Source organism: Achromobacter sp. D7-1, from assembly GCF_059760445.1.
Genome location: NZ_JCBAMT010000001.1, coordinates 225,048 through 266,915 on the forward strand (window position 1 = coordinate 225,048; position 41,868 = coordinate 266,915).

36 protein-coding genes and 1 tRNA gene (1 of these 37 cut by a window edge) are annotated in these 41,868 nt (G+C 66.2%); 21 read left to right on the plus strand and 16 right to left on the minus strand.

The window, feature by feature from the left end:
* A protein-coding gene (gene ribBA, locus AC6LKD_RS01060; RefSeq protein WP_498114783.1) for a bifunctional 3,4-dihydroxy-2-butanone-4-phosphate synthase/GTP cyclohydrolase II crosses the window boundary here: on the minus strand, positions 1-397 show its beginning. 779 nt of this gene lie to the left of the window's left edge; only the first 397 of its 1,176 coding nucleotides appear in the window; the start codon lies at positions 395-397; the stop codon falls past the left edge of the window.
* A gap of 151 nt (positions 398-548) precedes the next feature.
* On the opposite strand from ribBA, the gene AC6LKD_RS01065 reads away from it, so the two are divergent.
* The 6 genes from AC6LKD_RS01065 (at position 549) to phnE (AC6LKD_RS01090) (ending at position 5,834) form a co-directional block, all read left to right on the plus strand.
* Complete coding sequence (locus AC6LKD_RS01065) at positions 549-1,364, plus strand: HAD-IIB family hydrolase (protein ID WP_498114784.1); 816 nt, start codon at positions 549-551, stop codon at positions 1,362-1,364.
* 12 nt (positions 1,365-1,376) lie between these two features.
* Positions 1,377-2,195, plus strand: coding sequence for an IclR family transcriptional regulator (locus tag AC6LKD_RS01070; protein WP_013396166.1), 819 nt, complete (start codon positions 1,377-1,379; stop codon positions 2,193-2,195).
* 161 nt (positions 2,196-2,356) lie between these two features.
* Positions 2,357-3,355: a phosphate/phosphite/phosphonate ABC transporter substrate-binding protein gene (gene phnD, locus AC6LKD_RS01075; protein ID WP_013396167.1), complete on the plus strand. Its 999-nt coding sequence runs from the start codon at positions 2,357-2,359 to the stop codon at positions 3,353-3,355.
* A gap of 6 nt (positions 3,356-3,361) precedes the next feature.
* Entirely contained in the window at positions 3,362-4,132 is a 771-nt protein-coding gene (phnC, locus tag AC6LKD_RS01080; RefSeq protein ID WP_013396168.1) for a phosphonate ABC transporter ATP-binding protein, read from the plus strand.
* On the plus strand, positions 4,129-5,013 hold the full coding sequence (gene phnE, locus AC6LKD_RS01085; protein ID WP_041654340.1) for a phosphonate ABC transporter, permease protein PhnE: 885 nt from the start codon (positions 4,129-4,131) through the stop codon (positions 5,011-5,013). Before phnC ends, phnE (AC6LKD_RS01085) begins: the two co-directional genes overlap by 4 nt.
* Positions 5,010-5,834, plus strand: a complete 825-nt coding sequence (gene phnE, locus AC6LKD_RS01090) for a phosphonate ABC transporter, permease protein PhnE (protein WP_498114785.1) — start codon at positions 5,010-5,012, stop codon at positions 5,832-5,834. The genes phnE (AC6LKD_RS01085) and phnE (AC6LKD_RS01090) overlap by 4 nt, the downstream gene beginning before the upstream one ends.
* A 70-nt stretch (positions 5,835-5,904) precedes the next feature.
* On the opposite strand, the gene AC6LKD_RS01095 is transcribed toward phnE (AC6LKD_RS01090), so the two are convergent.
* Positions 5,905-11,853: an autotransporter domain-containing protein gene (locus tag AC6LKD_RS01095; protein WP_498114786.1), complete on the minus strand. Its 5,949-nt coding sequence runs from the start codon at positions 11,851-11,853 to the stop codon at positions 5,905-5,907.
* Between the two features lie 340 nt (positions 11,854-12,193).
* Here AC6LKD_RS01095 and AC6LKD_RS01100 point away from each other — a divergent pair, with 340 nt between their 5' ends.
* On the plus strand, positions 12,194-13,852 hold the full coding sequence (locus AC6LKD_RS01100; protein ID WP_498114787.1) for a CYTH and CHAD domain-containing protein: 1,659 nt from the start codon (positions 12,194-12,196) through the stop codon (positions 13,850-13,852).
* Positions 13,853-13,930: 78 nt separating this feature from the next.
* Here the strand turns inward: AC6LKD_RS01100 and ftsY are convergent, their stop codons facing one another.
* Positions 13,931-15,007 carry a signal recognition particle-docking protein FtsY gene (ftsY, locus tag AC6LKD_RS01105; protein WP_498114805.1) on the minus strand — a complete coding sequence of 359 codons (1,077 nt, stop codon included), beginning with the start codon at positions 15,005-15,007 and terminating at the stop codon, positions 13,931-13,933.
* 313 nt (positions 15,008-15,320) lie between these two features.
* Between ftsY and rsmD the strand changes: the two genes are divergently transcribed.
* The 4 genes from rsmD to AC6LKD_RS01125 all read left to right on the plus strand — a co-directional run bounded on the left by rsmD (position 15,321) and on the right by AC6LKD_RS01125 (position 18,047).
* Positions 15,321-15,887 (plus strand): 16S rRNA (guanine(966)-N(2))-methyltransferase RsmD, encoded by a 567-nt coding sequence (gene rsmD, locus AC6LKD_RS01110; RefSeq protein ID WP_492274303.1) that lies wholly within the window; start codon positions 15,321-15,323, stop codon positions 15,885-15,887.
* A 58-nt stretch (positions 15,888-15,945) separates the two neighbouring features.
* Complete coding sequence (coaD, locus tag AC6LKD_RS01115; protein ID WP_013396175.1) at positions 15,946-16,449, plus strand: pantetheine-phosphate adenylyltransferase; 504 nt, start codon at positions 15,946-15,948, stop codon at positions 16,447-16,449.
* Positions 16,450-16,575: 126 nt separating this feature from the next.
* Positions 16,576-16,827, plus strand: a complete 252-nt coding sequence (locus tag AC6LKD_RS01120; RefSeq protein WP_006385941.1) for a YfhL family 4Fe-4S dicluster ferredoxin — start codon at positions 16,576-16,578, stop codon at positions 16,825-16,827.
* Positions 16,824-18,047, plus strand: a complete 1,224-nt coding sequence (locus AC6LKD_RS01125) for a benzoate/H(+) symporter BenE family transporter (RefSeq protein WP_013396176.1) — start codon at positions 16,824-16,826, stop codon at positions 18,045-18,047. Before AC6LKD_RS01120 ends, AC6LKD_RS01125 begins: the two co-directional genes overlap by 4 nt.
* A gap of 26 nt (positions 18,048-18,073) precedes the next feature.
* Here the strand turns inward: AC6LKD_RS01125 and AC6LKD_RS01130 are convergent, their stop codons facing one another.
* Complete coding sequence (locus AC6LKD_RS01130; protein WP_498114788.1) at positions 18,074-18,460, minus strand: MOSC N-terminal beta barrel domain-containing protein; 387 nt, start codon at positions 18,458-18,460, stop codon at positions 18,074-18,076.
* Positions 18,457-20,976: an AsmA family protein gene (locus tag AC6LKD_RS01135; RefSeq protein ID WP_492274302.1), complete on the minus strand. Its 2,520-nt coding sequence runs from the start codon at positions 20,974-20,976 to the stop codon at positions 18,457-18,459. The genes AC6LKD_RS01130 and AC6LKD_RS01135 overlap by 4 nt, the downstream gene beginning before the upstream one ends.
* 395 nt (positions 20,977-21,371) lie before the next feature.
* On the opposite strand from AC6LKD_RS01135, the gene AC6LKD_RS01140 reads away from it, so the two are divergent.
* The 4 genes from AC6LKD_RS01140 (at position 21,372) to AC6LKD_RS01155 (ending at position 24,707) form a co-directional block, all read left to right on the plus strand.
* On the plus strand, positions 21,372-22,970 hold the full coding sequence (locus tag AC6LKD_RS01140) for an MDR family MFS transporter (RefSeq protein ID WP_498114789.1): 1,599 nt from the start codon (positions 21,372-21,374) through the stop codon (positions 22,968-22,970).
* Positions 22,971-22,973: 3 nt separating this feature from the next.
* Positions 22,974-23,420: a MarR family winged helix-turn-helix transcriptional regulator gene (locus AC6LKD_RS01145; RefSeq protein WP_498114790.1), complete on the plus strand. Its 447-nt coding sequence runs from the start codon at positions 22,974-22,976 to the stop codon at positions 23,418-23,420.
* A gap of 118 nt (positions 23,421-23,538) precedes the next feature.
* Positions 23,539-24,294 (plus strand): sulfite exporter TauE/SafE family protein, encoded by a 756-nt coding sequence (locus tag AC6LKD_RS01150; protein ID WP_498114791.1) that lies wholly within the window; start codon positions 23,539-23,541, stop codon positions 24,292-24,294.
* A gap of 35 nt (positions 24,295-24,329) precedes the next feature.
* A complete protein-coding gene (locus AC6LKD_RS01155) occupies positions 24,330-24,707 on the plus strand; it encodes an SH3 domain-containing protein (RefSeq protein WP_498114793.1) in 378 nt (125 codons plus the stop codon).
* Between the two features lie 232 nt (positions 24,708-24,939).
* Here the strand turns inward: AC6LKD_RS01155 and ychF are convergent, their stop codons facing one another.
* The 9 genes from ychF to AC6LKD_RS01200 form a co-directional block, all read right to left on the minus strand.
* Positions 24,940-26,031: a redox-regulated ATPase YchF gene (ychF, locus tag AC6LKD_RS01160; RefSeq protein ID WP_498114794.1), complete on the minus strand. Its 1,092-nt coding sequence runs from the start codon at positions 26,029-26,031 to the stop codon at positions 24,940-24,942.
* 97 nt (positions 26,032-26,128) lie between these two features.
* Entirely contained in the window at positions 26,129-26,914 is a 786-nt protein-coding gene (locus tag AC6LKD_RS01165; RefSeq protein WP_498114795.1) for a CPBP family glutamic-type intramembrane protease, read from the minus strand.
* Positions 26,914-27,510 (minus strand): aminoacyl-tRNA hydrolase, encoded by a 597-nt coding sequence (gene pth, locus AC6LKD_RS01170; RefSeq protein WP_013396185.1) that lies wholly within the window; start codon positions 27,508-27,510, stop codon positions 26,914-26,916. Before pth ends, AC6LKD_RS01165 begins: the two co-directional genes overlap by 1 nt.
* A gap of 97 nt (positions 27,511-27,607) precedes the next feature.
* The gene (locus tag AC6LKD_RS01175; RefSeq protein ID WP_013396186.1) at positions 27,608-28,222 is read right to left on the minus strand and encodes a 50S ribosomal protein L25/general stress protein Ctc; all 615 of its coding nucleotides are present in this window, start codon (positions 28,220-28,222) and stop codon (positions 27,608-27,610) included.
* 147 nt (positions 28,223-28,369) lie between these two features.
* On the minus strand, positions 28,370-29,320 hold the full coding sequence (locus AC6LKD_RS01180; RefSeq protein ID WP_006227587.1) for a ribose-phosphate pyrophosphokinase: 951 nt from the start codon (positions 29,318-29,320) through the stop codon (positions 28,370-28,372).
* A 140-nt stretch (positions 29,321-29,460) separates the two neighbouring features.
* Positions 29,461-29,537, minus strand: a tRNA-Gln gene (locus tag AC6LKD_RS01185).
* A 1-nt stretch (position 29,538) separates the two neighbouring features.
* Positions 29,539-30,450: a 4-(cytidine 5'-diphospho)-2-C-methyl-D-erythritol kinase gene (gene ispE, locus AC6LKD_RS01190; protein WP_498114796.1), complete on the minus strand. Its 912-nt coding sequence runs from the start codon at positions 30,448-30,450 to the stop codon at positions 29,539-29,541.
* Between the two features lie 72 nt (positions 30,451-30,522).
* On the minus strand, positions 30,523-31,065 hold the full coding sequence (gene lolB / locus AC6LKD_RS01195; protein WP_498114806.1) for a lipoprotein insertase outer membrane protein LolB: 543 nt from the start codon (positions 31,063-31,065) through the stop codon (positions 30,523-30,525).
* Between the two features lie 53 nt (positions 31,066-31,118).
* On the minus strand, positions 31,119-33,005 hold the full coding sequence (locus AC6LKD_RS01200; protein WP_041654355.1) for a tetratricopeptide repeat protein: 1,887 nt from the start codon (positions 33,003-33,005) through the stop codon (positions 31,119-31,121).
* Here AC6LKD_RS01200 and mutM point away from each other — a divergent pair.
* From mutM to AC6LKD_RS01220, 4 genes are all read left to right on the plus strand, one after another.
* The gene (gene mutM, locus AC6LKD_RS01205) at positions 33,004-33,831 is read left to right on the plus strand and encodes a bifunctional DNA-formamidopyrimidine glycosylase/DNA-(apurinic or apyrimidinic site) lyase (protein ID WP_013396190.1); all 828 of its coding nucleotides are present in this window, start codon (positions 33,004-33,006) and stop codon (positions 33,829-33,831) included. The two genes, AC6LKD_RS01200 and mutM, sit on opposite strands and share 2 nt — an antisense overlap.
* Before the next feature lie 139 nt (positions 33,832-33,970).
* On the plus strand, positions 33,971-34,924 hold the full coding sequence (locus AC6LKD_RS01210) for an MBL fold metallo-hydrolase (protein WP_088142612.1): 954 nt from the start codon (positions 33,971-33,973) through the stop codon (positions 34,922-34,924).
* Between the two features lie 111 nt (positions 34,925-35,035).
* Positions 35,036-36,706 carry an FAD-dependent oxidoreductase gene (locus AC6LKD_RS01215; protein WP_498114797.1) on the plus strand — a complete coding sequence of 557 codons (1,671 nt, stop codon included), beginning with the start codon at positions 35,036-35,038 and terminating at the stop codon, positions 36,704-36,706.
* Positions 36,707-36,725: 19 nt separating this feature from the next.
* Positions 36,726-36,920, plus strand: coding sequence for a DUF2783 domain-containing protein (locus tag AC6LKD_RS01220; RefSeq protein ID WP_013396193.1), 195 nt, complete (start codon positions 36,726-36,728; stop codon positions 36,918-36,920).
* Positions 36,921-36,926: 6 nt separating this feature from the next.
* On the opposite strand, the gene AC6LKD_RS01225 is transcribed toward AC6LKD_RS01220, so the two are convergent.
* Positions 36,927-37,835, minus strand: coding sequence for a LysR family transcriptional regulator (locus tag AC6LKD_RS01225; RefSeq protein WP_498114798.1), 909 nt, complete (start codon positions 37,833-37,835; stop codon positions 36,927-36,929).
* A 167-nt stretch (positions 37,836-38,002) separates the two neighbouring features.
* Here AC6LKD_RS01225 and hmgA point away from each other — a divergent pair, with 167 nt between their 5' ends.
* Complete coding sequence (gene hmgA / locus AC6LKD_RS01230; protein WP_013396195.1) at positions 38,003-39,301, plus strand: homogentisate 1,2-dioxygenase; 1,299 nt, start codon at positions 38,003-38,005, stop codon at positions 39,299-39,301.
* Between the two features lie 125 nt (positions 39,302-39,426).
* A complete protein-coding gene (gene fahA / locus AC6LKD_RS01235) occupies positions 39,427-40,746 on the plus strand; it encodes a fumarylacetoacetase (protein ID WP_013396196.1) in 1,320 nt (439 codons plus the stop codon).
* Here fahA and yihG read toward each other — a convergent pair.
* A complete protein-coding gene (yihG, locus tag AC6LKD_RS01240) occupies positions 40,743-41,660 on the minus strand; it encodes a 1-acylglycerol-3-phosphate O-acyltransferase, YihG family (protein WP_498114807.1) in 918 nt (305 codons plus the stop codon). The two genes, fahA and yihG, sit on opposite strands and share 4 nt — an antisense overlap.
* Positions 41,661-41,868: the final 208 nt, after the last annotated feature.

Here is a 41,868-nt window from a genome sequence, read left to right on the forward strand (position 1 = left end):
GCTTGGCGTCGCGCGCCACCGCCACCTGGATGGTGCGGGCGCGGTCGGCGGCCGAAATGCCGGTCTCGACGCCTTCGGCGGCCTCGATGGACTGGGTGAAGTTGGTGCCGTAGCGCGTGCCGTTGCGGGCCGCCATCAGGGGCAGGTCCAGCTGGCGGCAGCGCTCTTCGGTCAGGGTCAGGCAAACCAGGCCGCGGCCATGGGTCACCATGAAGTTGATGGCTTCGGGCGTGACGAATTCGGCGGCCATGACCAGGTCGCCCTCGTTTTCACGGTCTTCCTCGTCAACCAGGATGACGATGCGGCCGGCGCGCAGCTCGGCGATGATTTCGGCAACCGAAGCGATACCGAAGGATTCCGGCTCGGAGCCGGGCAAAGGGGACAACTGGACGGACATGGCGGGCACGTAAACCAGGCGGGAAAGCCCGGATTTTACCGCCCCTGGAGGCGGAACCCCTATCCGACCCTGCAGGCCCCGCCCGGCGGGGGCCTCCGGTAAACTTTCGCCCGGAGACCACCCCTTAAAAACCGAGCCAAGGAAACCCCACATGCAAGCCCTTGCGGCCATGCCTTTGACCGTCGCGGCGGCCGTCCGCGTCGTGCTGACCGACATCGACGACACCCTGACCACCGAGGGCCGCCTGCCGGCGGACGCCTACTTGGCGCTGGAGCGCCTGGAGCAGGCCGGCATCCAGGTCGTGCCCATCACCGGCCGCCCGGCCGGCTGGTGCGACCATATCGCCCGCATGTGGCCGGTGCGCGCCGTGGTCGGCGAGAACGGCGCGTTCTACTACGCCTATGACCGCCAGGCCCGACGCATGACCACCCACTACTGGACCGACGCCGCCTCGCGCCAGGCCAGCCGCCGCAAGCTGGACGCCATCCGCGACCGCGTCCTGGCCGAAGTGCCCGGCGCCGCCGTGGCCAGCGACCAGGATTACCGCGTGGCCGACCTGGCCATCGATTTCTGCGAGGACGTGCCGGCCCTGCCCGATGCCGCCATCAGCCGCATCGTCCAGATCTTCGAGCAAGCCGGCGCCCAGGCCAAGGTCAGCTCCATCCATGTCAATGGCTGGTTCGGCGACTACGACAAGCTCACCATGACGCGCACCATGTTCCAGCGCGAGTTCGGCACGGACGTGGCCAACGCCCTGGACAGCACTCTGTTCATCGGCGACTCGCCCAACGACGAGCCCATGTTCGCTTACTTCCCGATTTCGGTCGGCGTGGCCAATATCCAGGCCCAGCTGCACCGCCTGACGCACCGCCCCGCCTTCGTCGCCGCCTTCCACGGCGGCGCGGGCTTCGTCGAAATGGCCGACCGGCTGCTCGCCGCGCGGTCCACCCCAGCACAGCCGGCCTGAGGTCCGCACACCGTGGCGACATCCCCTTCCGCTTCCTCCCCGGCCGCCAACGACGGCCGCCGCAGCATCCAGTCGATCGAGGTGGGCGTGCCGCTGCTGGCCGCCCTGGTCGACGCCGGCAAGCCCCTGACCCTGCGCGACCTGGCCGCGGGCGCCGGCATGACCTCGGCCAAGGCGCACCCTTACCTGGTCAGTTTCATCCGCGTCGGCCTGGTGCAGCAGGACGCCATCACCGGCCAGTACGAGCTGGGCCCCTTCGCCCTGCAGATGGGGCTGGTGAGCCTGCAACGCCTGGACCCCGTGCGCGTCGCCATGCCGGAAATCGCCAAGCTGCAATCGGAAATCGGCCATACCCTGGGCATCGCCGTGCTCGGTTCGCACGGCCCCACCATGATCCACATGACCGAAGCCAGCTACCCGGTCCACGTGAACATGCGCAAGGGCACGGTGATGTCCATGCTGCACACGGCCACCGGCCTGGTGTTCGCGGCCTGGCTGCCGCCCAAGGTCAGCGAGCACTACATCGCGCGCGAGGAAGGCGACACCGCCGTCATCGCCAGCACGCCGCCCCCGCGCAAGGCCTCCCGCGCCAACATCGAGGCGCAGCTGGCCGACATCCGCGTGCACGGCATGGCGCGCGCGCTGGGCAACCCGCTGCCGGGCGTGGACGCGCTATCGGTGCCGGTGTTCGACAACACCGGCAATATCGTCCTGGCCCTGACCAGCCTGGGCCCCACCGGACTGTTCGACGTGGCCTGGGACGGCGCCATCGCCCGGCCGCTGCTGGCTTGCGCGCAGGAAATCTCGCGCAAGCTCGGCTACCGCAGCTGATAGGTTGAAATTCGCGCAAAAACGAACATAAATCGAAAAAAACGAACAAAAGCCGAAAAGAAACACAGGGACTTTCCCGAGTGCGTCCCCTCCTCTTCCATGTTTGAATTCAGGTTGAATTAAGTGACACGTCACACAAACAAAGAAAGAGGAGACACAAGATGCAAGCTCTGCGCCTGCTTCAGGCGGCCACGTTGGCCGCCTTCGCCCTGGGTGCGTCCGCCGCGCAAGCCGCCGACGCCTGCTCCAACCGCGGCGACCTGGACCAGATGTACTGCGACGCCAACAAGGACCTGGTGGCCGACACACCCACCGATCCGGCCAAGCTGAAGACGCCGTCCACCCTGGTGTTCACCTACACCCCGGTGGAAGACCCGGCGGTCTACGAAGACATCTTCAAGCCCTTCACCAAGCACCTGTCCGAATGCACGGGCAAGCGCGTGGTGTTCTATCAGGTGCAAAGCAACGCCGCGGAAATCGAGGCCATGCGCTCGGGCCGCCTGCACGTGGGCGGCTTCTCGACCGGCCCCACTGCCTTCGCCGTGAACATCGCGGGCGCCGTGCCGTTCGCGGTCAAGGGCTACGCCGACGGCTTCCAGGGCTACAACCTGATCGTCATCGTCAAGAAGGACAGCCCGTACCAGAAGCTGACCGACCTGAAGGGCAAGAAGCTGGCGCACACCGCGCCTTCGTCGAACTCGGGCCACATGGCGCCCGTGGCGCTGTTCCCCAAGGAAGGCTTGACCCCCGACAAGGACTACAAGGTCATCTTCTCCGGCAAGCACGACCAGTCCGTCATGGGCGTGAACTCCGGCGACTACGACGCCGCCGCCGTGGCCTCGGACGTGTTCAAGCGCATGGTCGAACGCGGCCAGGTCAAGGAAGCCGATTTCCGCGTGATCTACAAGAGCGAGAAGTTCCCGACCTCGTCGTTCGCCTACGCGCATGACCTGGAACCGAAGTTCCGCGACCAGATGCTCAAGTGCTTCTACGACTACCGCTTCCCGGCGGAAATGTCGAAGGCCTTCGACGGCGCCGACCGCTTCTATCCGGTGACCTACGAGAAGGACTGGGCCATCGTGCGCCAGGTCGCCGAATCCGGCGGCGAAAGCTTCAACCGCGCCGCCTACGACCGCGAATCCGCCAAGAGCAAGAAGTAATTCCGTATGACGACGTCGCTACGCATTTCCGGCCTGGTGAAGGAATACCGGGCCGGCCGGCCGGTACTCAACGGCATCGACCTGCAGATCGCGGGACAGGGGCTGACCGCCATCATCGGCCCCTCAGGCACCGGCAAGAGCACGCTACTGCGTTGCATCAACCGGCTGATCGAACCCACCAAAGGCGAGATCGTGCTGCAGTCGCAGGATGGATCCGTGGACCTGGCCCGCGTGCGTGGCGCGTCGCTGCGCCGCGCGCGCCGCCGCATCGGCATGGTGTTCCAGGAATACAACCTGGTCGAACGCCTGACGGTCATGGAAAACCTGCTGACCGGACGGCTGGGCTACACCTCCGCCGTGAAGGCGTGGATGCGCCGCTTCGAGCCCGAGGACATCCAGCATGCCTACAAGCTGCTGGACACCGTGGGCCTGGCAGGTTTCGCCGATCAGCGCGCCGACGCGCTGTCGGGCGGCCAGCGCCAGCGCGTGGGCATTGCCCGCGCGCTGATGCAGCGCCCGCAGTTGCTGCTGGCCGACGAGCCCACCTCCTCGCTCGATCCCAAGACCTCCGTCGAGATCATGGAATTGCTGTCCGAGCAGGGCAGCGCCACGGGCATCCCAGTCATCGTCAACATCCACGACGTCGAACTGGCGCGCCGCTACGCTACCCGCATCGTCGGCATGTCCGGTGGACACGTGGTCTATGACGGCGACGGCCAGGGGCTGGACGCCGCCATGCTCAAGACCATCTACGGAGGCGAGTCTTGGCTGGAATGATCCCCCCCCAAGGCGCCCGCCCCTTCGCCATGTCCGGGCGCGCCAAGGCCGGCGTGCTGTTGCTGCTGGCCTATACGCTGTATGCCGGCGCGCAGCTGGACTTCAGCTGGGCGCGCTTTGAAACCGGCATGGGCCACGCGTCCACGTTCCTGGCGCGCATGTTCCCGCCCAACTTCGAAAAGCCCGCCACCTTGTGGAAGGGCATCGCGGAGAGCCTGGAAATCGCCGTGCTGGCCTCGGTGCTGGGCATCCTCATCGCCCTGCCCATCGGCCTGCTGGGCGCGCGCAACATGATGCCGACCTGGGTATCGTGGCCCGCCCGCGCCATCGTGGCGCTGTGCCGCGCGCTGCACCCCGTCATCGTCGCCATCCTGTTCGTCAAGGCCGTGGGCTTCGGCGCGCTGGCCGGCATCCTGGCGCTGACGGTCGCGTCGGTCGGCTTCATCGGCAAGCTGTTCACCGAAGCCATCGAGGAAATTTCGCTCAAGCAGGTAGAAGCGGTGCGCGCCACGGGCGCGTCGTTCGCCAACGTGATCATCTTTGGCGTGCTGCCGCAGGTGTTCGCCCGCTTCATCGGCTTTGCGACTTACCAGTTCGACTCCAACCTGCGCAACTCCACCATGGTGGGGATCGTGGGTGCGGGCGGCGTGGGCGGCACGCTGTTCTCGGCGTTCCAGCGCTTCGACTACGACTTCGTCAGCGCCATCCTGCTGACCCTGATCGCCATCATCATGCTGGGCGAAATCCTGGCCGGCTTCGTGCGCGCCGTGTTCCTGGACAACCTGGGCTTTGACCGCATCCTGCAAGGCCGCTTTGCCGGCGCGCGCGGCATCGGCAGCAGCGCCACGCCAGTCAAGCGCCGGGCGGAGGTGGACGAATGAACGTCCATGCCTCCACCTTGAATCCGGCAGGCTCGCCGCGCGTCTGGCAACGCTACAGCATGGGCCAGCGCCTGTTGCGCTTCGCGCTCTACCTGCTGGTGGTCGCGGCCATCGTGCAGGCGATCCGCGGCGTCGAGGTCATTCCGGAGTTCCTGTACGACGCGCCCGAGCAGATGGCCGATCTGTTCCGGCGCATGTGGCCGATAGACTGGGCCTACTACCCGGAAGGCGTGCATGGCGCGCTGATCGAGACGCTGCACATCGCCACGCTGGGCACCATCCTGTCCGTGGTGATGGCGGTGCCGGTAGGCCTGCTGGCGGCCAACAACCTCACGCCCAGCAAGACCGTCAACATGCTGGCCAGGCTGATCCTGGTATCCAGCCGCTCGGTCAACTCGCTGGTGTGGGCGCTGCTGTTCATCGCCATCTTCGGGCCGGGCGCCCTGGCCGGCACGCTGGCCATCGCCTTCCGCTCCATCGGTTTCGTCGGCAAGCTGGTGGGCGAAGCCATCGAGGAAGCGCAGCGCGGCCCGATCGAGGCCGTCACCGCCACCGGCGCCAGCAAGGCATCCGTGATCTGGTACGCCTACTGGCCGCAGATCCGCCCCGCCTTCTGGTCCATCGTGCTGCTGCGCTGGGACATCAACGTGCGCGAATCGGCCGTGCTGGGCCTGGTGGGCGCCGGCGGCATCGGCATGGCGCTGGACACGGCGCTGAACCTGTTCCAGTGGGACCGCGTGGCGCTGGTGCTGGCCGCCATCTTCGCCGTGGTCGTGGTGGCCGAGATCATCATTACCCAAGTCCGCAAACGCATCCTCTGACGCGTCCGCGGATTTCTACAGCGTTCCTTTGCCCCGCCCGGAAACGGGCGGTTTTTTTTGCGCCGGCGAATCAGAACCGCACGCTTACCCCGGCCCTGACACCGTGGTCCTGCGCCCCGCTTGCGAGCTGCCCTTGGTATGACAGATCGAACGACACCTTGCGCGACACCTGCACATCCAGCCCCGCTTCCAGCACCGCGCTGTTCTTCGCGATGGGTACGCCGGCCACGGTAAATGCATCGCCAGCGGAGAATGCCTGGGTGGCTGTGGGCTTCAAGTCGCCGAAGGCGTAGCGCCAGCCCAGCGATCCCCGGGCCGTGGCTTGCGCGCTGCCCAGTTCGAAACTGGACATGACCCGCGAACCCAGTGTCGTGTACGTGGTCTCGGTGGTCTGGCTGTTCGCGCGCAGCGCCGCCGCGCCGCCGCTCTCGGTATAGCCGTCGGTCTTGAGATTGACATAGGCCACATTGGCGAAAGGCTCGAACGCGGCAACGCCAGTGTCTATGCGATAGCTGAGGTCCGCGAACACCTGGGCGGTACGCCCGTCGTAGCTGGCCTTGAGCCGGTCTGAATAGCCGGGCATGGAGACCGAGCGTCGCGTGGCGATGTCGTGCCAGCTATAGCTCAGGCCGCCACGCAGGCCCAGCGCGCCCCACTGGCCGCCGCCGTAGGCGCCCAAGTGGTAGTTATCGCTATCGCCGGAGGAAGAGCGGTCCCGCACGTCGAAATCCGTGCGGCTGTAGCCCGCCATCAAGCCCAGGCGCCAAACGTCGGACACCGGGGCATCTACCCCCAGCAGGAAGCCGCCGGTCGAACTCTTGACCTGGGCGGCATTGCCGTCGCCGTCGATCTGACGCCAGGATCCCAGGCCCTGAATCCAGCTGGCGGGGCCCATTGCGGTCGCCGCGGCCAGCCTGGCGCCGTCTCCGGCGGACGCCAGGACCGGCGCCGACGATGCCCCAACCGCGCCAACGGCCGAGCGCAAACGCTCGCTGGCGGCGTCGCGCACATAACGGCTGTCCTCGAGCAGCACGGTCTTGGCCGATGCATGGATCTCGCCGGACAACTGGTCGAAGCTGGTGCGCAACAGGCCCTTGTCATCCGGCATCACCGCCATCGCATCGTAGAGCTCGTTGCCTGCCGCCATGCCGATACTGTCGATGGCGACGGCCGCCGCGCGCTGGTTGCGCGTCGCGGCGGCCGAGGCCATGGCCGTGGCATTGCGCGTCAACTCAAGTGACACGCGGCCCGCGCCATAGTCATAGCCCAGGCGCGGCGTCAGGAACGCGTAGTCCGACGTCACCGTATCGAACTGGCCGGACAAGGTCCCGTCCGCCGCCAGTATCGTGTAGACCGAACGCAAGCCATAGCCGCCGCTGAGGCCCACATGGGCCACGGAACCGCCATTGAGCGTAGCGTTGCCAGTAACGTGGACGAGATCGGCGTCGGCGCCCTGCGGATTGGTTTCCACGGCGTATCGCGCGCCGTTCTCGATGACGAGGTCGCCATCGACGGTCAGCGTGCCGATGGAATTGCCCGGCGCCAGCGTGCCGCCGGCCGCCACGGTCACTGCCGAGCCGATTCCCGAGCCCACGGTCCCCACACCGCCGAGCACGCCGCCCGCGCCGATGTTGAGTGCGCCGCCCAGCTTGCCATTCAGGACCAGCCGGCCGCCCTGGACCGTGGTGCTGCCGGTGAAGCCGGAACTGTCGCCAGTCAGGCCCAGCGTGCCGGCGCCGCTCTTGACCAGGGCGCCGCTGCCGGAAATGGCGCCGCCGAAGGTGGTGTTGGCGTTCTGCTCAAACACCAGCGTGCCATTGTTGTCGACGCTGCCCCGGATCGAGCCGGCATTGCCGATCAGCGTGCCTTCCTGGATCCGGGTGTTGCCGTAGGCGTTGCCCGCGTTGTCCAACCGCAGCGTGCCGGCTCCGGTCTTGATCAGATCGGCATTGCCCGAGACTGCGCCGACCAGCCCCAACGTCGCCCCGCCTGCCACGTCGAAGCGTCCGGCCTGCGTCAGCGCCATGGCGCGCGCGGTATCGAAGGAGGCCGAAGCCGCCAGCGTGCCGCCAGTGAATGCCACGCCGCCAGCAGCCGCCCCCAGGTTCGCATCGCTGGCGACCTGCAACGTGCCGCCGGCTATCGTGGTGCCGCCGCTGTAGGTGTTGTTGCCGCTCAGGATCAGCGTGCCCGCGCCTGCCTTGAGCAGCGACCGTCCGTCCCAGCCCGTCGCAACGTTGGGCGCCTGGTCCGCCAGATCCGCGCCGACCACGAACCGGTTGGCGGCATCGCTCAGCGTGAACGTGCCATGCGCCAGATTGTTGCCCGCGGTCCAGCTCAGGTCGTAGCTGGCGAGATATTGCAGGCCATCGGCCGACTTGCGCGTGTTGACCGTGAGGTAGTCCACCGTGCCGTTGAAGCCGCCCACGCTCACCGACCCGAAGTCGCCGCGGATGCCGTCGCGAGTAGAGATCAGCACCTTGTCGAGCTGGCTGGCGCTGCCTATGCCGCTGAGGGCGAAGGCGACGCCCTCGCCCAGCGTCAGCCCGCCCGCCTGCAAGGACGGGCCGCCCGCGCCGGCTGCAATGTCCAGAAGGGTGCCATCCGCCAGATTGACATCGCCCGCCACCGCCAGCGTCGCCGGCCCCTGAACCGACAGGGCGCTGCCCGCAGCGCCAACGTTCAAGTTGCCCGTCAGGCTGTTGGCCGCGCCCGCTACGCCATCGCCATACTGCAAGACGCCGCCCGTGACCTCGGCCGATCCCCCCAGGACGCCCTGCACCACCAGCCGGCCGCCAGACACGGTTGTCTTGCCGAAGTAGGAATTGCTGCCGTCCAGGCTCAGCGTGCCCGCGCCGTTCTTGACGAGCGCGCCGTTGCCGGAGATGGCGCCGGCAAAGCGCGCATCGGCGGCCTGCTCGAACAGCAGCCTGCCGCTGTTGTTGATGTCGACATTGCCCGAGATCGAACCGGCATGGCCGATCAGTGTGCCGGCCCGCACCCAGGTATTGCCGTAGGCGTTGGCCCCATTGTCCAGGCGCAGCGTGCCCGCGCCGGACAGGAACAGGTCTCCACTGCCCGTTATGGCGCCGCCCAAGCCCAATGTCGTGCCGGCAGCCACGTCAAAACTGTTTACCTTCGTCAGTTCGACCGCCCGCGCGGTATCGAAGCTGCCCATGGTCGCCAAGGTGCCGCCGTCGAAACTCAGACCGCCGGACGCGGCTCCCAGATTCGCATCGCTCGATACCTGCAACCGGCCTCCTGAAATCAGCGTGCCGCCGCCATAGCTGTTGCTGCCGCTCAGAACCAGCGTGCCATCGCCGCTCTTGGCCAGCGCGCCCGCTCCCGACACCGTGCCGGTCAGGCCCAGCGTGGCGCCAGCGGCCACGTCGAATCTTCCCGACTGCGCCAGCGACACGGTACGCGCGGTGTCGAACGAGGCCGTAGCGGCGAGCGCGCCGTCGCCGAAGGCCAGGCCGCCGGTAGCCGCGCCCAGATTGGCATCCTGGTCTATCTGCAGCGTGCCGCTGGCGATCGTCGTGCCGCCGCCGTAACTATTACTGCCGCTCAACACCATCGTGCCGGCGCCGTTCTTGACCAAGGCTCCAGCACCCGACACCGCGCCCGTCAGTCCCAGCGTGGTGTTCGCGGCCACGTCAAAGCGCCCCGTCTGTCCCAGCGTAACGGCGCGTGCCATATCGAAGCTGGCGGTGGTCACCAGCGTGCCTTCGCCAAAGCGCAGCCCCCCGGCGGCGGCGCCCAGGTTGGCATCGCGATCGACCTGCAACGTGCCGCCCAGGATGGCCGTGCCGCCGCTGTAAGTGTTGGCGCCCTGCAGCACCAGCGTGCCTGCGCCAGCCTTGGTCAGGGTCTTGCCGTCCCAACCGGCGGCGACATTGGCGGCCTGGTCGGAAAGTGGCAACCCCAGCGTGAAGCTGTTCGACGCATCCGTCAGCGTGAAAGTGCCATGGGCCAGATTGTTGCTGGCGGTCCAGCTCAGGCCGTAGGTGGCGAGGTACTGCGTGTTGTCGGCGGACTTGTGCGTGTTGACGGTGAGATAGTCGACCTCTCCGGTGAAGCCGCCCACGCTGACGGCGCTGAAGTCACCGTCGATGCCGCCCGTGGGCGCGTGGATCAACACGGTATCGAGCGCGCTCTTGTCGGCGATGCCGCTCAGCCTGAACACCACGCCATCGCCCAGCGTGACCTTGTTTGCCTGCAATAGTGGACTGCCCGTGCCGGCCATCAAGTCCAGCACGGTGCCGTCGGCCATTTCCACATCGCCCGCGACCGCCAGCGAGGCGCCCCGCTGCACCGCCAGCGTGCTGCCGGCGCCGGAGACCTTCAGGTTGTCGCTCAGGGAGTTGGCCGCGCCCGTGACGCCATTGCCGTACTGCAAGACCCCGCCCGTGACGGCGGCCGAACCTCCCAATTGGCCCAGCACCACCAGCTTGCCGCCGGACACCGTGGTCCTGCCGCGGAATGAGCCATTGGCGCCGGTCAACAACGTGGTACCGGCTATCTGGTTCAGACTATGTGAGCCGGCGCCTGTACTCAACAGCGGCGTCGAAAACGTGTAGGCAGGCTCGGTATGGTTGAAGTTCACGGTCGCAATGCCGGCGCCGAACTGGATCGCGCTGGCATTGAGCGTGCCGGCGCCTACGGCCGGCTGCCCCGCCGCCGCGCCGATATTGATCGTGCCGGAGGTGGGAAAGATAAAAAACCGGTCCTGCGCCAGGGAAATGGCCCCTCCACCGTTCACGCCGACGCTCACTGTGCCGCCTTGCGCGATCGTCAGGCTGCCCGCCCCCGTTCCTATGCCGAACCCCAGGGTCATCGCGCCGCTGTTGTCCCAGGTGGAGCCGATGCCGCGGACAACGACGTTGCCGCTGCCGCCCATGCTGCCCACATAGCTGTCTTTGTTCGAGACAAAGCCCCCCGATTCGATGGTCAACGTGCCCTGTCCGTTGACATCGCCCACCCTGAGCTCGCCGCCATTGGTCCAGGCGGAGCCGCCCCCCGACACCAGAAAGGCGCCGCTGCCGTTCTGGGTGCGCCCGACAACGCCATCGACGCTGGTCGCATATCCTCCCGCCAGGACCGACACGCTGCCCCGCCCGCCTTCGGAGCCAACCAGCAGCACCGCGCGATTGCTCCAAAGCGACCCGACACCGGAAACCGTCACTTTCGCCGCGTCGTTCTGCTGAGCATCCACCGTTGCAAACTGGTTCGAGACCGTGCCGCTACTGAAGATGCTCAGCTCTCCGGGCCCGGCGCCGCCGACGAAAAGGTTGTCCGTCAGCGCCCAGGTCGAGCCCGGGCTGAACACGCTGACCCGGGCCGTGGCGCCTGGCGCTTGTCCGGCGTCGATACGTCCTTCGGTGGTGCCCAGAATGTTGAGGATCTGCAGGTTTCCGCCCGTGACGGTGGTTTTGCCGACGAAGCCTGAACTATTACCGACCAGCCGCGTGGAGCCGGCATAGTGATTGAGCTGATGCGTGCCTGCATCCCTGCTGACCAGCGCCGCGGCGAAGTCGTGGAAGTTGTTGGTGTTGAAGTTCAGCGTGCCCGTGCCCGCGCCGAACTGGAGTAGCGACGTCGCCAGGAAGCCAGCGCCCACGGGTGCAGCGCCGGGAGCCGCGCCGATGTTGATCGTGCCATCAGCCGAGGCCGAGTCGGCCAGAATCACCGTGTAGCCCGGCGATATCGTCATCTGGCCCCCGTCGGCGGCGGTCAATGTTCCTACACCGGATATGCCCACATATAGCGGGGCGAAGGCCACCATATTTGGACCTGAGTAGGGTGCGAAAGTAGCATCGCCGGTAAGGGTGACCATCGGCCCCGCCTGCGCTTGGCCGGCCGCGCCCAGGGCCGCCAGCAGCATCGCCATCAAGGGCAGGCGTCTGCGCACGGATCTGCTTGCATGGCGGCCACCCTTGCCTTGCCCTCGCACGTGCTCGCTTACAACCTGCCACAAGCCTACGCTGCGGTTGAAGACAATGCGATACGTACGGTTCATGGCGCTCTTCTGTAATCGTGGCCCGCTCGGGCTGACGCCAGGCGGACGCGTGTGGAATCGGATGGCGCGGGCCGCGTAACCCGCCGATTACAATTAGAAAAGCGATTCGTAACCATGCATATCACTGAAACTGGGTAATTTCAGGGGTCACGAGTGCTCCAGCACAAACGGTCGCTATTGCACCAGTCCTCTGCCTCGACCAAGGATCCGCGCCCTGCACTCCGGTTGTTGATGCGCCGCAAACCCGTCTATGCTCAATGTGAAATAAATATGACCGGTCATCAAATCGCCCCCCTCGTTTGATTAAGATCTCGGCTTTTGCCGTTGGACACCCGCCGCCATGTCGGAACAGGAATTGAAACTGCACGTGCCCGCGGCTTCGCGCCAGGCAGTGCAGCGAGAGATCAAGCAACGCGAGGCGACCCGTATCCGCCTGCATGCCATGTACTTCGATACGCCCGAACGCGAGCTTGCGCGGGCGCGCATCGCCATCCGGCTGCGCCAGGAAGGCCGCGACTGGGTGCAGACGCTGAAGATGCCCGGCATCAACGCCATCACCCGCATCGAACTCAATCACCCGCGGCCGGGTCCGGTGCTGGACCTGTCGGTCTACGCCGGCACCGAGGTCGAAGCCGCGCTGGCGGCCGTCAAGGGCGAACTGGGCCTGCGCTACGAAACCGACGTGCAGCGCCTGCTGCGCAAGGTCCGCACGCGCTACGGCACAGTGGAACTGGCCTACGACACCGGCATCCTGCGCGCCGGCGCGCTGGAGCTGCCCATCTCCGAACTGGAATTCGAACTGGTGTCGGGCCGCCCCGCCGCCATCTTCGCGGCGGCGCGCGGCTGGCAGCAGCGCCACAGCCTGGTGCTGGATCCGCGCAGCAAGTCCGAACGCGGCGACGCGCTGGCCCAGCTGGCGCAGCGCCTGGCCGATGCCGACGCCATCCCCGGCGATGACCTCGAAGCCCGCCGCGCGCAAGCCATCGCGCAATTCTGGGCGCCGCGCGGCGCGGCATCGGTCAAGCTGCGCGAAGACATGACGGCCCCCCAGGCCATGGCGCGCGTCGCGGCGGAATGCCTGGACCAGATCGCGCGCAACGCCTCGGTGCTGGCCGAGGTCGACACCGAAGGCGTCTACCGCGCCGGCAACTCCGAACACGTGCATCAGCTGCGCGTGGGCGTGCGCCGACTGCGTTCGGCCTGGAAGCTGTTCGACGGCTGGATCGCGCCGATTCCCGACGCCCTGCTGCAAGGCGTGCGCACGCACTTCGCCGCCTTCGGCGCCAACCGCGACCAGGACGTGCTGAACGAAACCGTGGCGCCCGCGCTGATGCGCGCGGGCATGCCGGTGATCCCCATGGAAGCCGCGCCCCCGGAACAGGATGCGCGCAGCATCGCCGGCGGCAAGGCCTTCCAGGCCTGGCTGCTGGAGCTGCTGGAATGGAGCCTGGACGTGCCGCCGGCCCTGCCGTCCACGGAAGGCCAGACGATAGCCAACGGCACGCCCAGCGACGCTGCGCCCGAGCCCGCCATCCGGCTGGAAGGCGGCGTGGCGGCGCCCAGCGTCAAACCCACCATCATTCCGATGCTGGCGCCCGAACCCGATCCGCAACGCCTGCACAAACAGCTCGCGCGGCGCCTGCATCGCTGGCACAGCAAGGTGGCCGACCAGGGCACGCAATTCGCGACGCTGGACATCCCCACGCGCCACGAATTGCGCAAGCGCGGCAAGCGCCTGCGCTACAGCCTGGCGTTCGCCGAGTCGCTGCTGCCCTCGGGCAAGCTGCGCGGCTATCGCAAGCTCTTGTCGCGCGTGCAGGATGTGCTGGGCGAGATCAACGACCTGGCGGTGGCCAAGGACTACTACGAGTCGTGTACCGCCACCCACCCGCAAGCCTGGTTCGCCCTGGGCTGGATCAGCGCGCGCCTGGAAGAACTGGCGGAGGATGCGCAGAAAGCCTTCGACGACCTGGCCGCCAGCAAACCATTCTGGAAGTGATGCGGGCTTGAATGCAAAAGGGACGGCATGCGCCGTCCCTTTGTTTTTGCCGACGCAAGCGCGCCGGATCCACGGGCATCAATCCGCCAGCAAGGCCCCGGCGAACTCGTCCGCCACGAAGGGCTGCAGGTCTTCCAGGCTTTCGCCCACGCCGATCCAGTACACCGGGATCGGGCGCACGCCCTGGCTGCCCGCGGCCACGGCGGCCAGCGTACCGCCCTTGGCGGTGCCATCCAGCTTGGTCACGACCAGGCCCGTCAGATTGATGGCGGCGTCGAAAGCGCGGATCTGCGCCAAGGCGTTCTGGCCAGTGTTGCCGTCCACCACCAGCAGCACCTCGTGCGGCGCGGCGGCATCCGCCTTGCCGATCACGCGGCGGATCTTCTTCAACTCTTCCATCAGGTGCAACTGCGTGGGCAGGCGGCCTGCGGTATCGACCATCACCACGCCCATGCCGCGCGCGCGGCCCGCGTTGACCGCGTCGAACGCCACCGCCGCCGGATCGCCGCCGTCCTGCGAGATCACCGTCACGTTGTTGCGGCTGCCCCATTCGATGAGCTGCTCGCGCGCGGCGGCGCGGAACGTGTCGCCGGCAGCCAGCAGCACGCTGGCGCCCTGGCGCTGGAAGGTGTGGGCCAGCTTGCCGATGGAAGTGGTCTTGCCGGCGCCATTGACGCCGGCGATCATGACGACCAGGGGCTGCGTGCGCTTCAGGTCGAAGGCGCGCTCCAGCGGACGCAGGTGGTCCGCCAGCAGCTGTCGCAGGGCCGTCTTCACTTTGGCCGGGTCCTCGATGCGTTCCTTCTTGACCCGGGCGCGCAGCGCGGTCAGGAGCTTTTCGGTGGCCTCCAGGCCCGCATCGGCCATAATGAGCGCCGACTCGAGTTCCTCGAACAAGTTCTCGTCGACCTTCACGCCGACGAAGATGCCGCCGATGCTCTGGCCCGTGCGCGACAGGCCCTGCTTCAAGCGGGACAGCCACGAGGCCTTCTTGGGAGCTTCAGCGACGGGTTCGGGAGCAGGCGCGGGAGCCGGTACGGCCGGCGGAGCCGCAACGGGCGCAGGAGCGGAGATCGGCGCCGGCGTTGCTACCGCTGGCGCGGAAACCGCGACAGGTGCGGGAGCCGCCGCCGGGGCAGGCGCTGGCGCCGGCACAGGCGCTGGTGGCGACGCCTGAACGGGTGTCGACGAAAACGCTGCGGGCGCAACCGGCGCGGACGTTGCCGCCGGCGCTTCCTGCGGCGCAGCAACAGGCGCAACAACCGGCGTTGCAGCCGGGGCGGCGGCGGCCGGGGCGATGCCCGGTTCGCGGCGCGGCTCGGGGGCCACAGGCGCCGGCGGCGCGGGAGTGACCGGGACGGCGGCGGGCTCGGCAGGCGCGGCTACGTCGTCTGCGACTTCCGGCGGCGGCGCGGGTTGGACCGGCGCGGCGGGCGGAGGGGATTTTTTCTTGAAGAAGCGGCTAAACATGGGTAACAAGTATATTCGTATCGTCGGGGGCCAATACAGACGCACCCCCATTGCCGTACCCGACGTGGAGACGCTGCGCCCCACGCCCGACCGGGTGCGCGAGACGCTGTTCAACTGGCTCAATCATCTATGGGGCGGCGAATTCGCCGACAAGCAGGTGCTGGATCTGTTCGCCGGCAGCGGCGCCCTCGGCTTCGAGGCCGCCTCGCGCGGCGTGGCGCATGTGCAGATGGTCGAGCGGGACAAGACCGCCGCGTCCGCGCTGCGGACACTGCGCGACAAGCTCAAAGCCGACATGATACGCATCCACGTGGGCGACGCCATGCAGGTCGCCGAACGCATGGATGCGTCCCGGTTTGACCTGATCATGCTGGATCCGCCCTTTGGCCAGGGCTGGCTGCCGCGCCTGTGGCCGATTCTGCCGGGCATTCTTACCGAGCATGGGCTAGTCTACGTAGAGGCGGAAAGCCCCATCGAAGCCCCCGAAGGATTCACGATCTTGCGGCAAGACAAGGCAGGCGCGGTCCACTACCATCTGCTGGAATTTGCTGCATTGCGCAAATAGGTCAATAATCCGAGCTTCGGAGGATGGTGTACACCACTTATAACGGTACGGAGCTCGTATGATCACCGCTGTATATCCCGGCACTTTCGACCCGCTGACCAGAGGCCACGAGGATCTGGTCCGCCGTGCCGCCACGCTTTTCGACAAAGTCGTGGTTGGGATCGCCATTAGCCGCAACAAGAAGCCTTTCTTCAGCATCGACGAGCGCGTGGAAATCGCGCGCGAAGTGCTGGGCCACTATCCCAACGTGGAAGTGCAAAGCTTCGGCGGCCTGCTCAAGGACTTCGTGCGCGACCAGGGCGGCCGCGTCATCGTGCGGGGCCTGCGCGCCGTGTCCGACTTCGAGTACGAGTTCCAGATGGCTGGCATGAACCGCCATCTGCTGCCCGACGTCGAAACGCTATTCATGACGCCCTCGGACCAGTACCAGTTCATCTCGGGCACCATCGTGCGCGAAATCGCGCAGCTGGGCGGCGACGTGAGCAAGTTCGTGTTTCCGTCGGTCGAGCGCTGGCTGCAGGAAAAGGCCAAGGAACGCCGCGAACAGTCCTGGCCGGGCTGAGCCCCGGCGGACAGGTATTGCTCCACCCTCGAAGGGCGCGCAGAGCGCCCTTCTTGCGCTGTGCGGCCGAGGCGGGCGGCGGCGCTACAATGCGCTTAGCCCCACCCGCCCAACCCGCAGCCCGCCATGGCCCTGACCATCACCGAAGAATGCATCAATTGCGACGTTTGCGAGCCCCAGTGCCCGAACGACGCAATCTCCATGGGCGAAGACTATTACGTCATCGACCCTGACCGGTGCACCGAATGCGTGGGCCACCACGACGAGCCGCAATGCAAGGTGGTCTGCCCGGTAGAGTGCATCGAGCTGCACCCGCAATGGAAAGAAGGCCAGGAACAGCTCATGGCCAAGTACCGCCGCCTGACCGGTGCCGCATGAGCGACGCCGCGCAGTCCAGCATCGACCTTCCCCCTTCCCGCCACCACGCCCGCCGCGACCTGTCCGCCTCGGCCATTGCCGCCGGCCTGGTCGCCGTCCTGGTCAGCTTCGGCGGCACCGCCGTGCTGATGGTGCAGGCAGGCCATACCGCGGGCCTGGATTCGGCCCACATCGGTTCCTGGATCGGCTCGCTCAGCCTGGCGTTCGGCTTGGGCGGCGCGGTATACAGCCTGCGCACGGGCCTGCCCATCGTCATGGCCTGGTCCACTCCCGGCGCGGCCCTGCTGGTCACCGCGCTGGCGGGCGTTCCGTTCAACGAAGCCATCGGCGCCTTCATCCTGGCGGCAGCCCTGACGCTGGCCTGCGGCCTGTTCGGCTGGATCGATCCCATCCTGCGCCGCATCCCCGGCGAAATCGCCGCGGCCATGCTGGCGGGCGTGCTGCTCAATTTCGGCATGGGCGTCTTCAGCAACATCAAGCAGCAACCCGCACTGGTGCTGGCGATGTGCGCGGCCTATCTGGTGTGCCGGCGCTGGGCGCCGCGCTACGCGGTGCTGGTCGTCATGCTGGTGGCCATCGCCCTCGCCTTCGGACTGAACCTGATCCAGCTGGACCTGCTGGACTGGCGCTTCACTGAATTCGTCTGGACCACGCCCGCGTTCAGCGCGCAGGCCGCGGTCAGCCTGGGCATTCCGCTGTTCGTCGTCGCGATGGCTTCGCAGAACCTGCCCGGTCTGGCCATCCTTCAGGCCGCCGGCTACCAGCCGCCCGCCTCGCGCCTGGTGGCGGCCACCGGCCTGCTGGGCCTGCTGGCCGCACCCTTCGGCGCGCACAGCGTCACGATGGGCGCCATCAGCGCCGCCATCTGCACCGGTCCCGAAGCGCATGCGGACCCCTCCAAGCGCTACATCGCCGCCGCCACCTACGGCCTGGGCTATGTCGTGCTGAGCGTCGTGGCCGGCGCCGTGGCCGTGTTCTTCCAGGCCTTGCCCGCCGCCCTGCTGGCCGCGCTGGCCGGGCTGGCACTGCTGGGCACCATCATGGGCGGCATGGCCGCGGCCATGGCCAACCCGCAACGCCGCGAAGCCGCGCTCATCACGCTGCTGGCCACGGCCTCGGGTTTCAGTTTCTGGGGTATCGGATCGGCCTTCTGGGGCCTCGCGGCGGGCCTGCTGGCCCACGCGGCATTCGAGTTCAAGCGTTCGGGCGCTCAGGCCTGAAGCAGCCCAAGCGCGCCTGGGCCTATTCAGGCAGGCCAGGCGGCCACGGGCGTGTCGGGATGCACCTTCATGATGCGGCAAGGCACTTGCACGAAATTCGAGATCCAGGCCGCGGCCAGTTCCCCTTCGTCGATCACGTCGACCACCTGCTCGCCCACCTTCATGCTGTAGCGCACGCTGTCGTCGTCTTCGATGACGTCCAGCGGAATATCCATGCGCAACATGCCCGGCGCCTTGAGCACCAGGTAGCCCAGCCGTAGTTCGACCGTGACCTCGGCCAGCCGCGGACACAGGGCGCGATTCAGCCACTGCCCTGAATCATTGGCGATCAGCCATTGCCGGTGGTAGCCCGCGGCCTCGGCCTGCGTGGTGGCGCCGCACTCGGCCACGGGTTGGAAGTGTCCGGCGTTCATTTGCCCAGCAATCCCTTCAAAGCTTTGTCGACGGCCGCGCCGCCCTTGCCCTTGCCCGTCACCGCTTCGCGCAGCTTGTTTTCCAGGCTGCGCTGCAGAATGCCGCCGATGGCGTCCTTCCACAGAACGGTGTAGGTAGGCTTGTCGAACGGACCCTTGACGTGCACGGGAATGGTCACGTCCTTCAGGTCTATCAGTTCCTTGCCTTCCGGGTTGGCCGCCGGGTTGACGACGCGCGCACGCGCCACCAGGTCCAGCTCGCTCTTGACGAAGTCTATGGTGGCCGGTTCGCCTTGCGTCACGCGCAGCAGGGGCGACACCACGTTCAGGCGCTTTACCGCAGCCACGCCCTTGGTGAAGGCCAGGTCTGCGTCCATCTCGGAGAATTCCGTCTGCTTGCTGGTGTCGGAGGCGACGGTTTCGTTCTGCGATTCGGGCTTGAAGGCGGCCTTCAACTCGCGCAGCGTCTGCGTCAGGTTGATGCCCTTGACCGCGCCATCGCGCAGGCGCAATTGCATGGTGCCGCCCAGGCCGCTCTTCATGGCATAGGCGTTGGCGCCCGCCGTCTTCAGGTCCAGCGCGAGGCTGCCCGTGCCGCTCAGCACGTTCTGGCGCGCCAGGTCCATCAGGAACGGTTCGATGGCGATTCCGGCCAGCGACATCTTGGTGGCCAGCTGGTTGCCCTGCGCGGCGTCCACCGACAGGTTGCCCGCCAGCTTGCCGCCGTAGAGGCCGGCCGTCAGGCTGGAGATGTCCAGTTTGCCCTTGTCCAGCTTGACCGCGGCGCCGACGTCATCGGCCTTCAGGCCGCGCACGACCAGCTTGCCGACCTTGATCGTGCCGTTGACGCTGGGGCCGATCAGCGCCGACAGGTCGATCGTATCGTCGACCGGCTTGGCGGCAGCCGGCGCCGGGGCAGGTTGCGCCGGCTTGCCTTCTTCCTTCTTGGCTTCGGCAGGCGGCTTGGCCGCGGGTTGGGCAGGCGTTGCCGCCGCGGGCGGCACCAGCTTATCCAGGTCCAGCGTGTCCACCACCAGCGCGAAATTCACCTTCGGCGAGTCGCTCAGCTTGGTAATGTCCGCGCTCAGGTCGAACTTGCCGCCTTCCAGCACCGCGTTGATCTTGCTGGTGGCCTGATCCTTCAACAGGTCCGCCGTCACGCTGCCGATCACCGGGATCTGCAGGCTGCCCTTGGGCAAGCCGGGATCGGTAATGTTGACGTCGCCGCGCAGGCCGGACAGGCCGCCGCTGCGCTGCAGCAGGTTCAGGGACAACGGCGAGGCGAAGTTCAGCTTGACGATCCGTTCGCCGTTCTTGGACGTGCTGTCCAGCTTGGCTTCCTTGATATCCAGTTCGCCGGCGTTGCCGCTGATGCCGTTCAAGCCGAAGCTCGCGTCCAGGCCGCTGATGCGCACGCGGCCCGTGAGCGCTTCTCCCGTGGCCGAGGCCGGCGAGATGTTGAGCGCGGGCGCGTCCACGGCGAATTCGAAGGGACCGTCAGCCACGCCACCCTTGGCGCGGATGGCCAGCTTTTCGATCTGCAACTGGCTCTTGTGGGGGTCGATCGCCAGTTTGGGAATGGCGACGCTGGCGTCCACATTGGTGGCCCGGGCGGCGGGATCGGTGACGTCGCCCTGGAACACGACCTCCAGGCCGGCGATATCGAGCGCCGATTTCTGCCCATTGAAGGCCAGATTGCCGCGCACCGCCAGGCTCTTGGCTTCGGCGCCCGGCAGCTTGCCGTCCATGCGCAGGTCCAGCTTCTGCGCCGCATAGCGCTTGGCGGACGGATCCAGCGTCAACAGGGCCTGACCAGTCAGATTGGCGTCCACGCGTGGATTGCCGCCCTCGACGCGTGCGGTCATGCGCACGTCAAACGGCTGATTGAAGGTGACGCGGCCGGTGTTGGCGTTGATCTTGGTGACCGCCACCGCCATGCCGGTGATGGCGTCCTGCAGCTGCACTTGGCCGTCCTTCAGGTCCAGCCCGGCGATGTCGATCTGCATGTTGTTGCGCGGCTGCGGCAGGTTGCCGTTGGCCAGGGCCTGCACCGCGCTCTGCGCCGCGCCCGCCAAGGCTTCGGCGGGATTGGCCGGCGCCGCCGTGATCGGCGCGGTGCCGCCCACGAGATTGCTGAAATTGAACTGGCCCTGCTTGTCCCGCATCACACGGGCCTTAAAGCCGGTGATGGCCACGTGGTCCACCACAAAGCTGTTGGACAGCAGCGGCCACACCGCAACCGCCAGGCGGGTGCTGTCGATGGAAGCGAAAGTTTCCGGACTATTGGGCTCGGACAGCGACACGCCCTGCACCGACAGGCCGATGCGCGGGAAGAGCGACAGCTCGATCTCGCCGTCGATCGTCAACGTGCGTTGATAGCGTTGCTGGACAAGCTCTTCCAGCTTGTACTTGTACGCGTTGGGGTCGAATGTCAGCAAGAAGATGGCCAGGCCAACGACGGCCACGACAACCAACACTACCAGGCCTATCAAAATGCGCTTGAACCACGTTTTCATTGCTGCCCCGTCGGTACCTCGACTGGAAATCCTTGAATGCCGTCCGCGGCGCCAGGCGCGCGGAAGGTGCTTTGTCAGCGGAAAAACCGCCTGGCCTATGAAGCCATGGGCCTTTCAGGGCGTGCCCTGTCTCAAGCCGAGCCTGGGGCTGCGGCGCCGAAAAAGGGGAATCTGCCAAGGAAAGCCTGATGAAGACGCCGGCTAGGCCAGCGTACAGATAGCGCTATCGTAACAAATCAGGCTGGCTTCGCGCGGGCCGCCGGGCAAGGCTGCGCAAAATCAGCACTATCCCCATCGGCCCCGCGCCTCGAAATCCGGCCCGAACCTGACAACTTTCTGTCTGGGGGATTGTAGGGCTAGAATGATTGATACATCAATCATTGATAGATCCAGCAATGTCCGCCCCCGCTCCCAGCACCCCGCATTCGCCCGGCCAGGTGCTCCCTTTCCGCCAGACCCTGCTCGCCATGCTGGGCATGTGCTTCGTCATGATGATGGTCGCGATCGACCAGACCGTGGTCGGCACCGCGCTTCCGACCATTGTGGCCGAACTCAAGGGCTTCGAACTGTATGCATGGGTAGCGACCTCTTACCTGCTGACTTCCGTCATCACCGTGCCCATCTTCGGCCGCCTGGGCGATTACTACGGGCGCAAGCCGTTCGTGGTGGCGGCCATTGTGCTGTTCACCCTGGCCTCGGTGCTGTGCGGCGCGGCCGACAGCATGTTCACGCTGGTCCTGGCGCGGGCGCTGCAGGGCATAGGCGGCGGCATGCTGGTGGGCACCGCGTTCGCGTCCATCCCCGACCTGTTTCCCGATCCCCACGTACGGCTGCGCTGGCAGGTCATGCTGAGCTCCGCCTTCGGCATCGCCAACGCCGTGGGGCCGACCCTGGGCGGCGCGCTGACCGAGCACTACGGCTGGCGCTCGGTGTTCTACGTCAACCTGCCCATCGGCATACTCGGCCTGTGGTTCGTCACCCGCTATCTGCCGCACCTGCGCAACCACACGACCGGCCGCGTACGGCTGGACTGGCAGGGCGCGCTGCTCATCGCGCTAGCGCTGGGCAGCCTGCAACTGCTGGTCGAATTGCTGCCCAAGGAAGGGCTAAGCGGGTCCATCATGCTGCTGGGCGTGGGCAGCGCGATCGCCTTCGCCGTGCTGCTCTGGTGGGAACGGCGCTGCCCGCATCCGCTGCTGCCGCTGGACATGTTCCGCAACCGCGGCCTGGCCATGCTCTTCACGCTGGCCCTGCTGGTGGGCGTAACCATGTACTCGCTGCTGTTCTACGCACCGCTGCTGCTGCAGGGCGGCTTCGGGCTGTCGCCCCAGGACGCGGGCCTGCTCATCACGCCCATGGTGGTCTTCATCACCGTGGGCAGCATCATCAACGGCCGCATCATCACCCGCATCCGCAATCCCAACTGCATGCTGTACGCGGGCTTCATCCTGATGGCGCTTTCATGCACGGGCATTGTTACCACCCATAGCTATACGTCACATGCGCTCATCGCCGCATACATGCTGATGGCCGGCCTGGGCATGGGCTTCATCATGCCCAACCTGACGGTCTTCGCACAGCAGACCGCCGGCCGCAGCCACCTGGGCATCGCCACCGCGCTACTGCAATCGCTGCGCATGATAGGCGGCATGCTGGGCACGGCGATCGTCGGCACCATGGTGAGCCACAGCTATTTCAGCGGCGTCGAATCCACGCTGCGCGGCGCCTCCGCCCGCTGGCTGCCCGAGCTGAACGATCCGCAGATGCTGGTCAATCCCCAGGCCCAGACGCAGTTCCTGGCACAATTGGCGCATCAAGGCCAGGACGGGACCTCGCTGATCGAGATCGCGCGCGTCGCGCTCGTCGGCGCCATCCACGAAGGGCAACTGATCGCCCTGGCGGTTGCGGTGTTCGCGCTCTGGTGCGTGCGGCGCGTGCCGCCGATCCAGTTGATCCGCCCCTCCAAACCAGAGCCGGCCGGCGTCGGAGAATAGCTTTTGCCCAAACAACAACAAGGCTTGCAGGTCATCCAGCACATGGGACAGGCCTACCGCGGCATGCAGAACGCGTTCAGCAGCACGGTCGGCCACGCCCTGCCCCGCTGGCGCATCCTGCTGGCGCTGCATGAATGCGGCCAGTGTTCGCAGAAGCATCTGGCCGAACGCTGCCGGCTCGACCCCGCATCGCTCACGCGCCAGTTGCAGGCCATGGAAAAGCTGGGCTGGATCGCGCGCGCAGTGGACCCGCAAGACAACCGCCTGACCAACGCCAACCTCACGCCCGCCGGCCAGGCCGTGGTGGATGACGCCCTACCCAAGCGGGCCGCCTTTTTCGAGGAATCGCTCAAGGGCTTGTCGGCTGCGGACATCGATACGTTGAATCGCGTGCTGAGCGTGCTGGAGGCGAATTTCCTGCGGGCTGGGACGGACAAAGCGCCAAACTAGAACAGGCAGCGCCGCCATAAGAAGAGCGGTATCGGCCCATAGCCAAATGCGATTCGCGAGGAGTCGGGATCATCCAGAATACAGGCCGTTCCCCTACATAAAAACAAAGAGGCGGCAAATGGATTCTGTATATCTGGTGGTTACCCTGGGCGCGGTCATCGCGGGTTTCGTGCAGGGCCTGTCGGGCTTTGCGTTCGGCCTGGTGGCGATGTCGTTCTGGGCCTGGGTGCTGGATCCGCGCCTGGCCGCGACGCTCGCGGTCTTCGGCGCCCTGGTCGGGCAGATCCTCGCCGCCATCACCGTGCGGCGCGGCTTCGACCTGTCGCGATTGCTGCCTTTCGTGGCCGGCGGCCTGTTCGGCATTCCGCTGGGCGTGGCGCTGTTGCCGCGCCTGGACATGGACTGGTTCAAGGCCATCCTCGGCGCGCTGCTGGTGATCTGGTGTCCCGCCATGCTGTACGCCAAGAACATGCCGAAGATCTCCGCGGGCGGCCGCGCCGCCGACGCGGCCGTTGGCATGGCCGGCGGCGTGCTGGGCGGCATCGGCGGTTTCACGGGTACGCTGCCCACCTTGTGGTGCACGCTGCGCGGCTTCGACAAGGACGCGCAACGCGCCATCATCCAGAACTTCAACCTGTCCATGCTGCTGGTCACCATGGGCACGTATCTGGCAAGCGGCATCGTCACGCGCGCCATGCTGCCTATGTTCGCCATCGTCGCCGCCGCCATGCTGGTGCCGGTGTTGCTGGGCGCGAAGCTTTACATAGGCATCAGCGAAGCGCGCTTCCGGCAGATCGTGCTGGGCTTGCTGACGGGATCGGGGGTTGCCTTGCTGGCGTCGGCAGTGCCGCGGCTGCTGGCGCGCGTGGCATAGTTCCGCGCATGCAACAGCACGGACAAGGAATACCCATGAATCCCGATCGTCACTACCTCGTCATCCAGGCCCATGCCAGCGAATTTCCCGAGCCCATGTTCGTACGCAAAGGAGATCGCGTGGCAGTTGGTGAGCGGTACGATGGCCCCGAGGGTTGGCCCGACTGGTATCACTGCACGCCCGCGAATCAGGAGGCCGGCTTCGTGCCGGCGCAATTCCTGGACCGCCATGCCGACGTCAGCGCCACGATGCTGGAGGATTTCACCAACAAGGAATTGGATGTCGCGGAAGGCGACATGTTGCGCGGTGAACGCGAATTGAATGGATGGGTATGGGCGGTCAGGCTCATAGACGGCGAGGCGGGCTGGGTGCCGCTTGAAAACTTACGTCTGTGCGGTCAAGCCATCTGCTGATGCGGTTCAACTCGGCCGCTACCGGTCAGCCCGCTATTCACCGCATGATTTGCGGCGAACAACCAGCCCATTCGCCGCAACTACTCATGGTCTCACCCTTCATGCCTTTCCCGCAAAGCCCTTCCGGGACGCGAACGGCGCGCATTGCTCGTGGCGCTGCACCATGAAAAACACCCCAAAGATCGGACCGGGGTCCAATCTTTGGGGTGCATGGCGAAACGTTCAGCTTCGCTTAGACGTTGAACAAGAAGTTCATCACGTCCCCATCCTGCACAATGTATTCCTTGCCTTCCGCGCGCATCTTGCCCGCTTCCTTGGCGCCCTGCTCGCCCTTGTAGGTGATGTAGTCCTCGTAGGCGATGGTCTGGGCGCGGATGAAGCCGCGTTCGAAGTCGGTGTGGATGACGCCGGCGGCCTGGGGCGCGGTGGCGCCGATCGGCACGGTCCAGGCGCGCACTTCCTTCACGCCCGCGGTGAAGTAGGTCTGCAGGCCCAGCAGCTTGAAGGCGGCGCGGATCAGGCGATTCAGGCCGGGTTCTTCCATGCCCATATCGGACAGGAAGGCTTGGCGGTCGGCGTCGTCGAGGTCGACGATTTCGGATTCGATGGCGGCGCAGATGGCGACCACGGGCGCATTGCGCGCAGCGGCGAACTCGCTCAGGCGGTCCAGCAGCGGATTGTTGGTGAAGCCGTCGTCGGCCACGTTGCCCACGTACATCGCGCGCTTGGCGGTGATGAAGCAGAGCTGGGCGATATCGGCCTTTTCCTCGGTGGTGAGGTCCAGCGCGCGGATCGGCTTGGCTTCGTTCAGCTGGGCGATGCACTTTTCCAGCACGGCCACGATGCGTTGCGATTCCTTGTCGCCCGAGCGCGCCGTCTTCTGATGGCGCTGCAGGGCCTTTTCAGCGGTCTGCAGGTCGGCCAGGGCCAGTTCGGTCTCGATGACTTCGATGTCGGCGATGGGATCGACCTTACCGGCCACGTGGATCACGTTGGGATCTTCGAAGCAGCGCACGACGTTGACGATGGCGTCGGTTTCGCGGATGTGCGAGAGGAACTGGTTGCCCAGGCCTTCGCCCTTGCTCGCGCCGGCAACCAGGCCCGCGATGTCGACGAATTCGACAGTGGCGGACAGGATGCGTTCGGGCTTGACGATTTCAGCCAGCTTCTGCAGGCGCGGATCCGGCACTTCGACCACACCGACGTTGGGCTCGATGGTGCAGAACGGATAGTTCTCGGCGGCGATGCCGGCGCGGGTCAGAGCGTTGAAGAGTGTCGATTTGCCTACGTTGGGCAGGCCGACGATGCCGCATTGCAGAGCCATGGGAATCCTGTGTAAGTACGGTATTGATCGTTAACGTTCTAGTTTACCCCGGCTGGGCGCTCGAGCCCTGCCGGCGAGGCCGCCGTTGCGGCCCCGGTTAAGTCGCGGCGGCCGGGATCCAGCGCATGATGATCCAGATCATCAAAATAGGGCCGGCATTGAAAGCGGAGTGCAGCAGGATGGCCGCACCGATTCCGCGCCGCACGCGCATCCAGCCCAGCACCAGGCCCGTCAGCCATTGCGGCAGCACCAGCAGCGGCAATAGCCAATACGGCGTCTTGCTGTAGACGAAGTTGGTCAGGTGCACGGCGGCGAAGCTCAGCGCGACCAAGTGGAACACCAGGCCGAAGTGCTGCAGGTAATAGCGCCGCCAGGTGGTGTCCCAGCCTTGCAGCGGTTCGGCGCGCTGGCGCGCGCCCCAGCACGCCAGGATGACGAATGCGGCCAGCAGCAGGCCGGTCCAGACCTTGGGCCCCCACAGCACCACGGGCACCATCGCCGGGATCAACCACAGCGCCTGCCTGGGGCGGCGCAAGCCATAGCGGAACAGAATCTCTTCGACCAACGGCGCCCAGATCACGGCAGTCAGCCAGGGAATGTTGGTGGGATCGAGCCGATGCGTGACGCCACCCAGGCCGGCCGCGGCCACTGCAACCGGCCCCAGGGCGAACAGGTTCACGGCCCACAGCAGCGCAGCCCAGGCCAGCAGGCGGCCCGGCCCCAGGCCCGGCCACCAGTCGGCCACCAGGCCGCTCGCGGCCGCGCGGCCCGGCAGGCGCGAAGCCGGATGCGGATGACGGATGAAACGCCAGAAATCCGCGACCTCGCTGCGAAAGCGCAGTTTTTCGCCAGACACCGATGCCGATTGCCGCCGGGCTGTCATCAGGCCTCGTTGCCGCTATGCAGCTGACGCGTGGCCAAGGGGAAATCGCCGGCCAGCATCGCCGGCACCACCGCGCGGCAACGGTCGATGACCGCTTCGATCTCTTTCTGCTCCTCGCGGCGCGGCGGATGCAGGACAAAGTCCGCCACCTGCTGGGCCAGGCCCAAGGTACGGGGATGGCCGATGCCGATGCGCAACCGCCAAAAGTTGGGGCTGCCCAGCGCCGCCTGGATGTCCTTCAGGCCATTGTGGCCCGCATGGCCGCCGCCCTGCTTCAGTTTCACCTGGCCGGGCATCAGGTCCAGCTCGTCGTGCAGCACCAGCACCTGCTCCGGCGTCAGCTTGTAGAAGCGGGCCAGCGCGCCGACCGCCTGGCCGGAACGGTTCATGTAGGTGTTGGGCTTCAACAGCAGCACGTTGTCCGCGCCCAGGCGGGACTTGGCCACCATGCCAAAAAAGGACTTCTCCAGCGCAAAGGAAGCGCGCAAGTCGTCCGCCAGGTGGTCGGCCAGCCAGAAGCCGGCGTTGTGCCGGGTGGTTTCGTAATCAGGGCCGGGATTACCCAGTCCCACGATGAGGCGTATAGGAGTAGACATGATGGGGGTGTTTAAACCAAAAAACCCTGCGCATGCAAATGCACACGCAGGGTTTCGAGTACCAGCCGCGGAAAGCCCGGGGGCTTTCCGGCAGGACTTAGGCGGCCGGAGCTTCGGCAGCGCCTTCGTCGGCGGCAGCGCCGCCCTTGACCACGGCCGTGGCGGCCAGCAGCGGGTTGGCGTCGCCACCGTGGGGCACGTAGGTCACGCCCTTGGGCAGCTTGATGTCGGCCAGGTGGACCGATGCGCCAGGCAGCAGGTCCTTCAGGTCCACTTCGATGAACTGGGGCAGCGCTGCCGGCAGGCAGGTGACTTCCAGTTCGGTCAGGACGTGGCTGATGATGGCGCCGCCCAGCTTCACAGCCGGCGAGACTTCAGCGTTGATGAAGTGGAACGGGACCTTGGTGTGCAGGGCCTGGTTGGCGTCCACGCGCTGGAAGTCCACGTGCAGGACTTGCGGCTTGTAGGCGTGCCATTGAACCGAACGCAGCAGGACTTGCTCTTCCTTGGCTGCGCCTTCCAGCGCCATTTGCAGGATCGACGCGTGGAATTCTTCCTTGCGCAGGGCGTGGTAGATCTCGTTGTGGTCGAGTTCGATATTCAGGGGGGCAGCCGTACCGCCATAAACGATGGCGGGAACGCGGCCCGCGCGGCGCAGGCGGCGGCTCGCACTCGAACCCTGGACGCTACGCGCAGTGGCATTGAATTTCATGGAAAACTCCAAAAACAATAAATGGCGAAGAGACTTCGCCGGTTGGTACACGGCACGCGAAATGCGCACCGTGTTTGTTGCGCCTTGCCGCGACCAGCAAGGCGCAAAACTCAGTATCCGGACTGCCCGTCCGAGGGACGCCGCGTCTTAATCGACGAACAGCGAGCTGACCGATTCCGCGTTCGAGATACGCAGGATGGTCTCGCCCAGCAGCGCGGCGCACGACAGCTGGCGGATCTTGCCGCTGGCCTGGCCTTGCTCGGAGAGCGGAATGGTGTCGGTGACGACCAGTTCGTCCAGTTCCGACGCTTCGATGCGGTCGATGGCGCCGCCCGACAGCACGGGGTGCGTGCAATAGGCGTAAACGGCGCCGGCGCCGCGGTCCTTCAGGGCCTGGGCCGCCTTGCACAGCGTGCCGGCGGTGTCGACCATGTCGTCCATGATGATGCAGGTGCGGCCGTCGACTTCACCGATGATGTTCATCACTTCCGACACGTTGGCGCGCGGGCGGCGTTTGTCGATGATGGCCAGGTCGGCTTCCAGCTGCTTGGCCAGCGCGCGGGCCCGCACCACGCCGCCGATGTCCGGAGACACCACGACCAGGTTCGAGAAATTGCGGCGCCAGATGTCGCCCAGCAGGATCGGACCCGCGTAGATGTTGTCCACGGGGATATCGAAGAAGCCCTGGATCTGGTCGGCGTGCAGGTCCATGGTCAGGACGCGGTCGACGCCAGCCACTTGCAGCATGTTGGCCACGACCTTGGCCGAGATGGCCACGCGCGCCGAGCGCGGGCGGCGGTCCTGGCGGGCATAGCCGAAATAGGGAATCGCGGCGGTGATGCGGCCAGCGGAAGCGCGGCGCAAGGCATCGACCATCACCATGATTTCCATCAGGTTGTCGTTGGTAGGGGCACAGGTGGGCTGCAGGACGAAGACGTCCTTGCCGCGCACATTCTCGTTGATCTCGACCATCACTTCGCCGTCCGAGAAGCGACCGACGGTCATCTTGCCCAGGGACATATCGAGGTGGTTGACTACGTCCACGGCCAGCCGAGTGTTGGCGGTGCCCGTGAAAATCATGAAGCTATCGTTTGCCATGATGGATGATGCGATGGTCGTTTTAAGACACTAACGAGGTGATGCGAGGTGATGCACCAGCGGACCCGGAAAATAAAAAAGCTGCTGAACCCGGGCCAGTGTCTTACAGGCGTGTTCAACAGCTTTTTTATGTATTCGGTTGGCTGGGGAGGAAGGATTCGAACCTTCGCATGCCGGAATCAAAATCCGGTGCCTTAACCAGCTTGGCGACTCCCCAACTATCTTGCAATCCAATTCCGCAACGGATGTTCAGCTAACCCAGTACATGCCTGCACTAACCGAAACCGTGGATGCGTTTGGCTGAATGTTTTATCAGCGCCGCGCATTATAGCGGATATTTCTGCTTCTGCCAAAACGGCTTCGGAGAGTTCGGAAAATTCGGCGAATAAACACGCACCAGATCCCGACATGCGAACTGGGATTCCACGAAGGATTCCCTGTTCAGCAAGCCACCGCGATGCCCCAAGTACTTCTGGGTAAAGACGGTAGACCACCGGCTCCAAATCATTCCTGCCGAAGCGGGAAGTAGGCGAAGCAAGAAAGACCGCTATTGTGGTGGAAGAAGAATCCCTTGTCAAATCGGGTGCGGAAAATATCTGTGGCGTGGGCACGCTGGCGTCCGGTTGCGCCACCAGGTAGGCGCGTTCAGGCAGCGTCACCGCAGTCAGGTCTTCGCCCACGCCTTGGGCGAAAGCCGATTGCCCGAAGACGAACACGGGCACATCCGCTCCCAGGGGCAGGGCCAGCGCCATGAGTTCGCGCCGCGACAGCCCCGTGCCCCACAGCCTGTTCAAGGCGATCAGCACCGAGGCGGCATCGCTGGAGCCCCCTCCCAGGCCGCCACCCTGCGGAATACGTTTTTCCAGGCCTATCTGCACGCCCTGCTTCGTGCCTGTGGCCCGCTGCAGCGCGTGCGCGGCGCGCAAGGTCAGGTCCTGATCTTCCGGCACGCCCGGCAACTCCGCGGCGCGGCTGATGACGCCATCGGCGCGCAGGTCGAAGTGCAGGGTGTCGCACAGGTCGATGAAGCGGAAGACGGTCTGCAGCAGGTGGTAGCCGTCGGCGCGCCGGCCCACGACGTGCAGGAATAGATTCAGCTTGGCGGGAGCGGGTACGTCGTAGAGAGTCACGGCTGGGCGAAAAAAAAGCGGTAGCGCGATTTTACCGGCTACCGCTGGTTTCGAGCCGGCACGGCCCGCTGTTCAAGGCTGGTTGACGACCAGGCGCAGCATGATGCGGCGACCCGGCTCCTGGCGTTCCAGCACCAACAATTGCGGGCCCAACGTGTCGTAGCGCGACAGCCGCGCGCGCCAGCCGCCCTGCTCGAAAGCCGCCGGGCGGCCCAGCTCGTCGCGGGACACCTCGGTGGCCTCGGGCGTGGCGGCCAGCTTGCCGCGCAGCCAATCGCGCAGGCCGGACACGGGCATGCTGCTGCCCAGCGCTTCCTCGGCCAGGGCATCGGGATTGTCGGCGACCAGGCGGGTGCCATCAGCCTTGGTCAGGCTGGCCGCGCCAGGACGACCTTCCACGCGCGCCTCGGTCGAGCCCAGGGGATTGGTCAAGTCCAGCACATAGTGGCGGCCGTCATCCGACCACGAGAAGCCGCCCTGCACGGCATTCTGCTTGCCGCTTTCCTCATTGACGGTGATGGCGAAGCGGCCGATGCGGGAAAACGCGTCGGCGCTGGCGCCTTCGATCGGCTTGGGCGTGGTGCAGGCGGCCAGCGTCGTCGCCAGCATCGCCATCAGGAACCAGCGCAGCGGCGCGGCTGCGCCGAACACGCGTTGAACAACTGCCGTCACAGGCCGATCCCCAGACGCTTGGCCACGTCCTGAACCGTCTTGTTCTTGGGATCCTTCGCCACCGCGGCGCGCAGCAGCTCGGTGGCCTGGTCGCGCTTGCCCTGGGTCCAGAGGACTTCAGCCAGGTGGGCGGCGATGTCGGCTTCCGGGCGCACGCTGTAGGCGCGCCGCAGGTAGTCGGCCGCGGCCGCGGAATCGCCCATGCGGTACTTGACCCAGCCCATGCTGTCGAGGATGAACGGATCGTTGGGCGCCAGCTCCAGCGCTTGGGTGATCAGATCCAGGGCCTCGGGCAGGCGCTGGTTGTGATCGGCCAGCGTGTAGCCCAGCGCGTTGTAGGCGTGCGCGTGATCCGGGTCCAGCGCAATGACCTGGCGCAACATGCGCTCCAAGTCGGCCAGGCGGTTCTGGCGTTCGTACAGCATGGCCAGTTCGTACTTGATCTCGACCGTGTCGGGCAGCGCCTGATCGGCAGCTTCCAGCACCGACACCGCCTGCTGCACGCGGTCGGCGTCGCGCAGGATCTGGGCCTTGGTCAGCACGCCCAGCGTGCGCTCTTCCTCGTCCTGGGGACCGGCGGCGTCGATCATGGCCAGCGCGTCGTCGATGCGGCCGCTCTTGGCGCGCAAGGCGGCCTGGCGCATGTGCACCGAGTAGCGCAGGGTCGGGTCGTCGATGCGGCCCAGCTCGGCGATGGCGTCGTCGTAGTGCCCCTGATCTTCAGCAATGCGGGCCAGCAGCACATGGGCATCGGCGGCGGCGGCGCCGGCGTCGGTCGCGCCGGGCACGGTGGCCCGCTGGCGCTGCTGCTGCACGTCCAGATACTGCTGCAGCAAGCTCTTGGCCTGCGGCAATTGCCCGGCCTTATAGGCCAGTTGCGCCTGCATGAACAAGAGGTCGAAATCTTCCGGCGAACGGCGCGACATGGCCTGCAATTCAGCCAATGCGCCGTTGTAATCGCCGCTGTCGGCCAATTGGCCGGCCAGCATCAGGCGCACTTTGCGGGCGTTGGGATTGCGGGCGATGTAGGCACGCGCTTCGGTCTGCGCGCGCTGCGGGTCCACCCTGTAGCCGTACTCAAGCACACGCAGCGCGGCGGCTTCCGACTTCGGATCCGCAGCCAGGGCCGCACGCGACTCCTGCGCGGCGCGGGTGTAGTCGCCAGAGGCGGAGGCCACGTCTGCCAGCGCCAGATGCGCGGCCGGCAGCTTGCGCACGTTGTCGCTCAGGGATTCGTCCAGGATGCGCAAGGCCAGGCGGCGGTCATTCAACCGGCTCAGCACGGCCAAGGCCTGACCGATGGCGGCCGGCTTGTCGCGCGAGGAATCGATGCGGTTGCGCAAGGCCTGCGACAGGCCCTTGGTCTGGCCGTTGGCGGCGGCCAGCGCCAGTTCGGTGGAGCTGGCCTCCACGTCGTTGGGGGACAGGCGCGCCCAGACCCGGGCGGCGTCCAAGGCGCCAGGGAGGTTGCCGCCGGCCAGTTGGAATTCGAGAGCGCGGCGGGCCAGGCGCGGATCGCCGGTATCTCGCGCCAGGCCCAGCATGGTGGTAGCCGCCGAGCCGTACATGCCGCGCTGCGCGGCGATCTCGGACGCGAGCACGCGGTAAAAGATGTCGGCGGTCAGCGAGACATAGGGCAACTGCCCGGGGCGCAGCCGGATTACTTCGGTTTCAGGGTGGCGGCTCTGGGGCGCCATCCGTGGCCCGGTCGCATCGCGCGTCCGGCTGTCGGCGGCCTGGGCCGGCGGGGTCAGTATTGCTGCCAGCGCAAGCGCTAGCGCGGCGATCCCGATATTTATAGGTTTGAAAGACGACTTCACGCGGCCCGTCCGGTTGATGGCACAATCTTCGTACACGCAATTAATGATCTTACACTGGCTCATGCCGGAACTGCCTGAAGTCGAAACCACGCGCCGAGGAATCGACGCCGTCATCACCGGCCGGACGCTGACGCGGCTGGTCATCCATGAATCCCGCATGCGCTGGCCCATCCCCCCGGATCTGCCGGCCACGATCGCCGGCCGCGCGGTGCTGGAATGCGCGCGCCGCGGCAAGTACCTGCTGCTGCGGTTCGAACACGGCACCCAGATCGTGCACCTGGGCATGTCCGGGTCGCTGCGCAGCGTCGCCCCTGGCGAGTTCCTGCGCAAGCACGACCACGTCGAATGGATCTTCGAGGAAGCCGTGCTGCGCCTGCACGACCCGCGGCGCTTCGGCGCGGTGTTGTGGCACCCCGCCAGCGATGGCCCCGTCGATGTCCACCCCCTGCTGGCCAAGCTGGGCATCGAGCCCTTCGACCCGCGTTTCGACGGCGCCTGGCTGCACCGCCACTTCAAGAATCACAGCGCCGCCATCAAGCAGGTGCTGCTGGCCGGCATGGCAGTGGTGGGCGTGGGCAATATCTATGCGTCGGAAAGCCTGTTCCGCGCCCGCATCAACCCCAAGACGCCGGCCAACAAGCTGTCGCCCGCCCGCTGCGAGCGCCTGGCCGACATGGTGCGCGCCACCCTGGCCGACGCCCTGACTTCGGGCGGCAGCACGCTGCGCGACTATGTCGGGGCCACCGGCGAACCTGGCGCCTATTTCGAGATCCACGCCGCCGTCTATGAACGCGAGGGCCAGCCCTGCCGGGTCTGCTCCACCCCGATACGGCGCATCGTGCAGGGGCAGCGGGCCACCTATTACTGCCCGAAATGCCAAAGAAACTGACCGGAGCCGGCCCCGAAATCCCCGGGAAATCCCTGTAAAAACAAGACCATTTGTTTATAGCAAACGTATTGCACAAACACTAACGCCAGGCTATATTCCTTCCACACACCCTATTCCTATAAAAGTGGAAGGAGCCTCCATGAGCAAGCAATTCGCCTCGCACGCCGACCTGGACGACAAGGTCGTCTCGTTCGAAAAACTGTCCGACAACGCCTATGCCTACACGGCCGAAGGCGACCCCAACACGGGCGTGATCATCGGCGACGAGGCCGTCATGGTGGTCGACACCCAGGCCACCCCGGTCATGGCGCAAGACGTGATCCGCCGCATCCGCGAAGTCACGGACAAGCCCATCAAGTACATCCTGCTGTCGCACTACCACGCCGTGCGCGTGTTTGGCGCGTCGGCCTACGACGCCCAGGAAATCCTGGCCAGCCGCGACACCTACGACCTGATCGCCGAACGCGGCGAGCAGGACAAGGCCAGCGAAATCGGCCGCTTCCCCCGCCTGTTCCGCAACGCTGAATCGATTCCGCCGGGCCTGGTCTGGCCGACGATGACGTTCAAGGGCGAAATGACCGTCAACCTGGGCAACCTCGAGGTCAAGCTGCTGCAAGTGGGCCGCGGCCACACCAAGGGCGACACCATCGCCTGGCTGCCCGAGCAGAAGATCCTGTTCGCCGGCGACCTGGTCGAATACCAGTCGACGCCGTACTGCGGCGACGCCTATTTCCGCGACTGGCCCAGCACGCTGGACGCCCTGTCGAGCTTTGAAGCCGAGAAGATGGTTCCGGGCCGTGGCCCCGCGCTGAAGAACGCCACCGAAGTCCGCCAGGGCCTGGCCGGCACGCGCGCCTTCCTGACCGATCTGTACGGCGCGGTGAACCGCGGCGTGGCTGAAGGCAAGGACCTGAAGACCATCTACCGCGAGGTCTACGACTTCATGAAGCCGCGCTACAGCGACTGGGTGATCTTCGACCATTGCATGCCGTTCGACGTGTCGCGCGCCTATGACGAGGCCACCGGCTACACCCATCCGCGCATCTGGACCGACAAGCGCGACCTGGAGATGTGGGCGCAGCTGGAAGGCTGATCCCGACGGGCCGCCACGGCGGCCCTGCCCCGCTGCAACCGGAATCGCGCGCCGCAAGGCAGCGCGCGGCTTCGTGACATAAAAACAATATCACCCACACAGGAGACAACCGTGGGAGACATCGACTTTCAGGCGATGGAATTCGCCTATGAAAAACACGCCGACCAGGCCGCCAGCGAGCTTGCGCGCCATCAGGTCGTGGTGGTGGGAGCCGGCCCGGTCGGCCTGACCACCGCACTGGATCTGGCCCGCCAGGGCGTACGCGTGGTGGTGCTGGACGACGACTTCCGCCTGTCTACCGGTTCCCGCGCCATCTGTTTCTCCAAGCGCACACTGGAAATCTGGGACCGCCTGGGCGTGGGCCAGCGCATGATCGACAAAGGCGTGTCGTGGAACGTGGGCAAGGTCTTCTTCCGCGAACAGGAAGTGTGGCGCTTCGACCTGCTGCCCGAACCCGGCCACCGCCGCCCGGCCTTCATCAACCTGCAGCAGTACTACGCCGAAGGCTATCTGTACGAGCAGGCGCGGCGGGAACCCAATATCGATCTACGCTGGAAGAACAAGGTCGCCGGCGTGGAGCAGCGCGACGACGGCGTGGTCCTGAACGTAGAGACCCCCGACGGCGCATACGCGCTGCATGCCGACTGGCTCATCGCCTGCGACGGCGCGCGTTCGCCGGTGCGCAAGCTGATCGGCCAGGAAAGCCATGGCCGCATCTTCCGCGACCGCTTCCTGATCGCCGACGTCAAGATGCAGGCGGATTTTCCGACCGAGCGCTGGTTCTGGTTCGATCCGCCGTTCCATCCCAACCAGTCCGTGCTGCTGCACCGCCAGCCCGACAACGTCTGGCGCATCGACTTCCAGCTGGGCTGGAACGCCGACCCGGTCGAGGCCGTCAAGCCTGAAAACGTGCTGCCGCGCATCCGCGCCTTGCTGGGCCCCGACGCCCGCTTCGAGCTGGAATGGGTCAGCGTCTACACCTTTGCGTGCGAACGCATGGACAAGTTCCGCCACGGCCGCGTCGTATTCGCGGGCGACTCCGCCCACCGCGTGTCGCCGTTCGGCGCCCGGGGCGCCAACAGCGGCGTGCAGGACGCGGAGAATCTGGCCTGGAAGCTGAAGCTGGTACTGGCCGGCCAGGCCCCCGAGACGCTGATTGACAGCTACGCCGCCGAACGCGAATACGCCGCCGACGAGAACATCCTCAATTCATCGCGCGCCACCGATTTCATCACGCCCAAGAGCGACATCAGCCGCAGCTTCCGCAATGCGGTGCTGAATCTGGCCAAGACCCACCCCTTCGCGCGCTCGCTGGTCAACAGCGGTCGCCTGTCGTTGCCCGCGACCTACGCCGGCTCGCCGCTGAACACCCCGGACACAGACGCCTTCAGCGGCCGCATGGTGCCGGGCGCGGTGGCGCTGGATGCTCCCGTGAACGCGCAGGATTGGTGGCTGGCGCAGCTGGACGGCGAATTCGTGCTGGCCGTGTTCTGCGGCGATGCACTGCCCGACCGGGACACGCTGCTCGCCTTGCAGGCCCTGCGCATGGCGCCGGTGCCGGTCAAGGCCGTGCTGGTTGCCAGCCCGCAGTGCGACCTGTCCGCGCTGCCCGGGGATTTGGCCGCCGTGACGGACCGCGAAGGCTGCCTGGGCAAGCGCTACGACGCGCAGGCCGGCACCGCCTACCTGATCCGCCCCGACCAACACGTCTGCGGCCGCTGGCGCGCCTTCAATGCCGCCGCCGTCGCCGCAGCAGTCGGCCGCGCCACGGGCCGCGCCTGAACTTCGAGATCACTCCATCATGCTGATTACCGAAACCAACCTGGTCTCGCCGGACGACTTCTACGAAGCGCTGATCGAGACCCACCGCGACCTCACCAACGAACAAAGCCAGGAACTCAACGCGGCGCTGATCCTGCTGCTGGCCAACCACCTGGGCGACATGGACGTGCTGCGCGAAGCCTTGCGCCAGGCGCGCGCCTCCGTGGCGCCGTAACCCCGTTCAAGCCCCCACCGCGAACGTATTGACGATCAGCGCGCGCAGCCATTGGTTGCCGCTGTCCCGGTCGACCCGGCGCTGCCAGTACATGTTCGTCTGCAGCGCCGGCACTCTGATCGGCGGCGTCATGAAACGCAGGCCGAACGGCGGCGCGGCGCTGGCAGCGAGTTTTTCGGGTACGGTGGCCAACAAGTCGGTCGCGCTGACGATGTACGGCACGGCCGAAAAATGCGGCACGCTGAAGTGCTCCGCCAGGTCCACCCCGGCGCGCTCCATGGACTGATTCACCTGCCCGTAGGGCGCCGCGCGCGACACGATAAGGTGGCGCTCTGCCCGAAAAGCCTTGAGACTCATGCCGGCGTGCGCGGTTGGATGCGCCTGCCGGAACAGGGTCGCATAGCCCTGGCGGAACAGCATGCGCTGCAGCGTGCCCGCCCCCATTTCATCGAACGCGCCGATCGCCAGATCCACCCGTCCGGCCTCCATTTCCCGCGGCAGATCCGGTCCCTGCACCCGCACGGAATCGATGCGCACCAGCGGCGCCACCTGCACGCAGACCTCCATCAGGCGCGGCATGAAGTGGATCTCGCCCACGTCCGTCATCGCCACCCGGAAGCGCCGCGTGCTGGTCGCGGCATCGAAGACATCCTGGTCTTTCAGGGCTTGCGACAGCATGGTCAGCGCCTCGCTGACCGGGCCCGCCAGTCGTGTCGCGCGCGGCGTGGGCAACATGCCCTGCGCCGTGCGCACGAACAGGTCATCGCCGAATGCTTCCCGCAGGCGCCGCAGCGCATTGCTGACAGCGGGCTGCGACAGGTCCATGCGCCGCGCGACCGCCGATAGATTGCGGTCCTCCAGCAAATGCTGGAACAGCAGCAGCAGATTCAGATCGACGTCGCGCAACTCGGCCATACGCACCCCTACTATTCACAAAATTTATAGTCTCTATTTTTACATTCCCGTAGCCGAGGTGGGGTTTTTTTCCGACAATGGCATATCGGCCTCCCGGATATCTTCCGCACCGGCCACCCGTACCAGGCCGCGCGGCCAAGCACCGCGCCGCCGCTCAGGAGGATTCCATGGAACTGCAATACCAGACCGGCTTCGGCAACAGTTGCGCCACCGAGGCCCTGCCCGGGGCCCTGCCGCTGGGCCGCAACTCGCCGCAGCAATGCCCCTACGGCCTGTACGCCGAGCAATTGTCCGGCACCGCCTTCACCGCACCTCGCAGCGAAAACCGCCGCTCCTGGCTCTACCGCATCCGTCCCGGCGCGCAGCACAAGCCGTTCGAAGCCTTTGACGGCGCCACCGGCTGGCAAAGCACCTTCGGCCAGGGCCCCGTCACGCCCAACCAGCTGCGTTGGAGCCCGCTGCCCATTCCCGCCGCCCCCACCGACTTCCTGGAAGGCGTGAAGACCTGGGGTGGCAATGGCGCCCCCGACGAGCTGAGCGGCGTGGGCATCCACCTGTACGCCGCCAACCGCTCGATGCAAGGGCGCTACTTCTACAACGCCGACGGCGAACTGCTGCTGGTGCCTCAGGAAGGCCGCCTGCGCCTGGCCACGGAACTGGGCCTGATCGATCTGGAACCGCTGGAAATCGCCGTCATCCCGCGCGGCGTGCGCTTCCGCGTGGAACTGCTGGACGGCAGCGCGCGCGGCTACATGCTGGAGAACTTCGGCGCCGCCATGCGCCTGCCCGAACTCGGTCCCATCGGCTCGAACTGCCTGGCCAACGCCCGCGACTTCAAGACTCCGGTGGCCTGGTATGAAGACGTCGAAGGCGACTTCGAACTGATCGCCAAGTTTACGGGCGGCTTCTGGCGCGCGTCCATCGACCATTCGCCGCTGAACGTGGTGGCCTGGCACGGCACGCACGCGCCGTACAAGTACGACCTGCGCAACTTCAACACCATCGGCTCCATCAGCTACGACCATCCGGACCCTTCGATCTTCACCGTGCTGACCGCGCCGTCGGACACCCCGGGAACGGCCAACATGGACTTCGCGATCTTCCCGCCGCGCATCCTGGCCATGGAAAACACCTTCCGTCCGCCCTGGTTCCATCGCAACATCGCCAGCGAATTCATGGGCCTGATCCAGGGCGTCTACGACGCCAAGGCCGACGGTTTCGCACCCGGCGGCGCCAGCCTGCACAACTGCATGAGCGGCCACGGCCCCGACGCCGAGACCTTCGAAAAGGCCTCCCACGCCGACACCAGCAAGGCCCACTACATCCGTGACACGATGGCGTTCATGTTCGAGACGCGACGCGTGATTCGCCCGACGGAGCAGGCGCTAGCCTCGGTAGAATTGCAAGGCGACTACTACCGGTGCTGGCAGGGCATCGCCAAGCATTTCGACCCCAACAAGGCGTGACGCGCAGAACCCCTGCTATCCACGCCCGCGGCGATGAGCGCAAGCTCATCGCCGTTTGGCATTTGAATTTTCCGGCGCCTGGCGCCCCGGCCACCGCACAACCACACTGAAAGAGACACGCAGCCATGACCACCACCATCAACGAAACCCACGACCCGTCCCTGAAGAGCTGGATCGCCAGCGCCAACACCGGCGAGTCGGATTTCCCGGTGCAGAACCTGCCCTACGCCTCCTTCCGCCGCAAGGGCACGACCGAATCGTTCCGCCCCGGCGTGGCCATCGGCGACCAGATCCTGGACCTGGCCGCGCTGGCCGCCAAGCAGCCCTTCGAAGGCCTGGCGGCCGAAGCCCTGGCCGCTTGCGCCACGGACAGCCTGAACGCCTTGATGGCCCTGGGCCAGGCCCACTGGAGCGCCCTGCGCCTGGCGCTGTCGCGCGCGCTGCGCGAGGGCGCAGCCCTGCGCGGCGCCGTCGAGCCCCTGCTGGTCGCCCAGGCCGACGCCGAATACACCACGCCTGCCCGCATCGGCGACTACACCGACTTCTACATCTCGGTGCACCACGCCACCGCCGTGGGCAAACAATTCCGCCCCGACAATCCCCTGCTGCCGAACTACAAGTGGGTGCCCATCGGCTACCACGGCCGCGCCTCCAGCATCGGCGTGGACCAGAAGTTCCCCCGTCCCGTCGGCCAGACCCGCCCCGCCAATGAAGGCGAGGCGCCGCAATTTGGCCCCTGCGCCCGCCTGGACTACGAACTGGAACTGGGCATATTCGTCGGCACCGGCAACGCCCAAGGCGACCGCATCAACCTGGCCGACGCCGAATCGCACGTGTTCGGCCTGTGCATCCTGAACGACTGGTCGGCGCGCGACATCCAGGCCTGGGAATACCAGCCCCTGGGTCCCTTCCTGGCCAAGAACTTCGCCTCCACGATCTCGCCCTGGATCGTCACCATGGAAGCGCTGGAGCCGTTCCGCACGCAATGGAACCGCGGCCCGTCCGAGCCGCAACCCATGCCCTACCTCGCCTCCGACGCGAACCGCGCCAAAGGCGCCTTCGACGTGCAGATGGAAGTCTTGCTGACCACCGAAAAATCGCGCGCCGACAAGCAGCCGCCCGCCTTCCTGTCGCGCAGCAACTTCCGTGATGCCTACTGGAACGTGGCGCAGCTGATCACCCACCACACGGTCAACGGCTGCAACCTGCAACCAGGCGACATGCTGGGCACCGGCACCCTGTCCGGCCCGCAGCCCTCGGAAGCCGGTTCGCTGCTCGAGCTGTGCAATGGCGGCAAAAACCCGATCGACCTGCCCTGGGGCGAAAAGCGCACCTTCCTGCAGGACGGCGACCAGGTCATCATGCGCGCCGAATGCGTGAAGGCCGGCTATCCGCGCATCGGCTTCGGCGCAAGCTCGGGCCTGGTGCTGCCGGCCCGCGTCTAATCGGCCTTGGCGTTCGACCGCGCACGCGCGGTCAGCGCCTCGATCTCATCGTCCTTCGCCTGCCACTGCTGGCCCAGCCAGTGGTGAAAGGCGGTGCGGAACGCCTTGTCTCCGGTGTAGTCGGCGTCGCAGAACTCCGGCGGCACCGGCAACTGCCGCATGCGCACCAGCACCTGGCCCGCGCGGCCGCAAGCCAGATCCCAAAAGCTGGGCGCGCCATCCGGATAGGCAATGGTGGCATCTATCATCGAGCGGAAACGCTTGCCCATCGCATTCAACGCCACCGCCAGCCCGCCCGCCTTGGGCTTGAGCAAATGGCGGTAGGGCGAACCCTGCCCATCGCGCTTGGCCTGAGTAAACCGCGTCCCTTCCGCAAACACCATCACGCTGGTCGGCACCAAGGAAAACTTCGCGCAGGCCCGCCTTGCGGTCTCCTGATCCTGCCGACCCAGATCCGGATTGCGGCGCAACGCCGCCTTGCCATGGCGCTTCATGAAGGGAAAGTCCAGCGCCCACCAGGCCAGCCCGATCACCGGCACATAGATCAGCTGTTGCTTCAGAAAGAATTTCAGCAGCGGAATGCGCCGATTCAGCGAATACTGCAACACAAAGATATCCGCCCAGGACTGATGATTGCAGTTGACCAGATACCAGTCCGCGTAGCGCAGCCCCGTATTGCCCTGTATATCCCAAGGCACCTGCTGGATCCGCGCCAACCACCCGGCATTGCTGGACACCCACGCCGTGGCAATACCATTGAGCACAGGATCAATGCGCCGCCTGACCGCGGGAAACGGCAGCAACAACTTCAGCAACGAGATCGGAAACAACAGCAGGCACCAGAACAGCGTGCTGGCCGCCAGCCAAACGGTACTGACGACACCCGTGATCCACGCAAACCGCCCGCGCGGCAAGGGCAGCGCGCGGCGCCTCACCGGCACATGGGAATCAGGCTTGTTTGATTGAGCGCCCGCAGCAGCGCGAGCAGCATCAGAAGACGATTCAGGAAAAGTCATGCGCCAGTTTCCTACCTTCAACAAAAATCCGACTTGCGCAGAATCAAGCCCACCACCAGCACGCAGCGCCATCCCCCAAAACAAGCCACCGCGTAAGCCCCAGACC

Coding starts and splice junctions, on each gene's coding strand:
- AC6LKD_RS01065 (WP_498114784.1), top strand. CDS start 549: ATGCAAGCCCTTGCGGCCATGCCTTTGACCGTCGCGGCGGCCGTCCGC.
- phnD (WP_013396167.1), top strand. CDS start 2,357: ATGCAAGCTCTGCGCCTGCTTCAGGCGGCCACGTTGGCCGCCTTCGCC.
- phnC (WP_013396168.1), top strand. CDS start 3,362: ATGACGACGTCGCTACGCATTTCCGGCCTGGTGAAGGAATACCGGGCC.
- phnE (WP_041654340.1), top strand. CDS start 4,129: ATGATCCCCCCCCAAGGCGCCCGCCCCTTCGCCATGTCCGGGCGCGCC.
- phnE (WP_498114785.1), top strand. CDS start 5,010: ATGAACGTCCATGCCTCCACCTTGAATCCGGCAGGCTCGCCGCGCGTC.
- AC6LKD_RS01095 (WP_498114786.1), bottom strand. CDS start 11,853: ATGAACCGTACGTATCGCATTGTCTTCAACCGCAGCGTAGGCTTGTGG.
- AC6LKD_RS01100 (WP_498114787.1), top strand. CDS start 12,194: ATGTCGGAACAGGAATTGAAACTGCACGTGCCCGCGGCTTCGCGCCAG.
- rsmD (WP_492274303.1), top strand. CDS start 15,321: ATGGGTAACAAGTATATTCGTATCGTCGGGGGCCAATACAGACGCACC.
- coaD (WP_013396175.1), top strand. CDS start 15,946: ATGATCACCGCTGTATATCCCGGCACTTTCGACCCGCTGACCAGAGGC.
- AC6LKD_RS01120 (WP_006385941.1), top strand. CDS start 16,576: ATGGCCCTGACCATCACCGAAGAATGCATCAATTGCGACGTTTGCGAG.
- AC6LKD_RS01125 (WP_013396176.1), top strand. CDS start 16,824: ATGAGCGACGCCGCGCAGTCCAGCATCGACCTTCCCCCTTCCCGCCAC.
- AC6LKD_RS01130 (WP_498114788.1), bottom strand. CDS start 18,460: ATGAACGCCGGACACTTCCAACCCGTGGCCGAGTGCGGCGCCACCACG.
- AC6LKD_RS01135 (WP_492274302.1), bottom strand. CDS start 20,976: ATGAAAACGTGGTTCAAGCGCATTTTGATAGGCCTGGTAGTGTTGGTT.
- AC6LKD_RS01140 (WP_498114789.1), top strand. CDS start 21,372: ATGTCCGCCCCCGCTCCCAGCACCCCGCATTCGCCCGGCCAGGTGCTC.
- AC6LKD_RS01150 (WP_498114791.1), top strand. CDS start 23,539: ATGGATTCTGTATATCTGGTGGTTACCCTGGGCGCGGTCATCGCGGGT.
- AC6LKD_RS01155 (WP_498114793.1), top strand. CDS start 24,330: ATGAATCCCGATCGTCACTACCTCGTCATCCAGGCCCATGCCAGCGAA.
- ychF (WP_498114794.1), bottom strand. CDS start 26,031: ATGGCTCTGCAATGCGGCATCGTCGGCCTGCCCAACGTAGGCAAATCG.
- AC6LKD_RS01165 (WP_498114795.1), bottom strand. CDS start 26,914: ATGACAGCCCGGCGGCAATCGGCATCGGTGTCTGGCGAAAAACTGCGC.
- pth (WP_013396185.1), bottom strand. CDS start 27,510: ATGTCTACTCCTATACGCCTCATCGTGGGACTGGGTAATCCCGGCCCT.
- AC6LKD_RS01175 (WP_013396186.1), bottom strand. CDS start 28,222: ATGAAATTCAATGCCACTGCGCGTAGCGTCCAGGGTTCGAGTGCGAGC.
- AC6LKD_RS01180 (WP_006227587.1), bottom strand. CDS start 29,320: ATGGCAAACGATAGCTTCATGATTTTCACGGGCACCGCCAACACTCGG.
- lolB (WP_498114806.1), bottom strand. CDS start 31,065: ATGGCGATGCTGGCGACGACGCTGGCCGCCTGCACCACGCCCAAGCCG.
- mutM (WP_013396190.1), top strand. CDS start 33,004: ATGCCGGAACTGCCTGAAGTCGAAACCACGCGCCGAGGAATCGACGCC.
- AC6LKD_RS01200 (WP_041654355.1), bottom strand. CDS start 33,005: ATGAGCCAGTGTAAGATCATTAATTGCGTGTACGAAGATTGTGCCATC.
- AC6LKD_RS01210 (WP_088142612.1), top strand. CDS start 33,971: ATGAGCAAGCAATTCGCCTCGCACGCCGACCTGGACGACAAGGTCGTC.
- AC6LKD_RS01220 (WP_013396193.1), top strand. CDS start 36,726: ATGCTGATTACCGAAACCAACCTGGTCTCGCCGGACGACTTCTACGAA.
- AC6LKD_RS01225 (WP_498114798.1), bottom strand. CDS start 37,835: ATGGCCGAGTTGCGCGACGTCGATCTGAATCTGCTGCTGCTGTTCCAG.
- hmgA (WP_013396195.1), top strand. CDS start 38,003: ATGGAACTGCAATACCAGACCGGCTTCGGCAACAGTTGCGCCACCGAG.
- fahA (WP_013396196.1), top strand. CDS start 39,427: ATGACCACCACCATCAACGAAACCCACGACCCGTCCCTGAAGAGCTGG.